This window comes from Pandoraea sp. (assembly GCF_041919235.1).
Taxonomy (GTDB): domain Bacteria; phylum Pseudomonadota; class Gammaproteobacteria; order Burkholderiales; family Burkholderiaceae; genus Pandoraea.
The window spans coordinates 1-57671 of record NZ_JAYRUC010000025.1; the positions used below are offsets into that span (position 1 = coordinate 1).

At 62.4% G+C, this 57671-nt stretch carries 45 protein-coding genes, 2 tRNA genes and 2 pseudogenes (1 of these 49 running past the window's edge); 32 read left to right on the top strand and 17 right to left on the bottom strand.

The annotated features are described in order from the left end of the window. Positions 1–178: pseudogene (locus ACE3UG_RS18465) on the bottom strand (allantoicase); the annotation flags it as partial. Between the two features lie 88 nt (positions 179–266). Continuing rightward, positions 267–1604 (bottom strand): C4-dicarboxylate transporter DctA, encoded by a 1338-nt coding sequence (locus ACE3UG_RS18470; protein ID WP_374626577.1) that lies wholly within the window; start codon positions 1602–1604, stop codon positions 267–269. Positions 1605–2248: 644 nt separating this feature from the next. Here ACE3UG_RS18470 and ACE3UG_RS18475 point away from each other — a divergent pair. The 6 genes and pseudogenes from ACE3UG_RS18475 to ACE3UG_RS18500 all read left to right on the top strand — a co-directional run bounded on the left by ACE3UG_RS18475 (position 2249) and on the right by ACE3UG_RS18500 (position 9542). Beyond that, positions 2249–3010 (top strand): annotated as a pseudogene (locus ACE3UG_RS18475) (FadR/GntR family transcriptional regulator). A 195-nt stretch (positions 3011–3205) separates the two neighbouring features. Continuing rightward, positions 3206–4351, top strand: a complete 1146-nt coding sequence (carA, locus tag ACE3UG_RS18480; RefSeq protein WP_374626579.1) for a glutamine-hydrolyzing carbamoyl-phosphate synthase small subunit — start codon at positions 3206–3208, stop codon at positions 4349–4351. 37 nt (positions 4352–4388) lie between these two features. After that, positions 4389–5057: a leucine efflux protein LeuE gene (gene leuE / locus ACE3UG_RS18485; RefSeq protein ID WP_374626581.1), complete on the top strand. Its 669-nt coding sequence runs from the start codon at positions 4389–4391 to the stop codon at positions 5055–5057. An 18-nt stretch (positions 5058–5075) separates the two neighbouring features. Then, the gene (carB, locus tag ACE3UG_RS18490; RefSeq protein WP_374626584.1) at positions 5076–8318 is read left to right on the top strand and encodes a carbamoyl-phosphate synthase large subunit; all 3243 of its coding nucleotides are present in this window, start codon (positions 5076–5078) and stop codon (positions 8316–8318) included. A 248-nt stretch (positions 8319–8566) separates the two neighbouring features. After that, positions 8567–9043: a transcription elongation factor GreA gene (gene greA / locus ACE3UG_RS18495; protein WP_374626586.1), complete on the top strand. Its 477-nt coding sequence runs from the start codon at positions 8567–8569 to the stop codon at positions 9041–9043. Then, the gene (locus tag ACE3UG_RS18500; RefSeq protein ID WP_374626588.1) at positions 9027–9542 is read left to right on the top strand and encodes a DUF4149 domain-containing protein; all 516 of its coding nucleotides are present in this window, start codon (positions 9027–9029) and stop codon (positions 9540–9542) included. Before greA ends, ACE3UG_RS18500 begins: the two co-directional genes overlap by 17 nt. A 123-nt stretch (positions 9543–9665) precedes the next feature. On the opposite strand, the gene yhbY is transcribed toward ACE3UG_RS18500, so the two are convergent. Beyond that, the gene (gene yhbY / locus ACE3UG_RS18505) at positions 9666–10166 is read right to left on the bottom strand and encodes a ribosome assembly RNA-binding protein YhbY (RefSeq protein ID WP_374626590.1); all 501 of its coding nucleotides are present in this window, start codon (positions 10164–10166) and stop codon (positions 9666–9668) included. A gap of 139 nt (positions 10167–10305) precedes the next feature. On the opposite strand from yhbY, the gene ACE3UG_RS18510 reads away from it, so the two are divergent. The 11 genes from ACE3UG_RS18510 to phoR all read left to right on the top strand — a co-directional run bounded on the left by ACE3UG_RS18510 (position 10306) and on the right by phoR (position 22980). After that, complete coding sequence (locus ACE3UG_RS18510; RefSeq protein WP_374626592.1) at positions 10306–10956, top strand: RlmE family RNA methyltransferase; 651 nt, start codon at positions 10306–10308, stop codon at positions 10954–10956. Between the two features lie 119 nt (positions 10957–11075). Beyond that, positions 11076–12950 carry an ATP-dependent zinc metalloprotease FtsH gene (gene ftsH / locus ACE3UG_RS18515; protein ID WP_374626594.1) on the top strand — a complete coding sequence of 625 codons (1875 nt, stop codon included), beginning with the start codon at positions 11076–11078 and terminating at the stop codon, positions 12948–12950. A gap of 369 nt (positions 12951–13319) precedes the next feature. Further along, positions 13320–14159 (top strand): dihydropteroate synthase, encoded by an 840-nt coding sequence (gene folP / locus ACE3UG_RS18520; RefSeq protein WP_374626705.1) that lies wholly within the window; start codon positions 13320–13322, stop codon positions 14157–14159. A gap of 174 nt (positions 14160–14333) precedes the next feature. Next, the gene (glmM, locus tag ACE3UG_RS18525) at positions 14334–15677 is read left to right on the top strand and encodes a phosphoglucosamine mutase (RefSeq protein ID WP_374626596.1); all 1344 of its coding nucleotides are present in this window, start codon (positions 14334–14336) and stop codon (positions 15675–15677) included. A gap of 518 nt (positions 15678–16195) precedes the next feature. Further along, entirely contained in the window at positions 16196–17230 is a 1035-nt protein-coding gene (pstS, locus tag ACE3UG_RS18530) for a phosphate ABC transporter substrate-binding protein PstS (RefSeq protein WP_374626598.1), read from the top strand. Positions 17231–17366: 136 nt separating this feature from the next. Next, a complete protein-coding gene (pstC, locus tag ACE3UG_RS18535) occupies positions 17367–18344 on the top strand; it encodes a phosphate ABC transporter permease PstC (RefSeq protein WP_374626600.1) in 978 nt (325 codons plus the stop codon). Further along, positions 18341–19237 carry a phosphate ABC transporter permease PstA gene (pstA, locus tag ACE3UG_RS18540; RefSeq protein WP_374626602.1) on the top strand — a complete coding sequence of 299 codons (897 nt, stop codon included), beginning with the start codon at positions 18341–18343 and terminating at the stop codon, positions 19235–19237. Before pstC ends, pstA begins: the two co-directional genes overlap by 4 nt. Before the next feature lie 60 nt (positions 19238–19297). Further along, positions 19298–20080: a phosphate ABC transporter ATP-binding protein PstB gene (gene pstB / locus ACE3UG_RS18545; RefSeq protein WP_374626604.1), complete on the top strand. Its 783-nt coding sequence runs from the start codon at positions 19298–19300 to the stop codon at positions 20078–20080. Between the two features lie 22 nt (positions 20081–20102). Then, positions 20103–20810 (top strand): phosphate signaling complex protein PhoU, encoded by a 708-nt coding sequence (gene phoU, locus ACE3UG_RS18550; protein WP_374626606.1) that lies wholly within the window; start codon positions 20103–20105, stop codon positions 20808–20810. 36 nt (positions 20811–20846) lie between these two features. After that, positions 20847–21548: a phosphate regulon transcriptional regulator PhoB gene (gene phoB / locus ACE3UG_RS18555; RefSeq protein WP_374626608.1), complete on the top strand. Its 702-nt coding sequence runs from the start codon at positions 20847–20849 to the stop codon at positions 21546–21548. Positions 21549–21639: 91 nt separating this feature from the next. Then, entirely contained in the window at positions 21640–22980 is a 1341-nt protein-coding gene (gene phoR / locus ACE3UG_RS18560; RefSeq protein ID WP_374626610.1) for a phosphate regulon sensor histidine kinase PhoR, read from the top strand. A 4-nt stretch (positions 22981–22984) separates the two neighbouring features. Here the strand turns inward: phoR and ppk1 are convergent, their stop codons facing one another. Then, complete coding sequence (ppk1, locus tag ACE3UG_RS18565) at positions 22985–25099, bottom strand: polyphosphate kinase 1 (RefSeq protein WP_374626612.1); 2115 nt, start codon at positions 25097–25099, stop codon at positions 22985–22987. A 152-nt stretch (positions 25100–25251) separates the two neighbouring features. On the opposite strand from ppk1, the gene ppx reads away from it, so the two are divergent. Continuing rightward, positions 25252–26787, top strand: coding sequence for an exopolyphosphatase (gene ppx, locus ACE3UG_RS18570; protein WP_374626614.1), 1536 nt, complete (start codon positions 25252–25254; stop codon positions 26785–26787). Positions 26788–26897: 110 nt separating this feature from the next. Here the strand turns inward: ppx and ACE3UG_RS18575 are convergent, their stop codons facing one another. Next, complete coding sequence (locus ACE3UG_RS18575; RefSeq protein ID WP_374626707.1) at positions 26898–27725, bottom strand: GNAT family N-acetyltransferase; 828 nt, start codon at positions 27723–27725, stop codon at positions 26898–26900. 186 nt (positions 27726–27911) lie between these two features. Next, positions 27912–28388 (bottom strand): histidine phosphatase family protein, encoded by a 477-nt coding sequence (locus ACE3UG_RS18580; protein ID WP_374626709.1) that lies wholly within the window; start codon positions 28386–28388, stop codon positions 27912–27914. Positions 28389–28566: 178 nt separating this feature from the next. On the opposite strand from ACE3UG_RS18580, the gene ACE3UG_RS18585 reads away from it, so the two are divergent. The 4 genes from ACE3UG_RS18585 (at position 28567) to ACE3UG_RS18600 (ending at position 30995) form a co-directional block, all read left to right on the top strand. Beyond that, positions 28567–28643, top strand: a tRNA-Pro gene (locus tag ACE3UG_RS18585). 503 nt (positions 28644–29146) lie between these two features. Next, positions 29147–29701 (top strand): hypothetical protein, encoded by a 555-nt coding sequence (locus ACE3UG_RS18590; RefSeq protein WP_374626616.1) that lies wholly within the window; start codon positions 29147–29149, stop codon positions 29699–29701. A 447-nt stretch (positions 29702–30148) separates the two neighbouring features. Then, a complete protein-coding gene (rpsU, locus tag ACE3UG_RS18595; RefSeq protein WP_017231887.1) occupies positions 30149–30361 on the top strand; it encodes a 30S ribosomal protein S21 in 213 nt (70 codons plus the stop codon). Between the two features lie 160 nt (positions 30362–30521). Beyond that, positions 30522–30995 carry a WbuC family cupin fold metalloprotein gene (locus ACE3UG_RS18600; protein ID WP_374626619.1) on the top strand — a complete coding sequence of 158 codons (474 nt, stop codon included), beginning with the start codon at positions 30522–30524 and terminating at the stop codon, positions 30993–30995. 209 nt (positions 30996–31204) lie between these two features. Here the strand turns inward: ACE3UG_RS18600 and ACE3UG_RS18605 are convergent, their stop codons facing one another. The 4 genes from ACE3UG_RS18605 to ACE3UG_RS18620 all read right to left on the bottom strand — a co-directional run bounded on the left by ACE3UG_RS18605 (position 31205) and on the right by ACE3UG_RS18620 (position 34820). Further along, positions 31205–31531 (bottom strand): DUF6538 domain-containing protein, encoded by a 327-nt coding sequence (locus ACE3UG_RS18605; RefSeq protein WP_374626622.1) that lies wholly within the window; start codon positions 31529–31531, stop codon positions 31205–31207. An 89-nt stretch (positions 31532–31620) separates the two neighbouring features. Continuing rightward, positions 31621–31695: transfer RNA gene (locus tag ACE3UG_RS18610), tRNA-Arg, on the bottom strand. A 363-nt stretch (positions 31696–32058) separates the two neighbouring features. Further along, positions 32059–33381, bottom strand: coding sequence for a DEAD/DEAH box helicase (locus ACE3UG_RS18615; RefSeq protein ID WP_374626625.1), 1323 nt, complete (start codon positions 33379–33381; stop codon positions 32059–32061). Positions 33382–33596: 215 nt separating this feature from the next. Continuing rightward, a complete protein-coding gene (locus ACE3UG_RS18620) occupies positions 33597–34820 on the bottom strand; it encodes a CaiB/BaiF CoA transferase family protein (RefSeq protein ID WP_374626627.1) in 1224 nt (407 codons plus the stop codon). 250 nt (positions 34821–35070) lie between these two features. Between ACE3UG_RS18620 and alaS the strand changes: the two genes are divergently transcribed. The 5 genes from alaS (at position 35071) to ACE3UG_RS18645 (ending at position 41730) form a co-directional block, all read left to right on the top strand. Further along, a complete protein-coding gene (alaS, locus tag ACE3UG_RS18625; protein ID WP_374626629.1) occupies positions 35071–37695 on the top strand; it encodes an alanine--tRNA ligase in 2625 nt (874 codons plus the stop codon). 439 nt (positions 37696–38134) lie between these two features. Then, positions 38135–39391, top strand: coding sequence for a YbfB/YjiJ family MFS transporter (locus ACE3UG_RS18630; RefSeq protein WP_374626631.1), 1257 nt, complete (start codon positions 38135–38137; stop codon positions 39389–39391). 64 nt (positions 39392–39455) lie between these two features. Beyond that, a complete protein-coding gene (locus tag ACE3UG_RS18635; protein ID WP_374626633.1) occupies positions 39456–40226 on the top strand; it encodes a class II aldolase/adducin family protein in 771 nt (256 codons plus the stop codon). 106 nt (positions 40227–40332) lie between these two features. Continuing rightward, positions 40333–40527 carry a 4-oxalocrotonate tautomerase gene (locus ACE3UG_RS18640; protein WP_374626635.1) on the top strand — a complete coding sequence of 65 codons (195 nt, stop codon included), beginning with the start codon at positions 40333–40335 and terminating at the stop codon, positions 40525–40527. A gap of 210 nt (positions 40528–40737) precedes the next feature. Next, positions 40738–41730, top strand: coding sequence for a low specificity L-threonine aldolase (locus ACE3UG_RS18645; RefSeq protein WP_374626711.1), 993 nt, complete (start codon positions 40738–40740; stop codon positions 41728–41730). A 49-nt stretch (positions 41731–41779) separates the two neighbouring features. Here ACE3UG_RS18645 and ACE3UG_RS18650 read toward each other — a convergent pair whose 3' ends face one another. Beyond that, positions 41780–43060: a chloride channel protein gene (locus tag ACE3UG_RS18650; protein ID WP_374626637.1), complete on the bottom strand. Its 1281-nt coding sequence runs from the start codon at positions 43058–43060 to the stop codon at positions 41780–41782. Positions 43061–43318: 258 nt separating this feature from the next. Between ACE3UG_RS18650 and ACE3UG_RS18655 the strand changes: the two genes are divergently transcribed. Beyond that, positions 43319–43849, top strand: coding sequence for an NUDIX domain-containing protein (locus tag ACE3UG_RS18655; protein WP_374626639.1), 531 nt, complete (start codon positions 43319–43321; stop codon positions 43847–43849). Positions 43850–43970: 121 nt separating this feature from the next. After that, positions 43971–44198 carry a sulfurtransferase TusA family protein gene (locus ACE3UG_RS18660; RefSeq protein WP_010806302.1) on the top strand — a complete coding sequence of 76 codons (228 nt, stop codon included), beginning with the start codon at positions 43971–43973 and terminating at the stop codon, positions 44196–44198. Between the two features lie 108 nt (positions 44199–44306). Here the strand turns inward: ACE3UG_RS18660 and galU are convergent, their stop codons facing one another. Together galU and ACE3UG_RS18670 are read right to left on the bottom strand one after the other, a co-directional pair. Next, complete coding sequence (gene galU / locus ACE3UG_RS18665) at positions 44307–45191, bottom strand: UTP--glucose-1-phosphate uridylyltransferase GalU (RefSeq protein ID WP_374626642.1); 885 nt, start codon at positions 45189–45191, stop codon at positions 44307–44309. A gap of 29 nt (positions 45192–45220) precedes the next feature. Then, entirely contained in the window at positions 45221–48082 is a 2862-nt protein-coding gene (locus ACE3UG_RS18670; protein WP_374626644.1) for a valine--tRNA ligase, read from the bottom strand. 111 nt (positions 48083–48193) lie between these two features. Between ACE3UG_RS18670 and ACE3UG_RS18675 the strand changes: the two genes are divergently transcribed. Then, complete coding sequence (locus ACE3UG_RS18675; protein WP_374626646.1) at positions 48194–50515, top strand: UvrD-helicase domain-containing protein; 2322 nt, start codon at positions 48194–48196, stop codon at positions 50513–50515. Positions 50516–50600: 85 nt separating this feature from the next. Here the strand turns inward: ACE3UG_RS18675 and ACE3UG_RS18680 are convergent, their stop codons facing one another. From ACE3UG_RS18680 to ACE3UG_RS18690, 3 genes are all read right to left on the bottom strand, one after another. Beyond that, positions 50601–51410 carry a BPSS1780 family membrane protein gene (locus ACE3UG_RS18680; protein WP_374626648.1) on the bottom strand — a complete coding sequence of 270 codons (810 nt, stop codon included), beginning with the start codon at positions 51408–51410 and terminating at the stop codon, positions 50601–50603. A 31-nt stretch (positions 51411–51441) separates the two neighbouring features. Then, positions 51442–52413 (bottom strand): homoserine kinase, encoded by a 972-nt coding sequence (locus tag ACE3UG_RS18685; protein WP_374626650.1) that lies wholly within the window; start codon positions 52411–52413, stop codon positions 51442–51444. A 126-nt stretch (positions 52414–52539) separates the two neighbouring features. Continuing rightward, a complete protein-coding gene (locus ACE3UG_RS18690; protein ID WP_374626652.1) occupies positions 52540–52911 on the bottom strand; it encodes a hypothetical protein in 372 nt (123 codons plus the stop codon). Between the two features lie 343 nt (positions 52912–53254). Here ACE3UG_RS18690 and ACE3UG_RS18695 point away from each other — a divergent pair, with 343 nt between their 5' ends. After that, on the top strand, positions 53255–54490 hold the full coding sequence (locus tag ACE3UG_RS18695; RefSeq protein WP_374626654.1) for a YeeE/YedE family protein: 1236 nt from the start codon (positions 53255–53257) through the stop codon (positions 54488–54490). Between the two features lie 94 nt (positions 54491–54584). On the opposite strand, the gene ACE3UG_RS18700 is transcribed toward ACE3UG_RS18695, so the two are convergent. Continuing rightward, positions 54585–55319, bottom strand: coding sequence for a TIGR00730 family Rossman fold protein (locus ACE3UG_RS18700; protein ID WP_374626656.1), 735 nt, complete (start codon positions 55317–55319; stop codon positions 54585–54587). Here ACE3UG_RS18700 and polA point away from each other — a divergent pair, their 5' ends adjacent. Next, a protein-coding gene (gene polA / locus ACE3UG_RS18705) for a DNA polymerase I (RefSeq protein WP_374626658.1) crosses the window boundary here: on the top strand, positions 55320–57671 show its 5' portion. The gene runs 390 nt beyond the window's last position; only the first 2352 of its 2742 coding nucleotides appear in the window; its start codon is at positions 55320–55322; its stop codon lies off the right edge, out of view.

Sequence of the window (57671 nt, forward strand, 5' to 3'; positions counted from 1 at the left end):
CGTTCTCGTCGTATTTGCCCGGAATGAACTCGGCCGGCTCAGGGTTGAGCATCCGCTCTTTGGCGGCGAAGAATTCGTCGCTGGCCACCAACGCCTGCGCTCCCAAACGCGGATCGGCCAAATTGACGTAGCGGCGCACGAATTCCGGTGCGTTCGGATCTTGCGGGACGAGGGCCATGTTGCGCTTGACTCCTGAAAAAAGTGCCGACGCGCTGCGCCGGCGGAAGGTTCGTGGTGTGGATCGCTCGCGGCATGCGCCGCGACGCTCAACGTGTCAGTACCGCATTGGCAGGGGCCGCCACATTGTCGTCGGCCCCGGCGTCGACGGATGCCGCTGTCGGCTCGTAAGGCAGCACACCATTCAGTACTTGGTGCGCTCTCGCAAAGTCGACGTCTTTTTCCCACGCAGCCACAACGAGCGTCGCTACGCAGTTGCCCAGCAGGTTGGTCACAGCCCGTGCAATGCCCACGAACCAGTCGACCGGCAGTATCAGCACGAGGCCGATGACGGGAATGGCGGGAATGGCGGTCAGCGTCGCAGCCAATATGACGATGGCCGATCCCGGAATGCCATGAGCACCCTTGGACGTCAGCAGCGATACGAGTACAACGAGAATCAGGTCGTGTATCGACAACGCCGTGTTGGTCGCCTGCGCAATGAAGATGACCGCAAGCGTCAGGTAGATGGAAAAGCCATCGAGGTTGAAGGAATACCCCGTGGGTATCACCAATCCCACCGTCGACTTCTTGATGCCCATCCACTCAAGCTTGCGCATGATCGTCGGCAGTACGGCATCGGAGGACGCAGTGCCAAGGACAATGGACATCTCTTCGCGGAAGTATTTGATGAACTTGAAGATGTTGAAGCCCGCAAGCCGTAATACGCCACCCAGCACAACTGTGACGAAAACGAAGCAGCTCAGGTAGAACACGAGCACCAGCATTCCCAATTGCTTGAGCGATGCCGCGCCATATTTGCCTGTGGTGAACGCCACCGCACCCAATACGCCCAGCGGCGCCAGCCGAATGATGAACGCCATCACCCGGAAGAAGACATGGCTCAGGTCTTCGATGAATCGCGCTACCGGACGGCCTCGCTCTCCCAATGCCGCCAACGCACATCCAAACATCACGGAGAAAACGAGTATCTGCAGAATGTCGCCCTTGGCAAAGGCATCGGTAATCGTGTCGGGAATGATCTTCAACAAAAAGCCAGCCGTGTCCTTCAACCCCTTGGCATTCTCGGTATACGCCGCCATCGCGCTAGGGTCGAGACTGTGAATGTCGATGTTCATTCCCTCGCCCGGGCGCGTTACCCAAGCCAGCACGGCACCAATGACCAGCGCAAAGGTGGTGATGATCTCGAAGTACAAAACTGCCTTGACGCCAACCCGGCCAACTTTTCGCAAATCACCCGCGCTCGCCATACCACTCACGACGACACAGAAGACGATCGGTCCAACGACCATCTTGATGAGCTTCAAAAAGCCATCGCCCAACGGACGCAACGATTCTCCCAATTGCGGAAACCATATGCCAAGCGCCACACCTACTATCAACGCAATGACGACTCGGCCAAATAACGAACGAAACAGCTTGGGCATGGTTTGTCTCCTCTGCCTGCGGAAATCCCTCTCTCGGATTTCACGATCTCTACGTCTGATGTACTGCTCTCAGGGGGCGGATTTCTCTATCGCTATATCAACTTGGAACCTGCAACGCTCACCACTTCCGCCCGTGTACTCACACAAGTCATACCGGTCTGACCAGTGGTGTTATGAGGAATATTAGAAAGCCAATATGGTGCGGTCAAGGCGAGTTTTCTGAGGGGATTCCCTAGGGGGCGTGATTGACCACGGCGCGAGCCGCGCGATTCGCGCGATTCGTCCTGGAAGGCAATCCGCTCGGATTCTCCCGTTTTTGCTGACCGATCCGCTTTCATTTGTATGAACTTCGCGCTGCGGTGCAGGATCGCGCTAGCATCTGGGGCGCTGTTCCAGCCCCTCCGGCGTTGACGGGTTATCCGTCGTGGTGCGCCCACGCCTCGGCGATCTCGCGGATCATCACGCCCGCCGGATGACCGCCGCAACGCCATCCGCCCGGTACGCTCGCCATGCCCCACGCGCCCAGAATGTCGGCAGGCCCGCTAAGGCGCAGGTTTCTCCGTGCACGGTGCCCTGAACAGGTCGCGGAACATTTGGCGTCGTACAATGCGCCATACGCATACCCGCATTTCCTGTGAGGCCTCATGAAGCATTCGGCGCATGCCGTAACCGACGCCGCCGTCGCCATCATCCGCGAGCGCATCGAACGCCAGGTCTATCCGGTCGGCGCGATGCTGCCGTCGCAACGTCAACTCGCCGAAGAACTGGCGATCAGCCGCGCATCGCTGCGCGAAGCGCTGTCGACGCTCGAAGCGCTCGGCATGGTCGCCATCCGCCCCGGTAAAGGGGTGTACGTGAGCGACGCTTCCTCGCGCGTGGGCGTCGCCTGGCGCTTCGCCGACCAGATCTCGCTCGCCGACACGTATCAACTGCGCTATGCCCTGGAAGGCTTCGCCGCCCGGCTCGCCGCCCACGCGGCAAGCCATGCCGAGATCGAGTGGCTCACGGATAACGTCGAATCGATGAAGGTCGCGCTCATCGACGGTGATGTCGATACGGCCGCGCAACTCGATTTCGCCTTCCATCTGCGTATTGTCGGCCTGGCCGGGAACGGCGCGATCGCCGATATCCTGCGCGGCAGCACGGAAATCGTCATGGAAAGCCAACGCCTGCCGTTCTACCACCGCTAACTGGTTTTGTCCACCTATCATTAACATCTGTAGATCCGCGACGCCCTGCGACGCCGCGACGGCGCCGTCGCGGGGGCCGCGATGGAACGCCATATCGTGCTGGCGGCCCAGCGGGCGGGCATTCATTTCCCTATCCCCTCTGCGTATTCGTCTGCCGGCAGCCTTACCCCCAGGGAGAACGCAGAGCGTACTGGTGTCTCGCACGTTCAGCTTTGAGATGATTGGGATTTGCGCTATACTTTGAAGGTTTTAGTCATTTAACCCTCACCCTAGCGCCTACCCGCCTGACATCTCGTCCGCAGTCCGAGCATCCGCTGTGCGCATATTCCGCGCAATTCCGGTGCCCGCGCTGATGTCATCGCGAGCGGACGATGGGGCTGGCAGCCGGGGTGAACCCTTCAGGAGTTTCCCGTGCTGCCGTCATTCTCACCCGCCATTCTCGCGCTCGCTGACGGCACGGTCTTTCGTGGGTACGCCATCGGCGCTGCCGGTCACACCATCGGCGAAGTGGTTTTCAATACCGCCATCACCGGCTATCAGGAAATCCTCACCGACCCGAGCTATGCGCGTCAGATCGTCACGTTGACGTATCCGCACATTGGCAATACGGGCGTCAACGGTGAAGACGTTGAAGCTACGAAAGTCCATGCCGCTGGCCTGATCATCAAGGATCTGCCGATCCTCGACTCGAATTTCCGCGCCGAAAAGACGCTCTCGCAATACCTTAAGGACGAAGGTGTCGTTGCCATCGCCGGCATCGATACGCGCCGCCTCACCCGTATCCTGCGCGAGAAGGGCGCTCAGAACGGCTGCATTCTCGCCGGCGAAGAAGCCGACGAAGCCAAGGCCGTCGCGCTCGCCCGGTCCTTCCCGGGACTCGCCGGTATGGACCTCGCCAAGGTCGTCTCGACCACCGAGCAATACGCGTGGACGCAGACGGAGTGGCGCCTGGGCGAAGGGTACGGTGAGCAGAAGGACCCGAAGTTTCACGTGGTCGCCCTGGACTACGGCGTCAAGCGCAATATCCTGCGCATGCTCGCCGAGCGCGGCTGCAAGGTCACGGTGCTGCCCGCGCAAAGCTCGGCAGAAGACGTGTTCGCCCTGAACCCGGATGGCGTGTTTCTCTCGAACGGCCCTGGCGACCCCGAGCCGTGCGATTACGCCATTGCCGCTACGAAGACGTTCCTCGAGCGCCGCATTCCGACTTTCGGCATTTGCCTCGGCCACCAGATCATGGGCCTTGCCGTCGGCGGCAAGACACTCAAGATGAAGACCGGCCACCACGGTGCCAATCATCCGGTCAAGGACCTCGCGACCGGCCGCGTGGTCATCACCTCGCAGAACCATGGCTTCGCCGTGGACGCGAACAGCTTGCCCGCCAACGCGCGCGTCTCGCACGTGTCGCTGTTCGATGGCACGCTGCAAGGCTTCGAGCTGACCGATCGCCCGGCGTTCTGCTTCCAGGGCCACCCGGAAGCCTCGCCCGGCCCGCACGACATCGGCTACCTGTTCGACCGCTTCGTGCAGTCGATGGCCGACGCCAGGCAGCCGGCGTAAGCCCCGCGAGACGAGATACGGATAAGGAACGCGCATCATGCTCGGAAACTCGATCGGCATCGTCAACCTCTGGACCTATCTGGCCGGTGTGGTGGTGATCATTCTGCTGCCCGGCCCGAACTCGCTCTATGTGCTGTCGGTGGCAGCGCAGCGCGGCGTTCGCCAGGGCTACGCGGGCGCGTGCGGCGTGTTCCTCGGCGACACGATCCTCATGACCCTGGCGGCCGCCGGCGTGGCGTCGCTGCTGCACGCACAGCCGGCACTCTTCTTCGTGGTGAAGTCGCTCGGCGCGGCCTATCTCTGCTGGATGGGCTTGAACATGCTGCGCGGTGCGCTCGCCAAGGCGCGCACCGCCCAGACCCATTCGGGCGCAGCGGTTGCACCGCCCAAGCCGGTCGACGCGGATCACCCGTTCAAGCGCGCACTGTTCATCAGCCTGCTGAACCCGAAAGCCATCCTGTTCTGCGTGTCGTTTTTCATCCAGTTCGTCGATCCGGCCTACGCCTATCCCGCCGTGTCGTTTGCCGTGCTGGGTGTGATCGTGCAGACCTGCAGTTTCCTGTATCTGAGCACGCTGATCCTGGCCGGTTATCGCCTGGCCGAGCACTTCCGGCAACGTCGCCGGTTGAGCGCCGGGGCAACCGGCGGCGTGGGCGTGCTGTTCGTGAGCTTCGGTGTGAAGCTCGCGACCGCGACGCTGAGTTAAATTTTTGTTGAGAACGTTATGCCAAAGCGCACAGACATCAAGAGCATCCTCATCATCGGCGCCGGCCCGATCATCATCGGTCAGGCATGCGAATTCGACTATTCCGGCGCACAAGCCTGCAAGGCGCTGCGCGAGGAAGGCTACAAGGTCATCCTGATCAACAGCAACCCCGCCACGATCATGACCGACCCGGACACGGCCGATGTGACCTACATCGAACCGATTACCTGGGAAGTCGTCGAGCGCATCATCGCCAAGGAACGCCCGGATGCCATCCTGCCGACAATGGGCGGCCAGACGGCGCTGAACTGCGCCCTCGACCTGCACAAGCATGGCGTGCTCGAGAAGTACAAGGTCGAGCTGATCGGTGCGTCGCCGGAAGCCATCGACAAGGCCGAAGACCGCCTGAAGTTCAAGGACGCGATGACCAAGATCGGTCTCGGGTCGGCCAAGTCGGGCATCGCCCACTCGATGGAAGACGCGCTCGCCGTGCAGGCACAGATCATGTCGGAGATCGGCGGCAGCGGCTATCCGATGGTGATCCGTCCGTCGTTCACGCTCGGTGGCTCGGGCGGCGGCATCGCCTACAACCGCGAAGAGTTCGAAGAGATCTGCAAGCGCGGTCTCGACCTCTCGCCCACGCGCGAACTGCTCATCGAAGAGTCGCTGCTGGGCTGGAAGGAATACGAAATGGAAGTCGTGCGCGATCGCGCGGACAACTGCATCATCGTCTGCTCGATCGAGAACCTCGACCCGATGGGCGTGCACACCGGCGACTCGATCACCGTCGCGCCGGCCCAGACGCTGACCGACAAGGAGTACCAACTGCTGCGTAACGCGTCGCTGGCAGTGCTGCGCGAGATCGGCGTGGAGACGGGCGGCTCGAACGTCCAGTTCTCGATCAACCCGAAGGACGGTCGTATGGTCGTCATCGAAATGAATCCGCGCGTGTCGCGTTCGTCGGCACTCGCCTCGAAGGCCACCGGCTTCCCGATCGCCAAGATCGCCGCCAAGCTGGCCATCGGCTACACGCTCGACGAACTGCGCAACGATATCACCGGCGGCGCCACGCCGGCCTCGTTCGAACCGACCATCGACTATGTCGTGACCAAGGTGCCGCGCTTCGCGTTCGAGAAGTTCCGCGAAGCCGACGCGCGCCTGACCACGCAGATGAAGTCGGTCGGCGAAGTGATGGCCATGGGCCGCACGTTCCAGGAATCGTTCCAGAAGGCCATGCGCGGTCTCGAAGTCGGCGTGGACGGTCTGGACGAAAAGTCGACCGACCGCGACGAGATCGTGGCCGAAATCGGCGAGCCGGGTCCGGACCGCATCTGGTACGTGGGCGACGCATTCCGTCTGGGCATGAGCCTGGAAGAGGTGTACGCCGAGACCGCCATCGACCCGTGGTTCCTCGCCCAGCTCGAAGCCATCGTCAAGAAGGAACAGGCGTTGGCCGGCCGCACGCTGGAGAGCCTGACGACCGAAGAGCTGCGATTCCTCAAGCAAAGCGGCTTCTCGGACCGCCGTCTCGCCAAGCTGCTCGGCACCGACCAGACGGCCGTGCGCCAAGCCCGTATCGCGCAGAAGGTGCGCCCGGTCTACAAGCGCGTGGATACCTGCGCCGCCGAATTCGCGACCAACACCGCCTACATGTACTCGACCTACGAGGAGGAGTGCGAAGCCCAGCCGACCGACAAGAAGAAGGTCATGGTGCTGGGCGGCGGCCCGAACCGTATCGGTCAGGGGATCGAGTTCGATTACTGCTGCGTGCACGCCGCGCTCGCACTGCGCGAGGACGGGTACGAGACCATCATGGTCAACTGCAACCCTGAAACGGTGTCCACGGACTACGACACGTCGGATCGTCTGTACTTCGAACCTGTCACGCTGGAAGACGTGCTCGAAATCGTCGACCTCGAAAAGCCGGTCGGCGTGATCGTGCAGTACGGCGGTCAGACCCCGCTCAAGCTCGCGCTCGATCTCGAAGCGAACGGTGTGCCCATCGTCGGCACCAGCCCCGATATGATCGACGCCGCCGAAGACCGTGAGCGCTTCCAGAAGCTGTTGCACAACCTGGGACTGCGTCAGCCGCCGAACCGCACGGCCCGTGCCGAAGACGAAGCGCTGAAGCTCGCCGCCGAGATCGGCTATCCGCTGGTGGTGCGTCCGTCGTACGTGCTGGGCGGGCGTGCGATGGAAATCGTCCACGAGCCGCGTGACCTCGAGCGCTACATGCGCGAAGCCGTCAAGGTCAGCCACGACAGCCCCGTGCTGCTCGACCGCTTCCTCGACGACGCCATCGAGTGCGACGTCGACTGCATCTCCGACGGCACCGATGTCTACATCGGCGGCGTGATGGAGCACATCGAGCAAGCCGGCGTCCACTCGGGCGACTCCGCGTGCTCGCTGCCCCCGTATTCGTTGTCGGCAGAAACCGTGGCCGAACTCAAGCGCCAGACGGCAGCCATGGCCCGCGCACTCAATGTGATCGGACTGATGAACGTGCAGTTCGCGATTCAGCAAGGCAGCGGCGTCGACACGATCTACGTGCTCGAAGTGAACCCCCGTGCATCGCGTACGGTGCCCTACGTCTCCAAGGCGACCGGACGCCAACTGGCCAAGATCGCGGCCCGTGCCATGGTCGGTCAGTCGCTCAAGTCGCAAAACGTGACGAGCGAGGTGGTGCCGCCGTATTTCAGCGTCAAGGAAGCTGTGTTCCCGTTCGTGAAGTTCCCGGGCGTCGACCCGGTGCTTGGACCGGAAATGCGTTCGACGGGCGAAGTGATGGGGGTGGGCCGTACGTTCGGTGAGGCGCTCTTCAAGTCGCAACTGGCGGCTGGCTCGCGCCTGCCGGCCTCGGGCACGGTGCTGCTCACGGTGAAGGACGCCGACAAGCCGCGCGCGGTCGAAGTGGCCCGCATGTTGCACGCGCTGGGTTATCCGATCGTGGCAACGCGCGGTACGGCGGCGGCCATCGAAGCCGCCGGTATCCCGGTGCGCGTGGTCAACAAGGTGAAGGACGGCCGTCCGCACATCGTCGACATGATCAAGAACGGCGAGATTGCGCTGGTGTTCACCACGGTGGACGAGACCCGCACCGCGATTGCCGATTCGCGCTCCATCCGGATGTCGGCGCAGGCGCACAAGGTCACGTACTACACGACGATCTCGGGCGCTCGCGCTGCCGTGGAAGGCCTGAAGTACCTGCAGAACCTCGAGGTCTACGATCTCCAGGGCCTGCACGCCCTGTTGCCGGCCTGAGTGCTCGCCGCCTGACGCGGGCAATGTCACAAAAATAGGGGGCGCCCGCCGGGGAACCGATCTGCGTCGGGCGCGCTCAATGCTTCTTGCGTGGCGCGGTGTGGTGCGTCCGGCCCTCGGGTTGGCAGCGCCGGCAACTCTGCTACACTAGCGCCGTATAGGTGTCACAGCCGCGGTCAAGCGGCGTTCGCGAAAAGTGCGAATGCGGCTTTGCTGCGGCAATTTTTTTGTCTTTCGGAACAACGCGCATGAGTACCATTCCTCTGACCAAACGGGGCGCGGCGCTGCTCAAGGAAGAGCTGCACCGCCTGAAGACCGTCGAACGTCCGGCCGTGATCACTGCGATTGCTGAAGCCCGTGCGCAGGGCGATCTGTCGGAAAATGCGGAATACGACGCCGCCAAGGAAAAGCAGGGCTTCATCGAGGGACGCATCGCGGATCTCGAATCGAAGCTCTCCGCCGCACAGATCATCGACCCCGCGTTGCTCGACGCCGAAGGGCGCGTGGTGTTCGCTGCGACGGTCGAACTCGAAGACCTCGATAACGGCGGCACGGTCCTGTATCAGATCGTCGGCGACGACGAGGCCGACCTGGAGCACGGCAAGATTTCGGTGAGTTCGCCGATCGCGCGTGCGCTCATTGGCAAGTACGCGGGCGATGTGGCCGAAGTGCAGGCACCGAGCGGCGTGCGTGAGTACGAGATCATCGATGTCCGCTACGTCTGAAACGACGCCTGCCGGCGGTGCACCGCGCCTGGCGCGGTTGTTCCGCCTGATTGCAACCCTCTGGTGCGGCAGTCAGTGGGCCATTGGCTACGTCGTGGCGCCCACGCTCTTTGCGGTGCTTGAATCGCGCGCCGTGGCCGGAACGGTCGCCGGCCGCCTGTTCCACACGCAGGCCTGGCTGAGCCTCGTCTGTGGTGTCCTGGTGGTTTGGCTGGCGACGGCGCTGATTGCACGTGCGGGCGACGCGCAGTCTGCGCGCAGCTATCGCGGCCTGCGCTGGCTGGCGGTGGCGATGATGGTGTGCGTGTTGATCGGCTCGTTCGGCTTGCAGCCATTCATGGCCGACCTGCGGGCGCAAGCGCAAGCGTCGGGCGTCGATATCGGCCAGTCGGCCTTGGCCGCGCGTTTCGGCATGCTTCACGGCATTTCGAGCGCTATTTATCTGCTGCAAAGCCTGCTTGGCGTTGCGCTGATCTGGCGTCAGCCGATGCGCGGCTAAAGGTGGAAGAGGGCGCAGCGGTGCTGGCCCAGTTGCCAGACCGATCGCAATGCCCATAAAAAAACGCGCCCGCTTGTCTTTGGGCGCGTTCTTTTTGCGAACTGGCGGAGAACTGCTTTCCGCTCAGTCGTTACGTTGGCGCTTGACGCTGGTCTGGCGCTTCTTGGCCTTCTTGACGATGCCGCCAGCGGTCATGCGTTCATTCCCGCGCACGGTCACTTTCTTGACGGTCGGGCGACGTCCGGCATTGGTGCTGCTCTTGACGACGGTGACGGTGCGCGGTGCGCGGCCCTTGACGGTCGCGCCGGTGCCGCCGGATCGGGGGCGCACGGGCATTTCCTGCTCGTCCGGGGTGGGGCGATACATGACGAGCAGTTTGCCGATGTGCTGCACGGGCGCTGCGCCCAGTTCGTCGCAGATGGATTCGTAGATGGCTACGCGCGCGTCGCGTTCGTCGCCGAACACACGTACCTTGATCAGTTCGTGGGCCTTGAGGGCACCGTCGATTTCCTTGAGCACCGCCGGCGTCAAGCCGTCGGCGCCGATCAGAACGACAGGATTCAGCGCATGGGCGGCGGAGCGCAAGTCGGCGCGTTGCGCCGGGGTCAGGGTCAAAGCGGGCATAGAGGACAGACGAGACAAACGAGTTAGGATGCGCCCGCAAGCGGCAGCCGGGGTGCCTGCAGTTACCACAGGCCGGCTCACGCATTTTGGGCGCGCAAGGGCGTATTATCCTGCAAATTCGCAGCGTTTTTGAAGAATTATGGCAAAAAACCGTTTCAGCCACGCTTGGCTGCACGATCACATCAACGATCCCTACGTCAAAATGGCGCAGCGCGAGGGCTATCGTGCCCGCGCGGCGTATAAACTCAAGGAAATCGACGAGCAGGACCGTTTGATCAAGCCCGGTCAGGTGATTGTCGACCTGGGGGCTACGCCTGGCAGTTGGAGTCAGTACGTGCGCAACAAGCTCGCGGCGGGCAAGCGCAATGACGGCGGCATCGACGGCACGATCATCGCGCTGGATATCCTGCCGATGGCGCCGATTGCCGATGTCACCTTCCTGCAAGGCGATTTCCGCGAGGACAGCGTGCTCGAACAGTTGGAAGAAATCGTGGCCGGACGCAAAGTCGACCTTGTAGTTTCGGATATGGCCCCCAACTTGTCAGGTGTTGCGACGGCGGACGCCGCGCGAATCGAACATTTGTGCGATCTGGCGCTGGAATTCGCGCAGCGGCACTTGAAACCCGAGGGAGCGTTACTGGTCAAATGTTTTCACGGCAGCGGCTATAGCCAGATTGTCGAAAAATTCAAACATCAGTTCAAAACCGTGGCGCCGCGCAAGCCGAAGGCGTCCCGAGACAAATCTTCCGAAACGTTCATTTTGGGACGGGGATTGAAAAATCCGGCTTGATGCCCGTTCAACCGGCGCACTGGCGCTATGGTGGCGGTAAAGAATCACTATGGCGGTGCGCCTGCGAGTGGATTAGAATGAATTCCTGGCGCGAAGCGATTTCATGAAGGAGTAACGCTTTGAACAATAATATGTTTTCCAAAGCGGCGGTGTGGTTGGTCATCGCGCTGGTCTTGTTTACTGTGTTTAAACAGTTCGACAAGCCGCACGTTCAAGAGGGCGTGACGTACTCCCAGTTCATGGATAATGCCAAGAATGGCAAGATCAAGAGCGTGATAGTGCAGGGGCGCAGCCTTCAGGTAACGCCCAGCGACGGCCAGAAATACACCATCGTGTCGCCTGGCGACATCTGGATGGTGGGCGATCTGATGAAGTATGGCGTTCAGGTTTCGGGCAAGGCCGACGATGAGCCGAATGTGCTCATGTCCGCGCTCTACTACCTCGGACCCACGCTGCTGATCATCGGCTTCTGGTTCTTCATGATGCGACAGATGCAAGGCGGGGGTAAGGGCGGTGCCTTCTCCTTCGGCAAATCGCGCGCGCGCCTCATCGACGAGAATGCCAATCCGGTCACCTTCGCCGATGTGGCCGGTTGCGACGAAGCCAAGTACGAAGTCGGCGAACTCGTCGACTTCCTGAAAGATCCTCAGAAATTCCAGAAGCTGGGTGGCCGTATCCCGCGCGGCGTGCTGCTTGTCGGCCCGCCGGGTACCGGTAAGACGTTGCTCGCGCGCGCCATCGCCGGCGAAGCCAAAGTCCCGTTCTTCAGCATCTCGGGTTCGGACTTCGTGGAAATGTTCGTCGGCGTGGGCGCTGCCCGCGTGCGCGATATGTTCGAGAATGCGAAGAAACAATCGCCTTGTATCGTGTTCATCGACGAAATCGACGCGGTCGGTCGCCATCGTGGCGCCGGCATGGGCGGCGGCAACGACGAGCGCGAGCAGACGCTCAACCAGATGCTCGTTGAGATGGACGGCTTCGAAGCGAACTCGGGCGTGATCGTGATCGCCGCAACGAACCGCTCGGATGTGCTCGACAAGGCCTTGCTGCGTCCGGGACGTTTCGACCGTCAGGTGTACGTCGGTCTGCCGGATATTCGCGGTCGCGAGCAGATCCTGAAGGTGCATCTGCGCAAGGTGCCGATTTCCAACGATGTCGATGCCTCGGTCATCGCACGCGGTACGCCGGGCATGTCCGGTGCCGATCTCGCGAACCTGGTGAACGAAGCAGCACTGTTTGCGGCACGCCGCAACAAGCGCATCGTCGAGATGCTCGATTTCGAAGACGCGAAGGACAAGATCTTCATGGGTCCGGAGCGCAAGTCGGCGGTGATGCGCGATGAGGAACGTCGTGCAACGGCGTATCACGAGTCGGGCCACGCCGTGGTGGCGATGCTGCTGCCGGGCGCCGATCCGGTGCACAAGGTGACGATCATCCCGCGTGGCTGGGCGCTCGGCCTGACGATGCAGTTGCCTGAGCACGACAAGTATTCGGAGTATCGCGACACGATGCTCACGCAGATCGCCATCCTGTTCGGGGGGCGTGCAGCGGAAGAAGTGTTCATCAACAAGATGTCGACGGGGGCTTCGAACGACTTCGAGCGCGCCACCAAGCTCGCACGCGACATGGTGACCCGCTACGGCATGTCGGATGCCCTGGGCCCGATGGTCTACGTCGACACGGAGCAGGACTCGGTGTTCGGCCGGATGTCCGCCAAGTCGGTCTCGGAAGCCACGCAGCAAAAGGTCGACGGGGAAGTTCGCCGCATTCTGGACGAGCAATACGCCCTGGCCAAGAAGCTGCTTCAAGACAACCGCGACAAGGTCGAAGCGATGACCACCGCGCTGATGGAATGGGAAACGATCGACGGCGAGCAGATCGGCGACATCATGGACGGCCGTCCGCCGCGTCCGCCGAAGGGCGGCTCGACGAACGGTGGCGCATCGGGGGGCAATCCGCCGCTCAAGCCCAGCAGCACGCCGGCGACCGTCTAACAATACGCAAGCCCAGGCACGCGAAAGCGCTGCCATCGCAGAAAGGCCGGCATCTTGTGCCGGCCTTTCTGCGTTTCGAGCACGCGCAGCCCGCTAACGTCTTTGCGGCCTGAAGGCGACGAAAGTCGTTCAAAGCCATGGTTACCGAGTGTTTCCACGATCGATGTGACAAACGATTCCGGTAACATTACGGCCATACGTGGCGTCCGGCCCCCGGGCGCGCAGGTCCGATCCTTGCAAGCAGGCCGCCTGATGGGCCTTACTGAGTCGAGCTTCCGAATGTCCTCCGAGCTTTCGCAATCCATTCCTTCCGACCCGCCTGACGCCGACGACATCCTGCCGTCCAGTGACGCATCGGACACCCCGGCAATGCCCGCCACGCTGGCATTCGGCCCGCGCTTTCAGCTTGATGCCCACCGGGTTCACATCATGGGCATTTTGAATGTGACGCCCGATTCCTTTTCCGATGGCGGCAAGTTCGTTGCCCGCGACGCCGCCTTGCGTCATGCCGAGCGGTTGATCGCCGAGGGGGTCGATATTCTCGATATCGGGGGGGAATCGACCCGCCCCGGTGCCGAAGCCTTGTCGGAAGCGGCGGAACTCGAGCGCGTTGTGCCGATTGTCGAAGCGCTGCGCGATTGTGGCGTGCCGCTGTCGGTCGACACGTACAAGCCCGGCGTGATGCGCGCCGCGCTGGCCGCCGGTGCGGACATGATCAACGACATCTGGGGGTTCCAGCAGCCTGGCGCGATCGACGCGGTGCGCGACAGCGAGGCCGCGTTGTGCATCATGCACATGCTGCATGACCCCAAGACCATGCAGGACGCACCGATCTACACCGACGTCGTCACCGAAGTCGCCGCCTTCCTCGATGCACGGGTGGACGCGATGCTCTCGGCCGGTGTGGCGCCGTCGCGCCTGTATCTGGACCCCGGATTCGGCTTCGGTAAGAATCTTGCTCATAATTTGGCGTTGCTCAAACACTTGCGCGTGTTGTCGCGCGATGATTTGCCGTTGCTCGTCGGCATGTCGCGAAAGCGGATGCTGGGCGAGATCACGGGCCGTCAGACGCCGCAGGAGCGTTGCGCAGCGAGCATTGCCGCAGCAATGTGCGCCGCGCAGCAGGGCGCTGCCATCGTGCGCGTGCACGACGTTGCGGAAACGCTCGACGCGCTCAAGGTCTGGCAAGCCGTGCGCGACGCCGAGTAACGCGACACGAATCGGAATCGCTGTACGCCGGTGGGGACCGAGCGGGGACGCTCGCCATGGAAAATGTGGGGCGGCGGCGCGCTTGCCGCCTGACGACGAGCAGCACAAAGAACGAAAGACGCGCGCGTGCGGTGCATCCACCGGCGCGACGCATCAACTGGGAACGATGCAACGATGAAACGACGCTATTTTGGGACCGATGGGATTCGGGGAACCGTAGGCGAGACGCCGATCACACCGGAGTTCGTGCTGCGGCTCGGTTATGCGGCTGGCCGCGTGCTGGCCGGCAATCAGATGCTGGGGCGTCCGACGGTATTGATCGGCAAGGACACGCGCGTCTCCGGCTACATGCTCGAAGCAGCGCTGGAAGCCGGTTTCGCCGCTGCGGGCGTCGACACCATGTTGGCGGGCCCGATGCCCACGCCTGCCGTGGCCTACCTTACCCGGACGCTGCGACTGGCGGCGGGCGTCGTTATCAGCGCGTCGCACAACCCGTATCACGACAACGGCATCAAATTCTTCTCGGCGGACGGTAACAAGCTGCCGGACCAGACCGAGTCGGCCATCGAAGCCGAGCTCGACAATCCGATGACCTGTGTGCGCTCCGAACAGCTCGGCAAGGCGCGCCGTCTGGACGATGCCGCGGGCCGGTACATCGAGTTCTGCAAGAGCACGTTCCCGAACGATTTCGACTTGCGCGGCATGAAGATCGTGGTCGACTGCGCCAACGGTGCGGCGTACCACATCGCCCCGCACGTATTCCACGAGTTGGGCGCAGAGGTCATCGCGATCGGCAATCAGCCGAATGGCTTCAACATCAACGAGGATTGCGGGGCGACGGCACCGGACGCGCTCATGCGCGCCGTGCGGGCGAACCACGCGGATCTCGGCGTGGCGCTCGACGGTGACGCCGATCGACTGCAGATCGTCGACGGTGCAGGGCGCCTCTATAACGGCGACGAACTGCTGTACCTGCTGGTCAAGGACCGGCTGGCCAATGGCGGGGTGCCGGGCGCGGTAGGCACGTTGATGACCAATATGGCCGTCGAAGTCGCGCTCAAGGACCTGGGCGTGCCGTTTGTGCGCGCCAAGGTCGGCGACCGCTACGTGCTCGAGCAGTTGCGCAAGCACGGTTGGCAGATCGGTGCCGAAGGCTCCGGCCACATTCTCTGCCTCGACAAGCACACCACGGGCGACGGCATTATCTCGGCATTGCAAGTACTGGCGGCCATGCGGCGCGCAGACAATCAACCGCTGGCGAAGCTGCTGGATGGCGTGCGCCTGTTCCCGCAGCACATGATCAACGTGCGTACCCCCGCCGGGTACGACTGGCAGACCGACACCCGTCTCGCGGCAGAGCGGGAAGCCATCGACGCGAAACTGGGGAATACCGGGCGGGTGCTCATCCGCGCCTCGGGTACCGAGCCGGTGCTGCGCGTGATGGTCGAGGCGCGCGACGAGTCGCAAGCCACGTCCTTCGCCCAACACCTGGCAAACGTCGTCAAATCGGTGGCTTGATCCGCCTCGGCGCGCCCCGGCTGCAATCGCAGGCAGGGCGCGCGGGCCGCCATCGCGTATGGCGGCCCCGTCGATCAATCCCTATATCCCTATCGCGCAACGAAGCGCACCGCCCGGCAAGGCCGCTTCGACGCGTCGCCGTCCTCCCCGCTGGCCAATCCTTCCTGCCATGGCATGCTTGGCGCCGCCCGACGTCCACATATGTGACAGGATGTTGAGCGCCGTCAGACCCTTTCCGACACTTTTCAGTCACAGTCACGACGTTGGCATGCGCTGCGAATCCGCGCATTGCGTGCCCCAGCCCTGAGAATGAGCGCTGGGAATGGTCCGAAACCCGCGCCAAATAACGATTCCGCGTCACTGGCGAGCTTTAGCGGGCGTTGTATGCAATGTGATGTTTCCGGGGCGTCATCATGACATTCGCATGGTGGGCTTTCACAAATGACACATTACTGTCACATTCAAACCCTATGCTTCGGGTCATCCACACGCTGTACCCCACCAACTTGGAGATATCCATGAAGCTGATGAAGACTGCGATTGCCGGCCTGGCTGGCGTTCTGTTCGCCGCGGGCGCGATTGCGGGCGAGATTACGGGTGCCGGCAGCACGTTCGCCGCTCCGATCTACACGAAGTGGGCCGACGCCTATCAGAAGGCGACGTCGAACAAGGTCAACTATCAAGGCATCGGTTCGTCGGGTGGCATCAAGCAAATCCAGGCCAAGACGGTTGATTTCGCCGGTTCGGACGCTCCGTTGACCGACGAAGAGCTGGCCAAGCAAGGCCTGTTCCAATTCCCGACGGTCGTGGGCGGTATCGTGCCGGTCGTCAACGTGCCGGGCGTGAAGCCGGGCGCGCTCGTCCTGTCGGGCGAGGTGCTGGGCGACATCTACCTGGGCAAGATCAAGAAGTGGAACGATCCGGCCATCGCCAAGCTGAACCCGAAGGTCAAGCTGCCGGATACCGACATCGCCGTGGTTCGCCGCGCCGACGGTTCGGGCACGAGCTTCGTGTTCACGAACTATCTGTCGAAGGTCAACGCCGAGTGGAAGAGCAAGGTCGGCACGGGCACTACGGTGAACTGGCCGACCGGTACGGGCGGCAAGGGCAACGACGGCGTTGCCGCCTTCGTGCAGCGTCTGCCGGGCGCGATCGGCTATGTCGAATCCGCCTACGCCACGCAGAACAAGTTGACGTACACGGCGATGACGAATGCCGACGGCAAGACGGTCGAGCCGACCACCGAGACGTTTGCCGCTGCTGCCGGCAAGGCCGACTGGTCGAAGACTTTCTACCAGATCCTGACCAACGAGAAGGGCGACAAGTCGTGGCCGATCGTGGCAGCGACCTTCGTGCTGGTGCATCAGAAGGCAGACGCCGGCAAGGAAGCGCAGAACGCCGACGTGCTCAAGTTCTTCGACTGGTCGTTCAAGAATGGTGAGAAGACCGCCAAGGAACTGGACTACATTCCGCTGCCGGAAGGTGTTCTGAAGCAGATTCGCGCAGGTTGGAAGGCAAAGGTTGCCGAGTCGGCCAGCAAGGCTGGTATCTAAAGCGCCTTGCAGGCGACGGGCAATGCATCGTTGCATTGCCCGTCACCTCAAAACCGGCAATATCCGCGCCGCCTGTTCCGAAGCCCGAACTCTGATCTGGCAACGGCAGGCGGCGCGCTCACGCTGAGACGAGATCATGGCAGAAGCCCCCAGTCCCCTCGCAACGGCGGGCGCGCAGCGCGCTCCGTCTTCCGTTGGCGACTTTATTTTCGCGTCGCTCGCCCGCGCCGCCGCCCTCATCACGCTGCTCTTGCTCGGTGGCATCATTGTGTCGCTGGTTATCAGCGCGCTGCCATCGATCGAGAAATTCGGCTTCGCCTTCCTGTGGACGAAGGAGTGGGATCCTCCCGCAGACCAGTTCGGCGCGCTCGTGCCCATCTACGGCACCGTCGTGACGTCGATCATCGCCCTTATTATTGCGGTGCCGGTCAGCTTCGGCATTGCCTTGTTTTTGACTGAACTCTCGCCCGTATGGCTGCGCCGCCCGCTTGGCACCGCCATCGAGCTGCTCGCTGCCATCCCGAGTATCGTCTTCGGTATGTGGGGGCTGCTGATCTTTGCCCCGATCTTCAGCCAGTACTTCCAGAAACCGCTGCAGACTTTGCTCGGCAATGTGCCGGTCATCGGCGCGCTGTTTCAGGGCCCGCCGCTCGGCATCGGCATTCTGCCCGCCGGCGTGATCCTCGCGATCATGATCATTCCGTACATCGCTTCGGTCATGCGCGACGTGTTCGAAGTCACGCCCGTGCTGCTCAAGGAATCGGCTTACGGCATCGGCTGTACGACCTGGGAAGTGATGTGGCGCGTGGTGCTGCCCTTCACGAAGTCGGGGGTTATCGGCGGCATCATGCTGGGTCTGGGACGCGCGCTGGGCGAGACGATGGCCGTTACCTTCGTGATCGGCAACACCAACCTGCTCGATAACGTCTCGCTGTTCTCGCCGGGCAACAGCATTACTTCGGCGCTCGCCAACGAATTCGCCGAAGCCGACCCGGGCCTGCATACCTCGGCCCTGATGGAACTCGGCCTGATTCTGTTCTTCATCACCTTTGTGGTGCTGGCGCTGTCCAAGCTCATGCTCTTGCGCCTTGAGAAAAACGAAGGTAAAAAATGACCCAACAAGCGCTCGAACTGGAAACCCCAGCCGTGAAGCCCACCGACGCCTTTACCCGCGTGCGGCTGCAAGCCTACCGCCGCCGCAAGAACATTTTCGCGATCGTGCTCTCGCTCGCGGCCATGGCGTTCGGTCTGCTCTGGTTGCTGTGGATTCTCTACACCACGCTTTCGCTGGGCATCGGCGGTCTGTCCCTGTCGCTGTTTACCGAAATGACGCCGCCGCCCAACACGGCGGGCGGAGGCCTCGCCAACGCCATTGCGGGCAGTGTCGTGATGGTCGGTGTGGCCACGCTGCTTGGCACGCCCCTGGGCATTCTGGCCGGTGTGTACCTGGCCGAGTACGGACAGAAGTCGTGGCTCGCCAGCATCACGCGGTTCATCAACGACATTCTCCTCTCGGCCCCGTCGATCGTGATCGGGCTGTTCGTCTACGCATTGGTCGTGGCGCAGATGGGACACTTCTCCGCCTGGGCCGGCATCGTGTCGCTCGCGCTGCTGCAGGTCCCGATCGTGATCCGTACGACGGAGAACATGCTCAAGCTCGTGCCGAACAACCTGCGTGAGGCGGCGTTTGCGCTGGGGACGCCGAAGTGGCGCATCATTGTCAAGATCACGCTGAAGGCCTCGATCGCCGGTATCGTGACGGGCGTGCTGCTGGCCGTGGCGCGTATCGCGGGCGAGACGGCCCCGCTGCTGTTCACGGCGCTCTCGAACCAGTTCTGGTCGATGAACCTGAACCAGCCGATGGCCAACCTGCCGGTCACGATCTTCAAATTTGCCATGAGCCCGTTTGCAGAGTGGCAGTCGCTTGCCTGGGCGGGTGTATTCATCATCACCCTCGGGGTGCTGTTCCTGAACATTCTGGCGCGCACGCTGTTTGCCAAGAAGTAACCGGCAACGCGGGACGACACAACGCGGCGACACGACGCATACCTGACGGTTGAGACGAACATGACGAATCCGACGCAAGAAATCAAACTGCCCTCGAAGATTGAAGTCAAGGGCCTGAACTTCTTCTACGACAAATACCACGCGCTCAAGAACATCAACCTGCGCATTCCCGACCGTAAGGTCACGGCCTTCATTGGCCCGTCGGGGTGCGGCAAGTCGACGTTGCTGCGCACGTTCAACAAGATGTACGCCCTGTATCCGGAGCAACGCGCCGAGGGCGAGATCAACATGGACGGCGAAAACCTGCTGACCTCGAAGCAGGACATCGCGCTGCTGCGCGCGAAGGTCGGCATGGTGTTCCAGAAGCCGACACCGTTCCCGATGTCGATCTACGACAACATCTCCTTCGGTGTGCGTCTGTTCGAAAAGCTCTCGCGCTCCGAGATGGATGACCGTGTGGAGTGGGCGCTGACCAAGGCGGCGCTGTGGAGCGAAGTGAAGGACAAGCTGCAGCAGTCGGGCTACGGCCTGTCGGGCGGTCAGCAGCAGCGCCTGTGCATTGCGCGCGGCATCGCCATCCGTCCCGAAGTGCTTTTGCTCGACGAGCCGTGCTCGGCACTCGACCCGATCTCCACGGGCCGCATCGAAGAGCTGATCGCGGAACTCAAGGACGATTACACCGTGGTGATCGTCACGCACAACATGCAGCAGGCGGCGCGTTGCTCGGACTTCACCGCTTATATGTATCTGGGCGAGCTGATCGAATTCGGTGAGACCGAGAAGATCTTCATCAAGCCGGACCGTAAAGAGACCGAAGACTACATCACCGGCCGTTTCGGTTGATGCCCACGAGGAAAACCGCGACATGAACGATAAACATCTCTCCAGCCAGTTCGACACCGACCTGAATCAGCTTTGCTCGCGCGTCCTCGAGATGGGCGGGCTGGTCGAATCGCAGATCGTGACGGCCATGCAAGGGCTCAACACGTTCGACCGCACGCGGGTCGACGAAGTGATCGCCACCGAGCAACGTCTGAATACGATGGAAGTCGAGATCGACGACGAATGCAGCAAGATCATTGCGCGCCGTCAGCCGACCGCGCGCGATCTGCGGCTGCTGCTCTCGATCTCCAAGTCGATCACCAACCTCGAGCGCGCGGGCGACGAGGCCGAGAAGATCGCCAAGCGTACGCGTCACCTCTTGGAGGACGGTTCGGCGCAGAGCGTGAATTTTGCCGAAATCAAACTCTCGGGCGAGATGGCCGCACAGTTGCTGCGCCGCACGCTGGACGCGTTTGCGCGTCTTGACATCGTGGCCGCCGCCGAAATCGTGCGCGACGACAAGGCCATCGACAATGAATTCCGTGGCTTCGTGCGAAAGCTGGTCACGTACATGATGGAAGATCCGCGCACCATTTCCGCCGGCCTGGATTTCCTGTTCATCGCCAAGGCCATCGAGCGCATTGGCGATCACGCGAAGAACATCGCGGAATTCATCATCTACATTGTCAAGGGCACCGACGTCCGGCACATTTCGCGCGAAGACCTGCAGCGCCAGGTGCAAGGCGAATGAAAGCCCTGACATTTCCGAAGGATTGAGAGGGAACCCATGCCCAGCAGCATTCTGATTGTGGAAGACGAGCCGGCGATTTCCGAGCTGATCTCCGTTAATCTGCAACACGCGGGTCACTATCCGATTCGGGCCTACAACGCGGAACAGGCGCTGACGCTGATCAGCGATGTACTGCCGGATCTCGTTCTGCTCGACTGGATGCTGCCCGGCAAGTCGGGCGTGACCTTCGCGCGCGAGCTGCGTGCGAACGAGCGCACCAAGCATGTGCCGATCATCATGCTTACCGCGCGCAGCGATGAGCAGGACAAGGTGATGGGCCTTGAGATCGGGGCGGACGACTATGTGACCAAGCCGTTCTCGCCCAAGGAATTGATGGCGCGTATCAAGGCGGTGCTGCGCCGCCGCGCGCCGCAGTTGACCGAGGACGTGGTGAGCGCGAACGGGCTGAAGCTCGATCCTGCGACGCATCGCGTGACGAGCCACCAGTCGGACGGTGACATCAAGCTCGATCTGGGGCCGACGGAGTTCCGATTGTTGCACTTCTTCATGACGCACCCGGAGCGCGTGCACAGCCGCTCGCAGTTGCTCGATCAGGTGTGGGGCGATCATGTGTTCGTCGAAGAGCGCACCGTGGACGTGCACATCAAGCGACTGCGTGCTGCGCTCAAGCCGGCAGGCCACGATGCTATGATCGAGACCGTACGCGGCAGCGGCTACCGTCTGACGAAGTCGGTCTGAGGCATCGCGCTTCGTCGCCGACGAAGACCTGCCGCGCCAATGCCGCGCCTGCCCGATGCGTGGCGGGCGGCAAAACTCCTGTGCATCGTCTATGAATATCATCTGGACCCGTGCTCTGGCGTTCCTGATCCTGCAAGCGGCCATTTCCGTGGTCGTCGGCTGGATCTTTGGCGCGAGCGCGGGCTACGTCACCGCCATTGTTCTGCTGGTGACGCAGCTCATCTTCAACATCTACCACGCCCAGCGCCTCTGGCGTTTGCTCGACGCCCCGGTCTATGGCGAAGTGCCGAGCGCACTCGGGTTGTGGGGTGAAATCTATTACCGGTTGCACAAGCTGGCCAAGCGCTGGCATAACCAGGTCAAGCAGGTGGAACAACAGCACGCGCGCTTCATTCAGGCGATCCAGGCATCGCCCAACGGCGTGATCATGCTCGACGAGCACAACCAGATCGAGTGGTGCAACGCGATCGCCGAGGCGCATTTCGGCATCGACGCCAGGCGCGATCTGCGCCAGCAGATCACACATCTCCTTCGCACACCGGCATTTTTGCACTACCTGTCCTCAGAGCGCTACGACGAAGCGCTGCTCATGCATCACATGGGCGAGAAGCGCAACAATGTACTCTCCATGCAGGTGTTTCCTTACGGAGACAACCGCAAGCTCATCATCTCGCTCGACGTGACCGATCTTGAGCGCACCGACGCGATGCGCCGTGACTTCGTGGCCAACGTCTCGCACGAACTCAAGACACCGCTCACGGTGCTCTCCGGTTTCCTGGAGACCGTCGGCGAACTGCCGCTCTCGCCCGACGAGATTCAGCGTTACGTCGAGATCATGCGTCAGCAGGCGGGGCGCATGCAGAACATCGTGAACGATCTGCTCACGCTCGCAAAGCTCGAAGGCAGTGCCAAGCCGCCCGCGGACGATCGCATCGACATGGACATGCAACTGCGCTCGCTTCGCGGCGATGCCGAAGGCCTTTCGAAGGGGCAGCACATGATCGAGGTGACAGGCACGGAGGGACTCGATTTGCGCGGCGCCGAAGGCGAGCTGCACAGCGCGTTCAGCAATCTAGTGAGCAATGCGGTGCGTTACACGCCGCAGGGCGGCAAAATCCGGATCGAATGGGGGCCGAGCGACGATGGCGGTGCACGTTTCGCTGTGACCGACTCGGGACTGGGCATTCCGGCAGCGCATATTCCACGGCTGACGGAACGTTTTTATCGCATCGACGGCAGCCGATCGCGCGATACCGGAGGCACGGGGCTCGGTCTGGCGATCGTCAAGCATGTGCTGACCCGCCATCAAGCCGATTTGAAGGTGACCAGCGAGGAGGGGCGCGGTAGTACGTTCGCGATTCACTTCCCGCCGACGCGCGTGGTGCATCGCGCACCGGTCAACGCCGCTGCGGCGGCGACGGTGATCGAATAACCGGTCAGTCGCGCGTTTGCATGTGCTGCGCGATGTCCTGCATCAGCGCCATTTGACTGTTGAATGGTCGCTTTCCCGGCTTGCGACGCAGATAAGTACCGTCCGGACGCATCAACCACGAGGCGGTGTTGTCGCGCAGATGGACCATGAGACCCTCGCGAATCACGCGCGCCTTGAGGCGCTTGTCTCGAACCGGGAAGGCCACTTCCACGCGGCGGAAGAAGTTGCGCTCCATCCAGTCGGCGCTTGAAAGCATGACCTTCTCATCGCCATTCGCATAGAAGTAGTAGATGCGATGGTGTTCCAGAAAGCGTCCGACGATCGACCGAACCGTGATGTTCTCGGAGAGACCCGGTACACCGGCGCGCAGCGAGCACACGCCGCGCACGATCAGATCGATTTTCACGCCGGCACGCGACGCCTTGTACAGCTCGGCAATGATCGTCGGTTCGAGCAACGCATTCATTTTCGCGATGATGCGGGCCTTTTTGCCGGCGGCTGCGGCTTCTGTTTCGCGACGGATCGCTTCGAGCAGATGGGTGTGCATCGTGAACGGCGACTGCCACAGCCCATGCAGGTGCGTCTGGCGACCGATGCCGGTGAGTTGCTGGAAGACGACGTGAACGTCGGCACATAGCGCCTCATCGGCAGTCATCAGGCCGAAGTCCGTGTACAGACGCGCCGTGCGAGGGTGATAGTTGCCTGTGCCGAGATGAACGTAACGCTTGAGGAATGTCTTCTTGCCCTGACGCGTGCGGCGCACCACGAGCAGCATCTTCGCGTGGCATTTGTGACCGACCACGCCATAGACGACATGAGCACCCACCGCTTCGAGCTGGGCTGCCCAGTTGATGTTCGTCTCCTCGTCGAAGCGCGCGAGCAGTTCGACCACGACCGTGACCTCCTTGCCGTTGCGGGCCGCTTCCATGAGCGCGTCCATGAGCGCGGATTTGGTGCCGGTCCGGTAGATTGTCTGCTTGATGGCCACGACATCGGGGTCGCGCGCGGCCTGCAGCAGCAGCTCCAGCACAGGCTGGAAGCTGTCATAGGGGTGATGCAGCAACAGATCGCCCTGATCGATGAGGTCGAAGATCGCGGGCGACGCACTCATGCGCTTGGGCAGCGCCGGCACGAATGGGGCGAATTTCAGATCGGGTCGGTCGACCATCTCCGGCAGCGGCATCAGACGTACGAGGTTGACGGGTCCCTTGACGCGGTAGCAGTCCGAGTCGCCCAGGCCGCACTCGGTCTGCAGCCGTCGCACGAGGCGCGACGGGGCGCCGGCATCGACTTCGAGACGCACGGCGTCGCCGAGGTGGCGCGCGGGGAGTTCTCCCTGCAGCGCAGTACGCAGGTTGGTGATTTCGTCTTCGTCGACGAATAGGTCGCTGTTACGGGTGACGCGGAATTGATGGCAGCCTTTGGCGGTGAGTCCGGGGAACAGTTCGCTTGCGAAGCGCAGCATGAGCGAGCTGAGCAGCACGAAGCTGTTGGGCAGGGGGGCCAGGTCCGGGGGCATGGGAACCAACCGGGGCAGGGCGCGCGGGGCCTGGACGATGGCCAGTTCGGCGTCTCGGCCGAAGGCGTCCTTGCCTTCGAGTTCGACGGCGAAGTTCAGGCTCTTGTTGAGCACGCGCGGAAACGGGTGTGCCGGGTCGAGTCCGATGGGCGTGAGCACCGGGACGAGTTCGCGCATGAAATAATCGCGGGCCCACTCGACCTGGGTCTCGTTCCACTGACCGGACGGGTGAAACGCGATGCCTTGCGCTTCGAGGCGTGCCATCAGACTATCGAACATCGCGTACTGCTTTTCGACGAGCGCCTGTGCTCGTGCGCAGACTTGCGTGTAAACTTGCTGAAATGTCATGCCGTCGGGCGTGAGCATGCCCGGATTCTCGCGCATCTGCTCTTTCAGGCCGGCGACGCGGATTTCGAAGAATTCATCCAGATTGCTACTCACGATACAGACGAAGCGCAGTCGCTCGAGCAGTGGCGTTGCCGGATCGGCCGCCTGGGCAAGCACGCGTTCGTTGAACGCCAGAATGCCGAGCTCGCGGTTGAGCAGCGGGTAGTTCATAGTGAACGTGCGAAAGACATGGGATTGGTGTGAATTCTTCATCCGTATTGTTACCGTTATATGACGTTCACATTTGTCAACGACGTGTCATATCCGATTTGTAACGTATTCGTCATTTATTTGTCGAGTGCGCGTCATGCTTTTCATGCGAAACATCGCCCACTCCGACACTCTTCGCTCAGGCGTATCCCGACATGAGTACTCCATCGCCCTTGCTAGCGGCCGTCGATCTCGGCTCGAACAGTTTTCGCCTGATCATCGGCCGCGTGGAGGAAACGTCAGCCGGAACGCAGATCTATCAGGTCGATGCGCTGCGTGAGCCGGTTCGACTTGCGGCTGGCCTGAACGCTGAAAAGTATCTCGATCATCCGTCGCAACAGCGCGGCTGGGACGTGCTCAAGCGTTTCGGCGAGCGCTTGCGCGGATTTCATCCCGATAAGGTACGCGCGGTGGCCACGAACACGCTGCGCGTGGCAAAGAACGCGGAGGACTTTCTCGGCGAGGCGCAGCGCGCGCTCGGGTTTCCCATCGAAGTGATTGCCGGGCGGGAAGAGGCGCGGCTGATTTACGCGGGTGCGGCGCATTCGGTGCCGATGTGTCCGGGCAATCGGCTGGTCGTGGACATCGGCGGCGGTTCCACGGAATTCATCATCGGGCAGGATTACGAGCCGCTCGTCATGGAGAGTCTGTATATCGGCTGCGTGAGTCATAGCAGACAGTTCTTTCCGAGTGGAAACGTCGACGACTATGCCATGAAGCAGGCCGAGTTGGCCGCCCGTCGAGAGATTCAGATCATCTCGGCGGTCTATCGCGACGCTGGCTGGTCGCAGGCGATCGGCTCGTCGGGCACGGCACGCGCGCTGGCCGAACTGCTCGAAGCCAACGGGTTCAACGATGGCGGTGTGCATGGCCTTACCCGAGGTGGACTTGAGCGCCTCAAGCGGGCGCTCATCAAGGCCGAGAATGCCAACCGTCTCAAGCTTGCCGGACTCAAGCAGGATCGTATCCCCGTGCTGCCGGGTGGGCTGTCCATCATGTTGTCCGTCTTCAATGAACTCGAAGTCGATCATATGGAGACGACCGATGCGGCGCTGCGTCTGGGGGTGATGTACGACTTGCTGGGCCGCACGCAACATCAGGACATGCGCGCGGTGACGGTCGAGCAGTTCGTGCGCCGCTATGGCGTGGATCGGGCGCAGGCCGAGCGCGTGGGACGTCTGGCGATCTCGCTGTACCGTCAGTTGCCGGTCGACGGGGTCGGGCGCGACGATGCGCAGGGCGATCAGGACGAGGGACGCGCGGAAGGCGAGGCATTGCTCAACTGGGCGGCGTCGCTTCACGAGATGGGCTTGTCGATCTCGCACAGCGCCTATCACAAGCATTCCGCGTATATCGGCAGCAATGCCGATATGCCGGGCTTTTCGCGCCCCGACCAGGTGCGATTGGCCGAGTTGTTGCTCGGGCATGTCGGCAAGCTGGGCAAGCTCGCATCGCAGGCCCAGCAGGTCGATTGGCAATTGCTGTTCTGCTTGCGCCTGGCGGTGTTGTTCTGTCGCCGCCGCACGGACGCGCTGCCCGACAGTATCGACGTCAAACGGCTTGGCGACGGCTTTCAGGTGTCCGTGCCGCGCGTATGGATCGAGGCTAATCCGCTCACTGACTACAGCCTTCAGCGTGAGGCGCAGGAGTGGGAGAAGATTGGTATGCGCTACAAGGTGGTGTACGCCTGAAGCGTGACGGTTTGCCTGCCGCCGTTTGCTGCGGGCGAGTGAGGTGCGAAAGCCCGGCGGATGCCGGGCTTTTTCGTCTGTGGCCGGGAGGAAATACTTTTAGGGGCTGGTCAGGCCTGTTTGAGCTTATTCACAATTTCCGGGCCGAGGAAATGCCGGGCGTAGCGTGGGTTGATGTCGGCCAGTCGGAACAGGGTGAGGAAGTCGGCGGTATTGAAGTCGGGGTCCCAGGCCGGCGCGCCGCAGATGCGGGCGCCGAGGCGAAGGTAGCCTTTGACCAGCGCGGGCGGCTCGACATCGAGCGTCGATTGCAGCTCGTTGACCGGCAGGGCGATGCGCGGCACGGCGTGATATTCGGCCGGCGCCATGGCGGAGTCTCGCAGTTTGCGGTAGAGGCTGGCAGCGTAATGGCCGCCGTCGCCCATCGGCACGCTGGCGCAGCCGAGCATCGTCTCCAGGCCGTTGCGCAGCATGTAGTCGGCCAGACCGCTCCAGAGCGCCATGATGACGGCGCCGTTGCGGTAGTCCGCGTGCACGCATGAGCGGCCGGTCTCGAGCATCTTCGGGCGAAGATGGTCGAGACGCGAGAGATCGAATTCTCCTTCGGAGTACAGACGGCCAAGGCGTTTGGCCTGGGCGGGGGGTAATACGCGGTAGGTGCCGACGACCTTGAGCGAGTCTTGATCGCGCACGATCAGGTGGTCGCAGTACTGGTCGTACTCGTCGACATCCAGACCTGCCGGGCCTTTGACCGACGCGCCCATTTCTTCTGCGAAGACGCGGTATCTCAGATGCTGGGCTTCCCGAAGCTCGCTTTCATCGCGAGCCCACGCCACAGCCAGATTCGGTTTGACAGGGGTTTCAGGGCGAGGAAGACGCCTCCGCGAGGCGGGGATTAGCGAAGAGAGCGGCATGGTGGGGTTCGGCAGGTCGCGCATAAAGGCCCTTTTTGTGACGGTCGCGTTGCGACGTACTTTAAAAAGCATCAATGTCGATTCCGTGAACGATGGGCGACAATTTTATGACAGAACATCTGCTGACATGCGCGAGGTCTCGTGCTCGATGCCTTTCACCGTCCACATTTTGGCGTTCGGAGAGGCGGTTTCAGCGTGTTTGCGTGCGGCTCAAAGCAAATCGGGATTGATGACGGCGCGCACGACCACTTGGCTTTCGTCTTCGCGGCGGCGTGAGGCGAGCCACCAGATACCGGCCTTCCTGATGGTCCAGAAGGCTTCCTGGCCGGTCAACAAAAGGGCGGCGAGTTGGCCGAGGGCCGGCTGGTGGCCGACGATCACTACGGTTTGTGCGTTGCCGGGCCAGCCGATGGCGCCCAGAAGCGTCATGGCGTTCGCACCGGGGGCGAGATCGCGCACGATGCGCGGCGTCGGGGTGAGTGCCTGGGCGGTTTGGACGGCGCGCACGGCGGGGCTGGACAGGATGAGGGCGTCGTCGGGGAGATGGGTGCGAAGCCAATGGGCGGCCTTCTCGGCCTGTTTGCGGCCACGCTCGGTGAGTTCGCGGGCCAGATCGGCTTGTGCACTGAGGGCGAGGGAGGACGGCAGGTTTTCAGCGTCGGCGTGACGCCAGAGAATCAGGTTCATCGACACGGGTTCGAACATGGAGAACCTCCCACTATGACGGCGTTTCGTGGCGACGGGATGACCGTCGGCGAATCATGGGCGACGCCGATATTGTGCCAGCCATCGACGAGGAAATATCCCCGCCGAGCGGGACGATTTGACGCGGCGCGCTGAACCCTCTAGAATGCGACCTCTTCGTCGGAGCGTAGCGCAGCCTGGTAGCGCATCTGATTTGGGATCAGAGGGTCGTAGGTTCGAATCCTATCGCTCCGACCATTCAATACATGGGGTTGGGACAGGCAACATCGATTGTCCCTAATCTCTGCCCTTGTATTTCCCTGAAAGCGTCAATGTCAATGTATTGCGGGCACGCATATGGCGTGTCATCGCGTGGGCTGGAAATTCCAGTACCCTGTACGTTGTCGCTTCGCGTTGTCCGAGGAAGGGCATCGCCCGTCGATCCGGCGATGCTGTCCGGACGCCAAACGACCGACAAATCAATCTGAAAAAGCCGTCTGGATGTTTGACGTCAGAGCGGCCGCACTTGTAGTGCGGAACCTGCTGGGCGATTTATTCCTGCGGCGCGCTATCGGTTTGGGCAATGGCGTTGCATTCGGCGACTTCGCGCTCGCTAGCGGTGTGCCTGGCGGCATTGGCGCTTCGCCGAAGCCAATGCATGCAGGCGCGCAGATTACGTCGTGGTAGGATCGGACGCATCCACGTGATTCACTTCGATCCAATCTGGACTCGTCGCGGGGCGGGTCTATCAGGAGGCCAATATGTCTGCCGAACAGAAGACGTCGCATCGCGGATTCACCATCATCACCGTTGTCGAGCGTCTTTCCAAAGGGCGTGCGCGGCTCTCGGCCAAGGTGCTCGCCAATGACGAAGATCACAAGCGACGCCTTGGCGGAAAGAAGCTCCTGCACGCCAAGCGCTGGTACGACCATTTCGCGGACGATCTGGCCGCGCCGGTGATTGCGGGACTCAAGCACACCATCGATCTCGAGCTATCGGCAGCTGCGGAGACGACGCCGAAGGTGGCTCCCAAGGCGTCAGTGAAGTCGGATAGCGCCAGTGCCGTCGCCAAAGCAGGAAAGGCCGCGAAAGCTGTAAAACCCATGAAGCCCATGAAGCCCATGAAGCCTGTGACGGCGGGCAAGGTGGGCAAGGCAGGCAAAGCGGGCAAGGCGGAGAACGCCGTGAAGCCCGCAACGATGCCGAAAGCCAAGGCGAACACGAAGGCGAAGGCGGCTGAGGGCGCGAAGGTGCGGGGTGTGGCAGCCAATGCTGCACCTAATCGCGTGGCCTCGGCCAAATCGACGCGCGCGTAATCGGGGAATGAGGCGACGAAACCTCTCCCCGTCGCGAATGAGCCGCCCGTCCGCCGGCGTGGGCCGTTGGGCATTGCGGGGGCTCTGGGCATGTACATTTCTTGCGCTTTGCATGTATAATCTCGACCTTGTCCAAAATTTGGGCATGGAGGGAAGTGGCGCTCGCTGACGAACGACGAGTGGGCTGCTTCGCTATCAATCAACCGTTCAGCCAGTCTGGAAGGCACGATGCGGGGTTCGCGGTGAGTGAGCCGGGCGTCGAGAGCCAATCGGGAGATCGCAGAGGAGGTGAGTCGCGGTCCCGCCGGATGTGGTGTAGTGCAGTCCGTAGCAAGTCCGTTCGTCGCGCCTGGCAGGAGAAGTCTCCGGCAGGGCGGGGAAGGGTGTCTTTGCGCGGTACGTTAAATTTGCGGCTCTCGTGAGCCAAATCACTATACGAGTTATTGCATGACGAAGATTCTCATTAAAGACGGTGAACCCGTTGAAGTCGCACTGCGCCGTTTCCGTCGCGCAATCGATGGCACGGGCCTGATCAAGGAAGTCAAGGCACGCGCTGCTTACGAAAAGCCGACGGCCGAGCGCAAGCGCAAGAAGGCCGCTGCCGTGGCCCGACTGCGTAAGCGTCTGCGCAGCCAGACCCTGAAGAAGAAGATGTACTAAGCATGGCGTTGCACCTTCGGGTGCAGTGAAATGCGAAGTGAGAAACCCGCCGTGAGGCGGGTTTTTTTATGGACGGATGGCGGCGCATCGATTTGCTACACTCTTCGCCGTCATGTCACGCCATGCCCGCATCATTCCTTGACTCCCCACACGAATTCCCATGAAAACGTTGACTTTTGCCGCTATCGACGCGCTGACGCAGCAAGCCGAGCAGTCACCGCGTGCCCGAATGAACCAGAACCTCCACACATCGCTGGACGACCCGATTCAGCGTCTGGCCATCGCGATGGAGCCGGCAACGTATATTCGCCCCCATTTGCATTGCCTTACGTGGGAGCTGCTTACGGCGCTGCGCGGCCGCTTTGTCGTGCTGACGTTCGACGAGGCCGGTGTCGTCACCGATCGCAAGGTGCTGGGTGACGATACGAGCGTGACGGAGACAGCGGCAAGCGTTCACCATACCGTGCTCTCTCTGGACCCGGGTGGCGTGATTTTCGAGGTCAAGCATGGCCCGTACCGGCCGTTCGTCGAGTCCGACTATGCAAGTTGGTCGGCACCGGCAGATACGCCCGAAGCGGCCGAGTTCATGGAATGGGTCAAGACCGCGCAGGTGGGCGAGCGTTGGGCAACCTGACCTGTGGGTGCCTCGCCTGACGACTCGTGCCATATCACTTTGCAAGGCTTGCCATCTTGATGTGTCCGAAAGAGACTTGCGAGTCGCGCGCATGTCCGAAAGGGTTTGAACCGGCGTTGACAGTGATGTGCTCGCTTTCCAAGACCGACCGGGGTACTTGGGCCTCTAAGAGGTCCTCAAAGGCCCACAGCGCACCCGCAGGAGTTTCCTCAAGGTTTGGCCGGGTCGACGCCGTACTGCGTCAGCAACTCGCGAGCTTCCTGCAGGTGCCCCGCCCGAGTGGGATTGCGTAGCCGCTCCCAGTCCTCGTCGGTCTCCTTGACCAACTTGGCGACCTTTGGTGCTGCGACCCGGACGTCAGAGGTCTGCAGCGAGACTACGTAGTGAGCTTTGCCTGCGTATTTCGATCCAGCAGGTAGCAACGGCTTGATGTCGTCGGGGATTCGGCGCTTGAAGAGCAGCAGGGAGCTACCCGTCTTGGGCCGAGTGTATTTGCGCTTCACTGAGACGATAGAGGAGAGACGCAGCAAGGACATGTAGTACCCATTGTAGCAACCAATGTAGTACCTACAAACGACCGGGGAAGCCCGCCAGGTAAGCCGGACTGGGCTTTGCTGGGGTTTTCTGGTCCCCCCGACAGGAATCGAACCTGTATCTAGCGCTTAGGAGGCACTCGTTCTATCCATTGAACTACAGGGAGGGACTGGATTCTATCCAGTAGCGCGACGTCCTTTGAAATCAAGGGCATCGCCTTATTCCACGGCGCTTTCCGGCGGATCGTGATACCCCTACCGTATCACTCCGGATTACCCCGCGACCTGCTCGTTCACATCGTTGTCGCGACAAATTTGCGACCGCAAGGAGGCGCAGATGACGTCGATGTTGCAGGTGAGAACGCGTTGATGCGCTCAGGTACGACGCGAGGGCAAGAGTATAGCAAAAACATGTCGAACGAAGGCGCCTGCGATCGTCTGGGGGCGCGAAATGGATCGGGCCGTCGATGACGGCAAGGACATTGTGACAAAGCGTCGGCCAAGACGCGCCTGCCTGCCGTCAATGTCCGCTACCGCGCGCGTTTTCCCCCCACCGCGCGCCGCGCTGCCGGTTTGCGTTTTTCTTCACCCGTTTTCGGGCGTGGCTTTTTGCCGAGCACCTGCTTGGGACCTGGTGCAGACGGCAGCACTTTGGGCTTCTTGGGCTTTTTGGGTTTCTTGATGACCTGACCCGTCGCGCTGGTTTGCGGCACGCGGTGTTCGGCTTCAAAACCCGGCACTTCTTCACGGGGCAGCGTTTGACGGATCAGCGCTTCAATCGCGGCCAGTTGCGGCGCTTCATCGGCACACACGAGCGACACTGCCACGCCGCTGGCACCCGCGCGGCCGGTACGGCCAATACGGTGCACATAGTCTTGCGCCACGATGGGCAGATCAACGTTGATCACCAGCGGCAGGTCGTCGATATCGAGCCCGCGCGCGGCCACGTCGGTGGCGACCAGCATCTGGACTTCGCCCGTCTTGAAGCGCTCCAACGCACGCATGCGAGCGGGTTGCGGTTTGTCGCCGTGGATCGTGTCGACCGCATAGCCGGCTTCATCCAGCACGGCCGCCAGATAATCCACCCCATTGCGCGTTTTGACGAACACCAGCGCGTGCGCCCAGTCGTTCTCCGCCACCAGGTGCATGAAGAGGTCAGGCTTGTGCTTTTTGTCCACCGTCACCACCCACTGCTTGATCTTGCTGGCCGTGGCGTTGGGCGGGCTGGCACTGATATTGACCGGGTCGCGCAGAATGCTCGCCGCCATGGCGCGGATATCGTCGCCAAACGTGGCAGAGAACAGCAGGGTCTGGCGTTGAGCGGGCAAGGCAGCAAAGACAGCATTGAGTTCGCGCGAAAAGCCCAGATCGAGCATGCGGTCGGCTTCGTCCAGCACCAGCGTTTGTACTTGATCGAATTGCACCGCGTTCTGGCGATTGAGATCCAGCAATCGGCCCGGCGTGGCAACGAGCACATCCACGCCTTTGCGCAACTTCATCATCTGCGGGTTGAGACTCACACCGCCGTAGGCGGCCAGAAATCGTAAGTTGAGACCTTTGCCGTAAGCGATAAAGCTCTGCAGCACTTGTTCGGCCAGCTCACGCGTGGGCACCAGCACCAGAACTCGCGCACGGTTGCTGGACACCGCCGGGCCGTGTTGCACCAGCCGCTGCAACAGCGGCAGCGCAAAACCCGCCGTTTTGCCCGTGCCGGTTTGTGCCGCAGCCATGACGTCCTTGCCACTGAGTACCGCAGGAATCGCCTTGGCCTGCACCGGCGTAGGTGTCTGGTACTTGAGGTCCTGCACGTTGCGCAGTAACGGATCGATCAGGCCGAGCGAAGCAAAAGACATGGACGTATCCCGGGCTAAAACCGCAATTCTAGCGGTTGCCGCGCCGATTGCATCGCGCGGATATCCCGATCCCTAAGCGACTGAACCGGAATCCTTCCCGACTTGGCATGGCGCAACACTAGCGTTGCGAAGCAACGGCGCGACGGTCGAATCGGAATGCGCTCGACTGGCCGATTGACGATGACTGCCTCGGGACGTGACGCTTGGCGCGTGACTCAAACCACGCCGTCCGCACGCAAGCGCGCGATTTTGGCGTCGTCGAAACCGAGTCGTTCACGCAGAATGTCGTCGCTGTGCTGTCCCAGCGTGGGCGGTGCAGAGCGCGCCACCGGCGGCGTCTCGCTCATCCTCATGGGACTCGCGACGACGCGCGCGATACCCCCCGACGGATGCGGCAACTCGACTTCCAGCGCGCGCGCCTTCACCTGCGGATTCGCAAATACTTCCGGCAATGTGTTGATCGGCCCGCATGGCACGCCCGCCGCTTCGAGCTTGCCGACCCATGCGTCCTTGCCAAACTTGCGCACCATCTGTGCAAGCAGCGGTACCAACACCTCCCGATGCCGCACGCGCGACGGATTGGTCGCGAAACGCTCGTCGTCTGCCAGCCCGGATTCACCTCCAGCCTCCACGAACTTGCGAAACTGACCGTCGTTGCCCACCGCCACGATAATCCATCCGTCGTCGCCAGTCTGGAACGTCTGGTAAGGCACGATGTTCGGATGCGCATTGCCCCAGCGCACCGGTGCTTCCTGACTCGCAAGATAGTTCGTGTTCATGTTGGCCAGCATCGCCACCTGCGTATCGAGCAACGCCATGTCGATGTACTGCCCCACCCCCGTGCGGTCGCGATGCGTGAGTGCCGCCATGATCGCAATGGTCGCGTACATCCCCGTCATCAAATCGGCGATCGCCACGCCCGCCTTCTGCGGCCCGCCGCCGGGCAGTCCGTCGCGCTCGCCCGTAATGCTCATGAAACCGCCGATGCCCTGCACGATAAAGTCGTAACCCGCGCGTGATGCGTACGGGCCGTCCTGGCCGAAGCCCGTCACCGAGCAATAAACCAGATCGGGCTTGATCGCACGCAGCGATGCGTAATCCAGGCCGTACTTCGCAAGCTGTCCGACTTTGTAATTCTCGACGACGACGTCGCTTTGCGCCGCCAACGCCCTGACGATGGCCTGCCCCTCGGCAGAAGCGATATCCAGCGTGAGCGAGCGCTTGTTGCGGTTCGCGGCAAGGTAATACGCGGCCTCGGCCGTCTCGTGCCCGTCGGCATCGCGCTGATACGGCGGCCCCCAGCGGCGCGTGTCGTCGCCAACGCCCGGCCGCTCGACCTTGATCACGTCCGCGCCCAGATCCGCCAGATTCTGCGTGGCCCACGGACCCGCCAACACGCGCGAAAGGTCCAGTACCCGGATATGACTCAGCGCACCCATCGTCCACTCTCTCCTCGATTTCATCGTCCGGCAATTGCGCCGGACATTGCATGCGAAACATTGTTTTGCAATGCGGAACTTGCGGACGTGAGTCTACGTCGTGCGCTTCGTCTCTGACCAGCGTCGTTTCGCACTGCGGTTGACGGTGCGACGCGGTGGTGCGGTCGATTTCCCGTATAATCAAAAGTTTGCAAAATACCCGCCAGGCTTCGCTTTGCGCCCGCCCGGTCCCCACGCTCTCACGCACCCTATGAAAGTCGCAGACATTCGGGAAAAATTCCTCAACTTCTTCGAGTCGAAGGGGCACACCGTCGTGCGCTCGTCGAGCCTCGTGCCGTCCAATGACCCCACGCTGCTGTTCACGAACTCCGGCATGGTGCAGTTCAAGGACGTCTTCCTCGGTCTCGAGACACGTCCCTACAAGCGCGCGACCACGGCCCAGCGCAGCGTGCGCGCGGGCGGCAAGCACAACGACCTGGAGAATGTCGGTTATACGGCCCGTCACCACACGTTCTTCGAGATGCTGGGTAACTTCTCGTTCGGCGATTACTTCAAGCGTGACGCCATTCAGTACGCGTGGGAGCTGTTGACGAGCGTCTACAAGTTGCCCAAGGACAAGCTCTGGGTGACCGTCTACAAGGAAGACGACGAAGCCTACGACATCTGGGCGAAGGAAGTCGGCGTGCCGACCGAGCGCATCATCCGCATCGGCGACAACAAGGGGGCGCGTTACGCCTCGGACAACTTCTGGCAGATGGCCGACACCGGCCCGTGCGGCCCGTGCTCGGAAATCTTCTACGACCACGGTCCGGACGTGTGGGGCGGCCCGCCGGGATCGCCCGAGGAAGACGGCGATCGCTACATCGAAATCTGGAACCTCGTGTTCATGCAGTTCAACCGCGACGAGCAGGGCAACATGACGCCGCTGCCCAAACCGTGCGTCGACACCGGCATGGGTCTGGAGCGTATCGCCGCCGTTCTGCAACACGTCCACAGCAACTACGAGATCGACCTGTTCCAGCACTTGATCCGGGCCGCTGGCCGTGAGACCGGTGTGACCGATCTCGCCGCCAACTCGCTCAAGGTGATCGCCGATCACATCCGCGCGTGTTCGTTCCTGATCGTCGACGGCGTGATTCCCGGCAATGAAGGTCGTGGCTATGTGCTGCGTCGTATCATCCGCCGCGCGATCCGTCACGGTTACAAGCTCGGCTGCAAGACGCCGTTCTTCTACAAGCTCGTCCCCGATCTGGTCGCCGAGATGGGCGTCGCCTATCCGGAGCTGGCTCAGGCGCAGCAGCGCGTGACCGACGTGCTCAAGCAGGAAGAAGAGCGCTTCGGCGAGACGATCGAGAACGGCATGGAGATTCTCGAAGGCGCATTGGCCGATCTGGCCAAGCGCAACGTGACGACGCTCGACGGCGAATTGGCGTTCAAACTGCACGACACGTACGGCTTCCCGCTCGACCTGACGGCCGACGTCTGCCGCGAGCGCAGTATCACCGTCGACGAAGCCGGCTTCGATGCCGCAATGGCGCGTCAGCGTGAACAGGCGCGTGCCGCAGGCAAGTTCAAGATGGCGACGGCCCTCGAATACGACGGCGGCAAGACTCGCTTTCAGGGCTACGACACGCTCACGTTCGACGGCGCGAAGGTCACGGCGCTCTACGTCGACGGCACGAGCGTCGGCAAACTCGCTGCCGGTCAGCACGGCATCGTGGTGCTCGATACCACGCCGTTCTACGCGGAGTCGGGTGGCCAGGTGGGCGATCAGGGCCTGATCGTCGCAGGCGGTGCCCGTTTCGGCGTGTCGGACACGCAAAAGATTCAGGCCGACGTATTCGGCCACTACGGCGTGCTGGCGTCGGGCGAGCTCAAGGTGGGCGATGCCGTGACGGCGCAGGTCGATGCCGTGCGCCGCGCCCGTACCGTTCGCAACCACTCCGCCACGCACTTGATGCACAAGGCGTTGCGTGAAGTCCTGGGCGCCCACGTGCAGCAGAAGGGCTCGCTCGTCGACGCCGACAAGACCCGCTTCGATTTCGCACACAATACCGCGATGAGCGCCGACCAAATCCGGCGCGTGGAAGACATCGTCAACGCGGAAGTCCTGGCCAACGCCCCGACGCAGGCGGCGCTGATGTCGTATGACGACGCCGTCAAGGGCGGCGCGATGGCGCTGTTCGGAGAGAAGTACGGCGACGAAGTCCGTGTGCTCGATATCGGCACATCGCGCGAACTCTGCGGCGGAACGCACGTGACGCGCACGGGCGATATTGGCCTGTTCAAGATCGTGATGGAAGGCGGTGTGGCTGCCGGCATCCGTCGCGTGGAAGCCATCACCGGCGACAACTCGGTGCGTTTCGTGCAGAAGCTCGACGATCAGGTCAACGAGGCCGCTGCCGCACTCAAGACGCAGCCCGCCGAGCTGACGCCGCGTATCGCGCAGGTGCAGGAGCAGGTCAAGTCGCTGGAGAAGGAACTGGCGGCGCTCAAGTCGAAACTGGCGTCGAACCAGGGCGACGAACTGGTCGAGAAGGCCGTCGATGTGAGCGGCCTGAAGGTATTGGCCGCTCAGCTCGAAGGCGCCGACGTCAAGACGCTGCGCGAGACGATGGACAAGCTCAAGGACAAGCTCAAGAGCGCGGCGATCGTGCTCGCGGCAGTCGAGGGCGGAAAAGTCAGTCTGATCGCGGGTGTGACGGCCGACGCCACCGGTAAGGTCAAGGCCGGTGAGCTCGTCAATTTCGTTGCGCAGCAAGTCGGCGGCAAGGGCGGTGGACGTCCCGACATGGCGCAGGCGGGCGGTACCGACCCTTCGCAATTGCCGCAAGCGCTGGCCGCCGTGCAGGCGTGGGTGGCCGCCAAGCTGTGACCGCGCGAAGCTCAGTGGAAGCGCGTGCAAAGCGTGGGAAGGCTCGCGAACGTTCGGTGAGGGCGGCGTGAATGCCGCTGCCCGCCGGCCGATTCGCTATCGCCGGTAGCCCACTCTGACGCCTTGAGCAAGACGCGCACTTCGGTGCGCGTTTTGCATTTCCGGTGTGGCGAATCTCGTGATCGAGAGCGGCATCGGGCGACGTCATTGGGCACTGTTTGGCCTGAAATCGCAGCAGTACAGTTTCGGTATTCGACCGGATCTCGAAGCAGGAGGCCTCAGCATTTCGCGAGCGCGGGGATCAGTGAACGCTCGGACGGAAAATGCGACACATTGCCCCTCATGACATAGGGGAACCCCCGCGTTCCGCAATGGTTTGCATGTAAAGTATTTGGCAAGTCGCGCGTGCCTGCGTGCGGTTGTTCCCTCAGATATTGTTATGCCAGCCACACTCGCCGATTCCGACAGAAACATCTCACCGCGCCAGCCGTCGCCAGAGCGCGCGGCATGGCGCATTGCCCTGTCCTGCATGGTCGCCCTGGCGATCGCCATGGGCATTGGCCGTTTCGCGTTCACGCCGATGCTGCCGCTGATGCTGCACGAGCACCTCACCGACATTCAACACGGCAGTTGGCTCGCATCGCTCAACTACGCGGGCTATTTCGTCGGTGCGCTGTCGTGCATGTGGCTGCGGTTTACGCCGACACGCATCGTCCGCTTTGCACTCGCGGCTACCGTTGTGCTGACGCTTGCCATGGGCTTGCTCGACTCCTTCGCGGCGTGGGCCGTTGTGCGCGCGTTGGCGGGCGTGATGAGTGCATGGGCGATGGTGTTCTCGGCCGGTTGGGGTTTTCGCAAGCTCGGTGAGTTGCGCATGCCGAGCCTGGGCGGCGTCATCTTCGCCGGCCCCGGCGCGGGTATTGTGGTGACGGGCGTGCTCGCGAGCCTGAACGGCACGCTGGCGTGGCCTGCGCGCGGCGGCTGGCTGTTGTGCGGTGTGCTTGCGCTGGTCCTGCTCGGGGTGATCTGGCGCTCCTTCGTGCCCGATTCGCATGACCGGGTGAAGCACGCAGGGGCGACAAAGCCCTCGGACGGTGCGTCTGCGCAGATGGCCGCACACGCCGTCAAGCACGGCAGCGGCGAGAGCGTGATTCCCGTCACCGTGCTCTACGGCTTTGCCGGCTTCGGCTACATCATCACGGCGACGTTTCTGCCGGTCATTGCGCGTCAGGCGCTGCCGGGTTCATCGTGGCCGGATCTCTTTTTTCCCCTACTCGGCCTGATGGTCATTCCCGGCGCGATCATCGGTGCGCGTGCGCCGCTCGCCTGGGACAATCGTCTGCTGCTCGCAGCGTGCTACGTCATGCAGGGGGTAGGCGTGGGGATCGGTATGGTGCTGCCGAACGCGGGGGGATTCGCGCTGGGTAGCGTTCTGGTGGGGCTGCCGTTCACTGCGATTACCGTGTATGCCGTGCGTGAGTGCCGACGTCTGCGTGGTGACAATGCCAATGGCCTGATCGGTTTGGTGACGGCATCGTACGGCATCGGGCAGATCGCCGGGCCATTGGTGGCGGCGCCGCTCGTCGCCGCGACGGGCAGCTTCACGGCGGCACTGCTGTGCGCAAGCGGAGTGCTTGTACTCGGCGCGATCGGCTTCGTGTGGGACTGGCGCCGCTCGCTCGAGCGCGCGCCTTGATGCTTGCCCGTTGCGTGTCCGCACCGCCTGCCGCGCCGATGCTTTCATTTCCGGAGACCTGTCGATGACTTTTACCCTGAAGGCGGGCAGCAAGGCCGCCACTGCCATGAGCGACGCCGAGCGTGCGTTGCGCATCGATCTCGCGGCGTGTTACCGGCTCGTTGCGCTGTATGGCTGGGACGATCTCATCTATACCCACATCTCGGCCATGGTGCCGGGGGAGCCGGGGCATTTTCTCATCAATCCGTTCGGCCTGACGTTCGGCGAAGTCACGGCGTCGAATCTGGTGAAGATCACGATGGACGGCGAGGTCGTGGGGCAGAGCGACCATCCCGTGAATGTAACCGGGTTTGCGTTGCACGGCGCGGTGCACGCAGTGCGTCCAGATGCCGTATGTGTCATGCATCTGCACAATACGGCAGGTATCGCGGTGTCGATCCAGCCGCATGGATTGCTGCCGATCTCGCAGCACGCGTTGCGTTTTCATGAGCGCATCGGGTATCACGATTACGAGGGGCTGGCGTTTTCGCCATCCGAGGCCGAACGGCTCGTGGCGTCGCTCGGGGCGTATCGGGCCATGCTGCTGCGCAATCATGGCACGCTCACCACCGGACGCACCGTCGCCGAAGCCTTTGTGCTGATGGCCACGCTGATCAAGGCGTGCGAGATCCAGTTGCAGGCACTGGCGGGCGGCACGGCGCCGCATTTGCCCAGCCCGGCCGTGCAGGACAAGACGGCCGTTCAGCTCGACGATGGCGGTGCCGTCGAAGGCGTGCTGGAGTGGCCTGCGCTGCTGCGTAAACTCGATAGAATAGACGCCTCGTTTCGCGATTGAGCGCCAGACGGGTGCTCGATCGGCAAGCGCCGGCAAGCGCGTGAGCATTAAGCGAGCACGCGGCGGCGCTGCGAAGCTGGATAACGACACAAGGAGAGAGACTGCAATGCCAACGTTTCACGTCGAGATGTTCGAGGGGCGCTCGATCGAGCAAAAGCGCGCGTTCGTCAAAGCCGTCACTGAAGCGGCGGTGACGACGATCGGTTGCACGCCGGAGTCGGTCGACATCATCATTACCGACGTCAAGCCCGAGAACTGGTCCACCGCAGGCATGCTTTGGTCGGACCCGCGTCCCGAGTAAATCGCTGTGCGCCGGTGCGCCCGGTCCGCGCCACCGGTCGGTCGAGGTGGGGGCTCGCGAGATCCCTGCCGTATGAATGAGGTCGTCATGTCGCAAGTCTTGCCTGCATCGAGCATCCCCGCTGCCGCCGTTCCCGCCACTGCTGGCGAAGGGTTACAAACCCCGCAACACTTTGCGTCGGACAACTACGCCGGGATTTGCCCCGAGGCGATGCATTATCTGATCGAGGCGAATGCCAGCGGTCACGAGGTTGCATACGGCGACGATACCTGGACGCAGCGGGTGTGCGATGGCATCCGAAAACTGTTCGATGTGGACTGCGACGTCTTCTTCGTCTTCAACGGGACCGCGGCGAATTCGCTGGCACTGGCATCGCTGTCGCAGTCGTATCACTCCGTGATTTGCCACGAACTGGCGCACGTCGAGACCGACGAGTGTGGTGGTCCCGAGTTCTTCTCCAACGGTGCGAAGTTGCTGACCGCGCGCGGACACGAGAACAACGGCAAGCTGACGCCCGACGCCATCGAGTCCGTCATCGACCGGCGCGCCGATATCCACTTCCCGAAGCCCAAGGTGGTTACGCTCACGCAGGCCACGGAAGTCGGTACCGTCTACTCGGTCGACGAGGTCAAGGCGATCGCCGCGCTCGCCCGGCGACGTCACCTGCGGGTGCACATGGATGGCGCACGCTTCGCCAACGCGGTCGCGACGCTGGGGTGCCATCCGGGTGACGTGACCTGGCGGGCCGGCGTCGATGTGCTCTGCTTCGGCGGCACGAAGAATGGACTGCCGGTGGGCGAGGCGGTGGTGTTCTTCAACCGGGCGCTGGCCGAAGATTTCGCATATCGGGTGAAGCAGGCGGGGCAACTGGCCTCGAAGATGCGTTTCATTTCCGCGCCGTGGCTTGGCATGTTGGAAAACGATACCTGGCTGCGCAACGCGCGCCACGCGAATGCGATGGCACAATTGCTCGCCCGTCGCATTCGCGACGTGCCGGGCGTGTCGCTGATGTTCGAGACCCAGGCCAATGCGGTATTCGCGGAATTGCCGCTGCACGTGATCGAGGCGTTGCGCGCCAAGGGCTGGCGCTTCTACACGTTCATCGGTGCGGGCGGCTGCCGCTTCATGTGCGCGTGGGACACTCGCGCGGAGACGGTCGAGCGTCTCGCAGCCGATATCCGGGCGCTGAGCACGAACGCCTGACCGCATCCTGAACCCGAGGAACCCGCGGAACCCGCGCTGGCCGCGCGGTTCAGGGCTGCTGTGGCGCCGGTGCTGCGGGTTTGAGAAAGCGATGCGCCAGCGTGTGATAGAACGACGGCGCGATCGTTTTCGAGACCTGCGTCGATAGCAGCGCAACGGCCATGAGCGGAATCACCATCTGGTGACCGTCGATCATCTCCATGACGATGACGAACGACGTAATCGGCGATTGCGTGACGGCAGCCAGATACCCAACCATACACAGTGCGGCCATGGCCGGGAGCGGCACCACCGAAGTGACGTGCGCCATCACGTTCCCCATGCCTGCGCCGATCGCCAGCGACGGCGCGAAAATACCGCCAGGAATCCCCGACAAATAAGAAACGCACAACGCGGCGAACTTCAGCACAGCATAGAAGGGTGAAAGTGCCACATGCGATTCGAGCAGGCCGCGCGCCTCCGCGTAGCCACTGCCGAAGGTCGTGCCCCCCGAGGCGATCCCGATGAGCGCGATGGCCAGACCACAGAGAAACGCGAAGCGCACCGGATGGTCCCGGCGCATGCTCACCAGCGGTGCGGGCATCCAGCGCGGCACATGGATCATGAGCCAGCCGAACAGCCCGCCGGCCACGCCCGTCAGCAGGCTGGCGGCGATGAGTGCCGGAATCAGCGCCAAGTGGAAATCGCTCAGCGCCTTGATCTGTCCAAAGTAGAGGTAGTTCCCCTGAAGGCCGAGCGCCACCACACCGGAAAAGATGATGGCCGTAATCAGCGTTCCGCTGTTGCGGGCGACAAAACTTCGGCTCAGCTCCTCGATGGCAAACACAACGCCAGCGAGCGGCGTATTGAACGCCGCCGCCAAGCCCGCCGCCGCACCGGCCAGCGTCAACTGACGTTCGATGTGGGCGCTACTACGACGATAGCCGTGCCGCATGGCATACATGAGCGATGCGCCGATCTGGACCGTAGGTCCTTCGCGCCCGATCGTGAAGCCGCACAGAATGCCGAGAAACGAGATCGCAATCTTGCCCAGCATGATGCGCAGCGAGAGCAGCGACTTCGACAGGCGTGAATCCTGTAGCGTTGCAATCACCTGCGGAATCCCGCTTCCTTCGGACCCTTTGAAGAACTTCTGGGTCAGCCAGATGGCCAGCGCGGCGCCGAGCGGCGTCACGATCAGTGGTACCCAGACGCCGTGCGACAACATCCGTTGGAACAGTTCGAAACCGAAATCGATGAACTTCGCGTAGACGACGGAGACCAGACCGACGAGTACGGCACCCAGCCAGAACACACCGTAGTTGTGCCAAAGGCGGCGAGAACGATGCATCCCGCGTCTTGCAAGGCGCGTCGATAACGAGAGCGTCGCAGGCGAGGCTGACGGCACAGGCGAGGAAGGCGGTGAGGCCGGCGTCGGCGCGGCGTTTGGCGGAAGGTCTGACACGGGGTCGGGAGTCGGCATTGGAAGACGTCGGTCGATTATACGCCCGGCCCCCAATGGGCTTGGTCCGCCGACGTCTCGGAATCTGCCGAATGTGCAGCGCGCCACGAGTTCATTTAAGATGTTCGAATTCGCCGAAGAACGATTATGAACGAACCTATTTTCTGTCCCCGCTGTGCCTCGTCGCTCGACTCGCGCGAGGTCGCCGGGCGTATTCGCCGCGCCTGTCCAGACGCGGCATGCGGCTTCGTCCACTGGGACAATCCGCTGCCGGTGGTGGCCGGTCTCGTGGAGTATCGCGGCCAGATTCTGCTTGCGCGCAACGCCGCATGGACCGAAGGGATGTTCGCGCTCATCACGGGTTTTCTCGAGCGCGACGAGACCCCCGAAGACGGTATCCGGCGTGAGATCAAGGAGGAGATCAATCTGGAGGCCGACGTAATCTCGCTGCTGGGGGTCTACGAATTCATGCGCAAGAACGAGTTGATCATTGCCTATCACGCGGTCTGCGACGGCGACATTCGTCTTTCGGAAGAACTCGCTGAATTTCGGCTCGTCGCGCCCGAGCGGGTGCGCCCGTGGCGCGCAGGTACCGGCCACGCGGTGGCCGAGTGGCTGCGGCGACGCAACCTGCCGATCGAATACGTCGATTCGGCCCGATTGTCCATTGCAGGCTGACGAGAGCCGGCTGAGGGGACCGCGCGACGACTACGGTAGAATTGCGGTTTGCGGGCCAACACCGGCACACGATTCGAACGAGACTGACAAGAGGGGCACGATGGGCATGAGGGACATGAGCATGGAATTCCAGAAAGAAGTCGACGCGAGCGGCCTGAACTGCCCGCTGCCGATCCTGCGTGCCAAGAAGGCACTGGCGGAAATGCAGAGCGGTGAAGTGCTGCACATCATCGCCACCGATCCGGGCTCAGCCCGCGACTTCAGCGCGTTCGCCAAGCAAACGGGCAACGAACTCATCGAGTCGCGCGAAGAGGGCAAGACGTTTCATTTCCTGATGCGCCGCCGCTGATTGCACAGCGCTCGCTCGCACGAGCGCACCTGCCGATTTGCGATCGAGCGGGTACAAAAAAGCCGACGGACAGGCCGTCGGCTTTTTCTTTGGCACGTTGCCTGACGCTTACGTCAGATTGCTGTGCGACTCGCGCAGATACTCACGGAACGCGTCCTTCAGTTCCGGGTGGCGCAGCGCAAATTCCACCGTTGCCTTCAGGTAGCCGAGCTTGCTGCCGCAATCGAAACGCTTGCCCTTGTAGCGATACGCCAGTACGACCTCATCCTGCATCAGTTTTTGGATGGCGTCGGTCAACTGGATCTCGCCGCCCGAGCCCGGATCGATCTCGCGGATGCAATCGAAAATGCGCGGACGCAAGACATAGCGGCCGACCACACCCAGATTCGACGGCGCATCTTCCGGCGCCGGCTTCTCGACGATGTTCGTCAGTTTGACGATGTCTTTCTCGCCCCACTCGTTGCCTGCGACGATCCCGTACGAACGGCTTTGCTCGATGGGGATTTCTTCCACCCCAATGATCGAGTTGTGATACTGGTTGTACAGATCGACCATCTGCTTGAGCACGGGCGGGTCGCCGTCGAGCAAGTCGTCGGCGAGGATGACCGCAAACGGCTCGTCGCCCACGAGTTTCTCGGCGCACAGCACTGCGTGACCCAACCCCAGCGCCTTGGGCTGGCGAACGTAGAAGCAGTCGATATGCGGCGGCTTGATCGAATGCACCACGTCGAGCAGCGCCTGCTTGTTCTTGGCCTCGAGTTCCGCTTCGAGTTCGAAGGCCGTATCGAAGTGGTCTTCGATAGCGCGCTTATTGCGACCCGTTACGAAGATCATCTCCGTAATGCCCGCAGCGACCGCTTCCTCCACGGCATACTGAATCAGCGGCTTGTCAACGATCGGTAGCATCTCCTTCGGGCTCGCCTTGGTCGCCGGAAGGAATCGGGTGCCGAGGCCCGCAACGGGGAACACGGCTTTGGTCACAACGTTCTTCATTGGTATCTCCCTGTTCGGTATCGAGCGTCTCAGGCGGGCAGGCGCGCGAGCTGTGCCTGCAATTTGCCGAGAACGGCTTCAAAGTCGACCAATCGCTGCTTCTCGAGTTCCACGACGTTGGCGGGGGCACGTGCCACGAAGCTCTCGTTGGAAAGCTTGCCGTGGCACTTCGCGATCTCGCCTTCAAGGCGCTTCACTTCCTTGCCCAGACGCTCACGCTCGGCGGCCACGTCGACTTCAACCTTCAGCGCCAGCTTGTTCGCGCCCACGACAGCGAGCGGTGCACCGGCGGCCTGCGCATCGAGCGTGGCCTCGTCGTCCAGCACCTGCACTTCGGAGAGCTTGGCCAGCGTTTGAAGATACGGGGCAATCGACTTCAGGAAGGCCACGTCGCCCGCCACCAGCAGCGGCACGCGTTGTGCCGGCGACAGGTTCATCTCGCCGCGCAGATTGCGACAGGCGTCGACGGCGGCCTTCAGTTGCTGCATCCAGGCTTCGTCGCCTTCGTCGATCTTGCTTGCGTCGGCCACCGGGTAGGACTGCACCATGATACTGGCTTCGCCCGGCGCAGTGTCCGCCGGATAGCGGCCTGCCAGCGGGGCGACCTTCTGCCACAGTGCCTCGGTGATGAACGGAATGATCGGGTGGGCCAGACGCAGTACGGTCTCCAGCACGCGCAGCAAGGTGCGTCGCGTGGCGCGCTGTTGCGCCGGCGTGCCGTTCTGGATTTGCCATTTGGCCAGCTCGACATACCAGTCGCAGTACTCGTCCCAAACGAACTTGTAGATTGCGCTGGAGATGTTGTCGAACCGATAGTCGGCGAAGCCCTTCTCGACGTCGGCCTCCACGCGTTGCAGCAGCGACACGATCCATCGGTCGGCGCGCGAGAAGTCAAGCTGGCCATCCGGGCCGCAATCGCCCACGCACGGCGCCATGCCGCAGTCTTGGCCTTCGCAGTTCATCAGCACGAAGCGCGTGGCGTTCCACAGCTTGTTGCAGAAGTTGCGATAGCCTTCGCAGCGCGCCAGATCGAAGTTGATGTTCCGCCCGAGGGTGGCCATCGATGCGAACGTGAAGCGCAGGGCGTCCGTGCCGAACGGCGCAATGCCTTCCGGGAATTCCTTGCGCGTCTTCTTCTCGATGCTCGCCGCCTGCTTCGGATTCATGAGACCCGTCGTGCGCTTGGCGAGCAGCGCCTCGAGCGACACGCCGTCGACGATGTCGATCGGGTCGAGCGTGTTTCCTTTCGACTTGGACATCTTCTGGCCTTCGGCATCGCGCACGAGGCCGTGCACGTAGACGGTCTTGAACGGGACCTTGCCGGTGAAATGCGTGGTCATCATGACCATGCGCGCCACCCAGAAGAAGATGATGTCGAAGCCGGTCACGAGGACCGACGACGGCAGAAAATGCTTGAGCTCGGGCGTCTCTTGCGGCCAGCCGAGCGACGAAAACGGCACGAGCGCCGACGAGAACCAGGTGTCGAGCACGTCTTCGTCGCGCTTGAGCGCGCCCGTGTAGCCGGCTGCGCGCGCCTTCTCGGTGGCCTCGTCCTCCGTGCGGGCAACGTAGACGTTGCCGGCGTCGTCATACCACGCGGGAATCTGGTGACCCCACCAGAGCTGACGCGAGATACACCAGTCCTGAATGTTTTCGAGCCACTGGTTGTAAGTCGTGGTCCAGTTCTCGGGCACGAACTTGATCTCGCCGCTGCGCACGACGTCGAGCGCGGTTTCGGTGATCGACTTGCCCGGATGGAAGGTACCTTCGGGAGCCGGTTTGCTCATCGCCACGAACCACTGATCGGTGAGCATCGGCTCGATGACCGTGCCGGTGCGGTCGCTGCGCGGCACCATCAGCTTGTGCGGCTTGACCGATTCGAGCAGGCCCTGGGCGTCGAGGTCGGCCACGATCTGCTTGCGCGCGTCGAAACGGTCCAGCCCGCGGTACTTCTGCGGTGCGTTGTCGTTGATCTTCGCGTCGAGCGTCAGAATGCTGATCTGCGGCAGATGGTGACGCTGACCCACGGCGTAATCGTTGAAGTCATGCGCCGGCGTGACTTTCACCACGCCCGTGCCGAATTCGAGATCGACGTAATCGTCGGCGATGATCGGGATTTCACGATCGGACAGCGGCAGCTTGGCCTTCTGACCGATCAAGTGCTTGTAGCGCTCGTCTTCCGGATGGACCATCAGCGCTACGTCGCCGAGCATCGTTTCCGGACGCGTGGTGGCGACCGTGAGCGCACCCGAGCCGTCGGCGAGCGGGTAACGAATGTGCCACAGCGAGCCTTCTTCTTCCTCGCTCACCACTTCGAGGTCGGAAACGGCCGTGAGCAGGGTCGATTCCCAGTTCACGAGACGCTTGCCGCGATAGATCAGTCCTTGCTCGTAGAGCGTGACGAACACGTCGCGCACGGCACGGGACATCTTTTCATCCATCGTGAAGTATTCGCGGCTCCAGTCGATGGAGGCCCCCAGGCGGCGGACCTGACGCGTGATCGTGCTGCCCGACTGCTCCTTCCACGCCCAGACACGTTCGACGAACGTTTCGCGGCCGAGGTCGTGGCGCGAGACCTTCTGCGCGTCGAGCTGGCGTTCCACGACGATCTGCGTGGCAATGCCCGCGTGGTCCGTGCCCGGCACCCAGAGGGTGTTTGCCCCCTTCATGCGGTGATAGCGGGTGAGGCCATCCATGATGGTCTGGTTGAACGCGTGACCCATGTGCAGCGTGCCGGTGACGTTCGGCGGCGGCAACTGGATGCTGAAATCTTCGCGGGCGTCGTCGAAAGTCGGCCGGGCGTAGCCGCGGCGCTCCCATTCGGGGCCCCAGTGGGCTTCGACGTCTTGTGGCTCGAAGCTCTTGGCAAGCGTATTGTCGCTGTCGCTCATGGATTGGATGGACCGTGTGATGCGTGAAACCCTGAATTATAAAAGATTCGGTGCCATTTCCGCGGCGCCGCAGGATTTATAATCGGGGTTCACTCGAAATTCCTTCCCGACATGCCCGATCTGCTCGCCAATCTGAACCCCGAACAACTGGCCGCCGTCACCCTTCCAGACGAGCCAGCGCTAATTCTCGCGGGCGCAGGATCGGGCAAGACGCGCGTGCTCACCACGCGCATCGCCTGGCTGATCCAGCAAGGGCACGTGGGCCCGGCCGGCATTCTGGCGGTCACGTTTACGAACAAAGCGGCCAAGGAAATGCAGGCGCGTCTGGGCGCCATGCTGCCGATCAGCACGCGCGCGATGTGGATCGGCACGTTCCACGGTCTGTGCAACCGCATGCTGCGCGCGCATTTTCGCGACGCCGGGCTGCCGCAAAGCTTCCAGATTCTCGATCAAGCCGATCAGCTCTCCGCCATCAAGCGAATGCTGAAGGCCGCGAACGTCGACGACGAGAAATATCCGCCGAAAAACCTGCAGTACTTCATCAACAACGCCAAGGAGCAGGGCCTGCGCCCGCACGAGGTCGAGGCCAACGACGCCTACAACCAGAAATTCGTCGAACTCTACGCCGACTATCAGGCGCAGTGCCAGCGCGAGGGCGTCGTCGATTTCGCCGAACTGCTGCTGCGCTGTTTCGAGTTGCTCAAGCACAACGAGCCGCTGCGCGTGCACTACCAGTCGCGCTTCCGGCACATTCTCGTCGACGAGTTCCAGGACACGAACAAACTCCAGTATGCGTGGCTGAAGATGCTCGCGGGAACGAACGCTGCAGTGTTCGCCGTGGGCGACGATGATCAGAGTATCTACGCGTTTCGTGGTGCCAACGTCGGCAATATGGCCGACTTCGAGCGTGAATTCCGCGTGCGGCATCTGATCAAGCTGGAACAGAACTACCGCTCGCACGGCAATATTCTGGACGCGGCCAACGCGTTGATCTCGAACAACGCGCGGCGTCTGGGCAAGAACTTGCGGACCGAAGCGGGGCATGGCGAACCCATTCGCGTCTTCGAGGCCGCCACCGACCTGCAGGAGGCGAGCTGGCTGGTAGACGAGATCAAGGCACTCGTCGCGCAGGGGCTGTCGCGACAGGACGTTGCCATTCTGTATCGCAGCAACGCTCAGTCGCGGGTGATGGAGCATGCGCTCGTGGGCGCGGGCATTGCCTATCGGGTGTACGGTGGTTTGCGCTTTTTTGAACGGCAGGAAGTCAAGCACGCGCTGGCGTACCTGCGTCTGATCGAGAATCCGAACGACGATACGGCGTTTGCGCGCGTGGTGAACTTCCCCACGCGGGGGATTGGCGCTCGCTCGCTGGAGCAACTGGCCGACGCGGCACGACTCTACAACTGCTCGATGTACGCCGCCGTGCCTTACATGACCGGCAAGGCGGGGTCCAATCTGAGCGCATTCGTGCGGCTCATCGAACAGATGCGGCAGGACACCGGTCGGCTTACGCTGCCGGAGGTCGTAACGCATGTCATTGACGCGAGTGGGCTGATCGCGCATTACCAGACCGAGAAAGAGGGCCAGGATCGTATCGAGAACTTGCAGGAATTGGTGCAAGCGGGCACGGCGTTCGTTGCCGAGGAAGGCTATGGGCTTGACGCCCCGGCTCGCCTGATCGCGATGCGTGCTCCGCTACCGGGCGCGCCAGATGTGCTGGCCTCGCCTGACGGCGTAGTCGATGCCGACACGCCGGTCGAGATGACGCCGCTTGCCGGTTTCCTGTCGCACGCGTCGCTCGAAGCGGGGGACAACCAGGCCGAGGCGGGGCAGGATGCCGTGCAACTGATGACCGTTCACGCGGCCAAGGGCCTTGAGTTCACGGCGGTCTTCGTCACCGGGCTCGAAGAGGGGCTGTTCCCGCACGAGAACAGCGCGCTCGAACTCGATGGCCTCGAGGAAGAGCGTCGGCTGATGTATGTTGCGATCACGCGCGCCAAGGAGCGGTTGTATATGTCGTTCACGCAAAGCCGCATGCTGCACGGCCAGACGCGCTACAACGTGCGCTCGCGCTTTTTCGACGAAATCCCAGAGGAAGTGCTGAAGTTCCTGACACCGCGAGAGCAGCCGGGCGCGCGTCTGGGGCGGGCCGAACCGGCCTGGGGCCGCGATTGGTTCTCGCGTGGCAAGGCGAGCGCGCCAAAGCAGGAAGAATGGGTCGCGACGAAATCGGAGCAGGCGCTCGCCGACCGTTCGCGTGCAACGGAAATGGGCTTCAAGCTCGGGCAGGGCGTTTTTCACACCAAGTTCGGCGAAGGCAAGATCATCGGGCTCGAAGGCGCCGGTGTCGAAGCGCGCGCCCACGTGAAATTCGGACGGCACGGCGAGAAGTGGTTGGCGCTGGCCGTCGCGAAACTCCAGCCGATCGAGTGACAGCGAAGGCGCCATCCATGACGAAGGGCACCCGAGGGTGCCCTTTGCTTTTCGCGTCGGCCGCCGAGGATGCCGAGGCTGTCGCTCAGGCCTGTGGCGGTGTGACGTTCGGATCGATGGCGCCGATCTCCTGCACGCCGAAGCAGCCGCGATAGCTGGCGTAGAAGGAACAATACAGCACGGCCGTGAACAGGATCGAGTACGGCATGAGTATGAGCATCGCGTATTGATGGATGCCCATCGCGGCCATTGCCAACGCCACCAGCACCGGCAACACCGTGGCAACGACTGCCGTACACAGTCCGTAGACGATGAACGCACGCCAGTTGCGAACACAGGCGGTCCAACTGAAAAAGAGCGCCTTGACGGGCGTGATGTCGTGCCAGGCCACAAGCACCGGCGCGAACCAGAACATCATGGCGACAGGTACGTAGGCTACGGCCACCGCCAGCATCGCCTGACCCATCGAGCCGTCCACGAGCGATTCCTCGCTGATGCGGGCGCCGAAGAGCATTTTGTTCAGCAGATCGCCGCCGTCGAAGAGTGCCGAGAGCAGAAACACGACGGTCATTGCCGCGATGTAATAGCCGCCGAGTATGAGCAGCCGGCGCGAGACTTCCTTGCCGTGGCCGCGAAAGCCGTCGAGCAGTACTTGCGGCAAGACCGGCTTGCTTCTGATGATGTCGCGACACGCCGCCATGAAGCCGACCGACAGGCCGGGGATGAACAGCAGCGGCAGGAACGCGCCGACGACTGGCAGGATCGAGAGCACCATCACGCCGAACAGATAGGCGAAGAGCAGCGTCAGAACGGCGAGCGGGTTCTTTCGGAACAGCCAGATGCCTTGGCGCAGCCACACATAGCCACTCTTCGGCGGGACTTCAAGCAATTGCATAAGGTTCGAATGACTCCGATAGGACGTCGGGTTACAGCCAGGGAATGGAGACGGCTTCGATGCGTTGGCGCAGGATTCGTTCGAAATGTCCCGGATCGTGCGGCTTGAGCATTTCGGCCGTTCGCGGCAGGTAAAAATCATACAGGCGTGACAGCCAGAAGCGCAGTGCCGCCGCGCGCAGCATGTCGCGCCAGTGCGACGCTTCGATGGCCGTGAGCGGTCGCACCGTCTCGTAGGCGCGCAGCATGGCGCGGGCGCGCGCTTCGTCCATCGTACCGGTCGACAGGTCGCAGCACCAGTCGTTGACCGTCACGGCCAGATCGAACAGCCATTTGTCGCAGCCCGCGAAGTAGAAATCGAAGAATCCGCCCAAAATCGGCGAACCGTCGTGGGCCTTGTCGAACAGCACGTTGTCACGGAACAGATCGCAGTGGCACGGCCCGGCCTGCATGGCGTGGTAGTCGCTCGACGCGAAAAACGCCGCTTGGTGGGCCATCTCGCTTTGCAGCAGCGCACGCTGCGCGTCGCTCAGGAACGGCGTGACCGACGAGGCGGCTTCGCGCCACCACGGCAGGCTGCGCAGGTTGGCCTGCTCAAGCGCGAAGTCGCGACCCGCCAGATGCATGCGTGCGAGCATCGCCCCGACATGCGTGCAATGAATGGGCGATGGGGACAGTTCCGAGCGTCCCGCCAGTTTCGTGACGATCGTTGCGGGTTTGCCGTTCAACTCGCCCAGAATCTCACCCGCGCGGTCGGGCACTGGATCGGGCACCGGCACGCTGTGATGGGCGAGATGGCCCATCAATTGGAGGTAGAACGGCAACTGCGTGGCCGTGAGCTTCTCGAACAGGGTCAACACGAACTCGCCGCGCTCGGTTGTCAAGAAGTAGTTGGTGTTCTCGATCCCTGAGCTGATGCCCCGAAAATCGAGAACATTCCCCAAATCGTAGCGTTGCAGCCATTGCTGGAGCTGCTCGGGCGAGACGGAAGTGAAAACGGCCATGCGTGCGTTGGGTGGAGGTGTCTCAGACAAACGGCCCCTGCACATGCAGCGGGCCGCCAGATCGAGACAGACAGGGAGCAGGCGCACCGCTTGGCGGCGCGCGGGTGCGTCAGATTACCAGAGACGTCAGAACTTCAGGCCGACGGACGGCAAACGGTCGTTTTGTGACGTGTTGTCGCGCGTGCGCGGCGCATTGTCCGGTGGCGTGGTCAATTGGTAATTGGTGCCGAAACGTGAGTGGACGTCGATCTCCGTGGGTTTGCCGCGGTCGCGATACTCGGTCACCGTGGTGCCCTGATCGTTGACGTAATAGCTCGGCTTGCGCTCCTGGTTGACGTCGACCGACGAGTTGCTGGTGGCGGCAGCGCGGGCGTCTGCCTCGCGTTTGGCGGCCTGCGCGGTGGTTTCCTTGCCATCTTGGGCGAATGCGTGGCCGGCGAACAGCAGGCCGGCAACGATCGCCAGGGGCAGGGCATGGGAAAAGCGCGTTTTCATCATTATTCTCCGAAGGCGGGAACGCATCTGCAACAAATGAGGCATGGCTGATCGACGCAGCGGGTTCCGATATATCCATTCTATCAAACGTCCCTCGCTTCGCATCGTGAAATCGCGTCGAAGGCACCGTGGTTGCTTGCCTGCGAGGCGTTGTCTTGTGCCAGGGGGCCAGGGAGCACCAAAGGGGAGGACTTGACACCGCACGGTGCCCAATTCTTCATATTCCCCGCCGTTATAAGAAAATGGAAAAACAGTTGTTTTGCGGATGGTATTAGTCTGGCATCCTTCGGCATTGTCTCAATGGGCGGCCGCGTGCTGCCCATCTGCATTCTGGAGCTCGCTAAACATGTCATCTTCCGCTGTCACGTCGGCCGTCAAAACGGCCCCGCCGTCGCCGTCCTCGTACAACGCCCGGCCACTGGCCTTTGCACTGGTGCTGATCGCCATCGGTATCGCGTATCTACAGGCGAGCGTGGGCCCCAAGCAGGCCGCGCTGGCCGGTGTCGGGGCGTTGCTGGGCGTGGCGCTCTATCACGCCGCTTTCGGTTTCACGTCCGCCTGGCGCGTGTTCATTGCCGATCGTCGCGGCGCGGGCTTGCGTGCGCAGATGCTCATGCTCGCCATCGGGGTCGCGCTGTTCTTCCCCGCGTTGGCTGACGGAACGCTCTTCGGTAACAAGGTGGCGGGTTTCGTATCGCCGGTGGGCGTGTCGGTGGCGTTCGGCGCCTTTATTTTCGGTATCGGCATGCAGCTCGGCGGCGGTTGCGCGTCGGGCACGCTTTACACCGTTGGGGGCGGCAGCACGCGCATGATCGTGACGCTTGCCGGGTTTGTCGTGGGGTCGGTGGTTGCGACGGCGCATCTGCCGTGGTGGGAATCGCTGCCGCATATCAAACCGGTTTCCCTGATCAAGGCGTGGGGCCTGTGGCCTGCACTCATCGCCAACCTCGCGCTGTTCGCGGCGATTGGGGCCGTCACGGTGTGGGCGGAAAAGCGCCGTCATGGCCGTGTCGTCGGCGTGCCGATGACGCGTAGCGCGACAGGCGCGCCTGCGTTGCTGCGTGGCCCATGGCCGCTGTTGTGGGGTGCGCTGGCGCTCGTGCTGCTCAATTTTGCGACGCTGGCACTGGCGGGCCGTCCGTGGGGCGTGACGTCGGCGTTCGCTCTTTGGGGCGCCAAGGCCTTCATGGCGCTCGGCGTCGACGTGGCGTCGTGGCCGTACTGGGCGAAGCAGGCCAATGTGTTGAATGCGCCGATCGCGCAAGACGTGACGACGGTCATGGACATCGGCATCATCCTCGGCGCGCTTGCCGCGGCGTCGATCGCCGGCAAATTTGCCCCGGTCTGGAAGGTGCCGGTGCGCTCGCTGATCGCGGCGGTCGTGGGCGGGCTGCTGCTCGGTTACGGCGCGCGTCTCGCGTACGGCTGCAATATCGGTGCGTACTTCAGCGGCATCGTCTCGGGCAGCCTGCACGGTTGGCTATGGCTGGCGGCGGCGTTCGCCGGCAACGTGTTCGGTACGCGCCTGCGCCCGCTTTTCGGCCTGACGGTGGAGCGCACGCCGCGCGACACCGGCTGCTGATCGACGCGGCCCGCCAGCGGACTGCCGGCGGTGGCGAAAACGGCGCTCGCGACAAGACGCGGCGCCGTTTTTTCATGGGCGAAGGCGACAGCGATTACAGGTAGAACATCTTCTCGCTGGTTTCCGTCTCGGGCTCGATGTGGCCGTCGTAGAACGAGAACACGGCCTTGAGGATTTCGTCGGGATCGTCCATGACCTGCACAAGGTCGAGATCCTTCTCGCCGATGAGCCCCATCGGCAGCATGGACGAGCGCACCCAATCGAGCAGCCCCGTCCAGAATTCCGTGCCCACGAGAATCACGGGCACATGACGAGATTTCTGCGTCTGGATGAGGGTGAGGACTTCAGACAGTTCGTCGAGCGTGCCGAAGCCGCCGGGCATGATGACGAAGGCATCCGAGTTCTTGACGAACGTGACCTTGCGCGTGAAGAAGTGACGGAATCGCAGCGAGATGTCCTGGTACTGGTTGCCTTTCTGTTCGTGCGGCAATTCGATGTTCAGACCGACGGTCGGCGAGGCGCCGCCGTGCGCACCTTTGTTGGCCGCTTCCATGATGCCGGGCCCGCCGCCGGAGATCACCGCGAAGCCGCTGTCGGAGAATTTTCGGGCGATGGTCATCGTCAGTTTGTAGAACGGCGATTTCGGCTTGATGCGTGCGCTGCCGTAGATGCTTACGGCCGGCCGGATCTCGGAGAGGTACTCCGTCGCCTCGATGAACTCTGCCATAATCGTGAACATCTGCCACGACGCGCGCGCCTTTTTGGCGGTGGCGCGCTCATGGTCTGCCAGCATGCGCAGACTCGGTATCTCTTTTCTTCTCTTGGTCATATGTCGGAACTGCAAAGTCTGGAAGGTAAGACGCTCTTATTGGTCGATGGTTCGAGTTATCTGTATCGAGCCTATCACGCCCTGCCGGATTTGCGCGGCCCCAATGGTGAACCGACCGGGGCGCTTCACGGCATCGTCAATATGCTGCGCCGCATGCGTAAAGACGTACACGCAGAGTATAGCGCCTGCGTTTTCGACGCCAAGGGCAAGACGTTCCGCGACGATTGGTACCCCGAATACAAGGCGCATCGCCCCTCGATGCCGGAGGATCTGCGCGCGCAGATCGAGCCGATTCACGAAGCCGTGCGCGCCATGGGCTGGCCGCTGCTGATGATCGACGGCGTGGAAGCGGACGACGTCATCGGCACGCTGGCAAAGCAGGCTGCCGCGCGCGGCATGCGCGTGGTTGTCTCCACCGGCGACAAGGATCTCGCGCAACTCGTGAACGACCGTGTCACGCTGGTCAACACGATGACCAACGAAACACTCGATGCGGCTGCCGTCACGGCGAAGTTCGGCGTGCCGCCCGAGCGTATCGTCGATTACCTCACGCTTGTCGGCGATACGGTCGATAACGTGCCGGGTGTGGAGAAGTGCGGACCGAAGACGGCCGTGAAGTGGCTCACGCAATATGGCGATCTCGACAATCTCGTCGCGAACGCAGCGCAAGTGAAGGGCGCGGTGGGCGAGAATCTGCGTCGCGCGCTCGACTGGCTGCCGATGGGGCGCAAGCTCGTGACGGTGGCAGTCGATTGCGACCTCGCGCCGCAGGTCACGTCCATCGACGCGAGCCTGCAAACGCAGCCTGAAGACGTCGAGACGTTGCGCGATTTCTTCGCGCGTCACGGCTTCAAGACATTGCTGCGCGAAGCGCAGACCGCCGTCGCGGCGCAAGCCGGCGAGCAAGCCCCGGCGGCCCCCGAGGCCGATACGATCGAGCGGCAGTACGAGACGGTGCTGACGTGGGCGCAGCTCGACGCATGGCTGAAGATCATCGAGTCAGCCGAACTGACGGCGTTCGACACGGAGACCACGTCGCTCGACGCAATGCAGGCGCAGCTCGTGGGCCTGTCGTTCTCGTGTGAACCCGGACGCGCCGCCTATATTCCGGTGGCGCACCGGGCGCCGGGCGAGGTCGATCAGTTGCCGCGCGACGAAGTGCTGGCGCGCCTGAAGCACTGGCTCGAGAGTCCCGATCACAAGAAGGTCGGACAGAACCTCAAGTACGACACCCACGTTCTGGAGAACTACGGGATCATGCTGCGTGGCATCGCGCATGACACGCTGCTCCAATCGTACGTACTCGAATCGCATCGCAGCCACGACATGGACAGCCTGGCGTCGCGTCATCTCGGCGTGACGACGATCAAGTACGAAGACGTGTGCGGTAAAGGCGTCAAGCAGATCGGCTTCGACGAAGTGAGCATCGAGCGCGCCGCCGCCTATGCCGCCGAGGACGCCGACATCACGCTGCGCCTGCACCGCGCGCTCTACCCCGATGTGGCCCGTGAGGCTACGCTGGAATTCGTCTATGGCGATATCGAAATGCCGACGGCGCGGGTGCTTCAGCGCATGGAGCGTAATGGCGTACTCGTCGACACGGCTCGCCTCGCGGCACAAAGCGATGAAATTGGCCGCAAGCTGGTCACGCTCGAAGCCGAAGCGTATGCGCTGGCCGGGCAGCAATTCAATCTGAATTCGCCCAAGCAGATCGGCGACATTTTCTTTACGCAACTGCAACTGCCCGTCGTCAAGAAGACGGCAAGCGGCGCCCCGTCGACCGACGAGGAAGTGCTTCAGAAGCTCGCCGAAGACTATCCGCTGCCGAAGGTGTTGCTCGACTATCGCGGACTTGCCAAGCTCAAGTCGACGTACACCGACAAGCTGCCGAAGATGGTCAATCCATCGACGGGCCGCGTGCATACGAACTATGCGCAGGCCGTGGCGATTACCGGGCGCCTCGCGTCGAACGATCCGAATCTGCAGAACATCCCGGTGCGCACGGCCGAGGGTCGTCGCATTCGTGAGGCATTCGTCGCGCCGCTGGGCAGTCAACTGGTATCGGCGGATTACTCGCAGATCGAGCTGCGCATCATGGCGCATATCTCGGGCGACGAAAGTCTGCTGCGCGCGTTCGCCAACGGCGAGGACATTCACCGTGCCACGGCGGCGGAGATCTTCGCCGTCACACCGATCGAGGTCTCCACCGAGCAGCGCCGCTACGCCAAGGTCATCAACTTCGGTCTGATATACGGCATGAGCGCGTTCGGGTTGGCGGCAAACCTTGGGATCGAGCGCGACGCCGCCAAGCAATACATCGACCGCTATTTCATGCGCTACCCCGGCGTTGCG

What these genes read in the sequence shown, in the direction of transcription:
- ACE3UG_RS18470 (WP_374626577.1), bottom strand. Translation starts at nt 1,604, where the DNA reads ATGCCCAAGCTGTTTCGTTCGTTATTTGGCCGAGTCGTCATTGCGTTG.
- leuE (WP_374626581.1), top strand. Translation starts at nt 4,389, where the DNA reads ATGCTCGGAAACTCGATCGGCATCGTCAACCTCTGGACCTATCTGGCC.
- carB (WP_374626584.1), top strand. Translation starts at nt 5,076, where the DNA reads ATGCCAAAGCGCACAGACATCAAGAGCATCCTCATCATCGGCGCCGGC.
- greA (WP_374626586.1), top strand. Translation starts at nt 8,567, where the DNA reads ATGAGTACCATTCCTCTGACCAAACGGGGCGCGGCGCTGCTCAAGGAA.
- ACE3UG_RS18500 (WP_374626588.1), top strand. Translation starts at nt 9,027, where the DNA reads ATGTCCGCTACGTCTGAAACGACGCCTGCCGGCGGTGCACCGCGCCTG.
- yhbY (WP_374626590.1), bottom strand. Translation starts at nt 10,166, where the DNA reads ATGCCCGCTTTGACCCTGACCCCGGCGCAACGCGCCGACTTGCGCTCC.
- ACE3UG_RS18510 (WP_374626592.1), top strand. Translation starts at nt 10,306, where the DNA reads ATGGCAAAAAACCGTTTCAGCCACGCTTGGCTGCACGATCACATCAAC.
- folP (WP_374626705.1), top strand. Translation starts at nt 13,320, where the DNA reads ATGCCCGCCACGCTGGCATTCGGCCCGCGCTTTCAGCTTGATGCCCAC.
- glmM (WP_374626596.1), top strand. Translation starts at nt 14,334, where the DNA reads ATGAAACGACGCTATTTTGGGACCGATGGGATTCGGGGAACCGTAGGC.
- pstS (WP_374626598.1), top strand. Translation starts at nt 16,196, where the DNA reads ATGAAGCTGATGAAGACTGCGATTGCCGGCCTGGCTGGCGTTCTGTTC.
- pstC (WP_374626600.1), top strand. Translation starts at nt 17,367, where the DNA reads ATGGCAGAAGCCCCCAGTCCCCTCGCAACGGCGGGCGCGCAGCGCGCT.
- pstA (WP_374626602.1), top strand. Translation starts at nt 18,341, where the DNA reads ATGACCCAACAAGCGCTCGAACTGGAAACCCCAGCCGTGAAGCCCACC.
- pstB (WP_374626604.1), top strand. Translation starts at nt 19,298, where the DNA reads ATGACGAATCCGACGCAAGAAATCAAACTGCCCTCGAAGATTGAAGTC.
- phoU (WP_374626606.1), top strand. Translation starts at nt 20,103, where the DNA reads ATGAACGATAAACATCTCTCCAGCCAGTTCGACACCGACCTGAATCAG.
- phoB (WP_374626608.1), top strand. Translation starts at nt 20,847, where the DNA reads ATGCCCAGCAGCATTCTGATTGTGGAAGACGAGCCGGCGATTTCCGAG.
- phoR (WP_374626610.1), top strand. Translation starts at nt 21,640, where the DNA reads ATGAATATCATCTGGACCCGTGCTCTGGCGTTCCTGATCCTGCAAGCG.
- ppk1 (WP_374626612.1), bottom strand. Translation starts at nt 25,099, where the DNA reads ATGAAGAATTCACACCAATCCCATGTCTTTCGCACGTTCACTATGAAC.
- ppx (WP_374626614.1), top strand. Translation starts at nt 25,252, where the DNA reads ATGAGTACTCCATCGCCCTTGCTAGCGGCCGTCGATCTCGGCTCGAAC.
- ACE3UG_RS18575 (WP_374626707.1), bottom strand. Translation starts at nt 27,725, where the DNA reads ATGCGCGACCTGCCGAACCCCACCATGCCGCTCTCTTCGCTAATCCCC.
- ACE3UG_RS18580 (WP_374626709.1), bottom strand. Translation starts at nt 28,388, where the DNA reads ATGAACCTGATTCTCTGGCGTCACGCCGACGCTGAAAACCTGCCGTCC.
- ACE3UG_RS18590 (WP_374626616.1), top strand. Translation starts at nt 29,147, where the DNA reads ATGTCTGCCGAACAGAAGACGTCGCATCGCGGATTCACCATCATCACC.
- rpsU (WP_017231887.1), top strand. Translation starts at nt 30,149, where the DNA reads ATGACGAAGATTCTCATTAAAGACGGTGAACCCGTTGAAGTCGCACTG.
- ACE3UG_RS18600 (WP_374626619.1), top strand. Translation starts at nt 30,522, where the DNA reads ATGAAAACGTTGACTTTTGCCGCTATCGACGCGCTGACGCAGCAAGCC.
- ACE3UG_RS18605 (WP_374626622.1), bottom strand. Translation starts at nt 31,531, where the DNA reads ATGTCCTTGCTGCGTCTCTCCTCTATCGTCTCAGTGAAGCGCAAATAC.
- ACE3UG_RS18615 (WP_374626625.1), bottom strand. Translation starts at nt 33,381, where the DNA reads ATGTCTTTTGCTTCGCTCGGCCTGATCGATCCGTTACTGCGCAACGTG.
- ACE3UG_RS18620 (WP_374626627.1), bottom strand. Translation starts at nt 34,820, where the DNA reads ATGGGTGCGCTGAGTCATATCCGGGTACTGGACCTTTCGCGCGTGTTG.
- alaS (WP_374626629.1), top strand. Translation starts at nt 35,071, where the DNA reads ATGAAAGTCGCAGACATTCGGGAAAAATTCCTCAACTTCTTCGAGTCG.
- ACE3UG_RS18630 (WP_374626631.1), top strand. Translation starts at nt 38,135, where the DNA reads ATGCCAGCCACACTCGCCGATTCCGACAGAAACATCTCACCGCGCCAG.
- ACE3UG_RS18635 (WP_374626633.1), top strand. Translation starts at nt 39,456, where the DNA reads ATGACTTTTACCCTGAAGGCGGGCAGCAAGGCCGCCACTGCCATGAGC.
- ACE3UG_RS18640 (WP_374626635.1), top strand. Translation starts at nt 40,333, where the DNA reads ATGCCAACGTTTCACGTCGAGATGTTCGAGGGGCGCTCGATCGAGCAA.
- ACE3UG_RS18645 (WP_374626711.1), top strand. Translation starts at nt 40,738, where the DNA reads ATGCATTATCTGATCGAGGCGAATGCCAGCGGTCACGAGGTTGCATAC.
- ACE3UG_RS18650 (WP_374626637.1), bottom strand. Translation starts at nt 43,060, where the DNA reads ATGCATCGTTCTCGCCGCCTTTGGCACAACTACGGTGTGTTCTGGCTG.
- ACE3UG_RS18655 (WP_374626639.1), top strand. Translation starts at nt 43,319, where the DNA reads ATGAACGAACCTATTTTCTGTCCCCGCTGTGCCTCGTCGCTCGACTCG.
- ACE3UG_RS18660 (WP_010806302.1), top strand. Translation starts at nt 43,971, where the DNA reads ATGGAATTCCAGAAAGAAGTCGACGCGAGCGGCCTGAACTGCCCGCTG.
- galU (WP_374626642.1), bottom strand. Translation starts at nt 45,191, where the DNA reads ATGAAGAACGTTGTGACCAAAGCCGTGTTCCCCGTTGCGGGCCTCGGC.
- ACE3UG_RS18670 (WP_374626644.1), bottom strand. Translation starts at nt 48,082, where the DNA reads ATGAGCGACAGCGACAATACGCTTGCCAAGAGCTTCGAGCCACAAGAC.
- ACE3UG_RS18675 (WP_374626646.1), top strand. Translation starts at nt 48,194, where the DNA reads ATGCCCGATCTGCTCGCCAATCTGAACCCCGAACAACTGGCCGCCGTC.
- ACE3UG_RS18680 (WP_374626648.1), bottom strand. Translation starts at nt 51,410, where the DNA reads ATGCAATTGCTTGAAGTCCCGCCGAAGAGTGGCTATGTGTGGCTGCGC.
- ACE3UG_RS18685 (WP_374626650.1), bottom strand. Translation starts at nt 52,413, where the DNA reads ATGGCCGTTTTCACTTCCGTCTCGCCCGAGCAGCTCCAGCAATGGCTG.
- ACE3UG_RS18690 (WP_374626652.1), bottom strand. Translation starts at nt 52,911, where the DNA reads ATGATGAAAACGCGCTTTTCCCATGCCCTGCCCCTGGCGATCGTTGCC.
- ACE3UG_RS18695 (WP_374626654.1), top strand. Translation starts at nt 53,255, where the DNA reads ATGTCATCTTCCGCTGTCACGTCGGCCGTCAAAACGGCCCCGCCGTCG.
- ACE3UG_RS18700 (WP_374626656.1), bottom strand. Translation starts at nt 55,319, where the DNA reads ATGACCAAGAGAAGAAAAGAGATACCGAGTCTGCGCATGCTGGCAGAC.